The sequence below is a fragment of the Pantoea septica genome, from assembly GCF_002095575.1.
Taxonomy (GTDB): domain Bacteria; phylum Pseudomonadota; class Gammaproteobacteria; order Enterobacterales; family Enterobacteriaceae; genus Pantoea; species Pantoea septica.
In genome coordinates this window covers 1-48,408 of the sequence record NZ_MLJJ01000032.1, presented here as the reverse complement: position 1 = coordinate 48,408, position 48,408 = coordinate 1, and the positions used below count along the sequence as shown (strand labels likewise).

General features: G+C 58.4%; 47 protein-coding genes and 1 tRNA gene. 12 read left to right on the top strand and 36 right to left on the bottom strand.

Annotated features, from left to right (window positions below; genetic code table 11):
- Positions 1-161: 161 nt before the first annotated feature.
- From cpoB to sdhC, 19 genes are all read right to left on the bottom strand, one after another.
- Entirely contained in the window at positions 162-965 is an 804-nt protein-coding gene (gene cpoB / locus HA46_RS16090) for a cell division protein CpoB (RefSeq protein ID WP_033789032.1), read from the bottom strand.
- A gap of 9 nt (positions 966-974) precedes the next feature.
- The gene (gene pal / locus HA46_RS16085) at positions 975-1,505 is read right to left on the bottom strand and encodes a peptidoglycan-associated lipoprotein Pal (protein ID WP_033751676.1); all 531 of its coding nucleotides are present in this window, start codon (positions 1,503-1,505) and stop codon (positions 975-977) included.
- Between the two features lie 63 nt (positions 1,506-1,568).
- Positions 1,569-2,864, bottom strand: a complete 1,296-nt coding sequence (gene tolB / locus HA46_RS16080; protein WP_033751678.1) for a Tol-Pal system beta propeller repeat protein TolB — start codon at positions 2,862-2,864, stop codon at positions 1,569-1,571.
- Between the two features lie 115 nt (positions 2,865-2,979).
- The gene (tolA, locus tag HA46_RS16075; RefSeq protein ID WP_084885368.1) at positions 2,980-4,335 is read right to left on the bottom strand and encodes a cell envelope integrity protein TolA; all 1,356 of its coding nucleotides are present in this window, start codon (positions 4,333-4,335) and stop codon (positions 2,980-2,982) included.
- A gap of 27 nt (positions 4,336-4,362) precedes the next feature.
- On the bottom strand, positions 4,363-4,791 hold the full coding sequence (gene tolR / locus HA46_RS16070; protein ID WP_033751683.1) for a colicin uptake protein TolR: 429 nt from the start codon (positions 4,789-4,791) through the stop codon (positions 4,363-4,365).
- Between the two features lie 13 nt (positions 4,792-4,804).
- Positions 4,805-5,491, bottom strand: coding sequence for a Tol-Pal system protein TolQ (tolQ, locus tag HA46_RS16065; RefSeq protein WP_033751685.1), 687 nt, complete (start codon positions 5,489-5,491; stop codon positions 4,805-4,807).
- Positions 5,488-5,892 carry a tol-pal system-associated acyl-CoA thioesterase gene (gene ybgC, locus HA46_RS16060; RefSeq protein WP_033751687.1) on the bottom strand — a complete coding sequence of 135 codons (405 nt, stop codon included), beginning with the start codon at positions 5,890-5,892 and terminating at the stop codon, positions 5,488-5,490. The genes tolQ and ybgC overlap by 4 nt, the downstream gene beginning before the upstream one ends.
- A gap of 177 nt (positions 5,893-6,069) precedes the next feature.
- Complete coding sequence (ybgE, locus tag HA46_RS16055) at positions 6,070-6,363, bottom strand: cyd operon protein YbgE (protein WP_084885366.1); 294 nt, start codon at positions 6,361-6,363, stop codon at positions 6,070-6,072.
- Complete coding sequence (gene cydX / locus HA46_RS16050) at positions 6,363-6,476, bottom strand: cytochrome bd-I oxidase subunit CydX (protein WP_084885364.1); 114 nt, start codon at positions 6,474-6,476, stop codon at positions 6,363-6,365. Before cydX ends, ybgE begins: the two co-directional genes overlap by 1 nt.
- A gap of 15 nt (positions 6,477-6,491) precedes the next feature.
- Positions 6,492-7,631: a cytochrome d ubiquinol oxidase subunit II gene (gene cydB, locus HA46_RS16045; protein WP_084885362.1), complete on the bottom strand. Its 1,140-nt coding sequence runs from the start codon at positions 7,629-7,631 to the stop codon at positions 6,492-6,494.
- An 11-nt stretch (positions 7,632-7,642) separates the two neighbouring features.
- Positions 7,643-9,214, bottom strand: coding sequence for a cytochrome ubiquinol oxidase subunit I (gene cydA / locus HA46_RS16040; protein WP_084885360.1), 1,572 nt, complete (start codon positions 9,212-9,214; stop codon positions 7,643-7,645).
- Positions 9,215-9,811: 597 nt separating this feature from the next.
- Positions 9,812-10,687 (bottom strand): succinate--CoA ligase subunit alpha, encoded by an 876-nt coding sequence (gene sucD, locus HA46_RS16035; RefSeq protein ID WP_033751698.1) that lies wholly within the window; start codon positions 10,685-10,687, stop codon positions 9,812-9,814.
- A complete protein-coding gene (gene sucC / locus HA46_RS16030) occupies positions 10,687-11,853 on the bottom strand; it encodes an ADP-forming succinate--CoA ligase subunit beta (RefSeq protein WP_033788974.1) in 1,167 nt (388 codons plus the stop codon). Before sucC ends, sucD begins: the two co-directional genes overlap by 1 nt.
- A 73-nt stretch (positions 11,854-11,926) precedes the next feature.
- The gene (gene odhB / locus HA46_RS16025) at positions 11,927-13,147 is read right to left on the bottom strand and encodes a 2-oxoglutarate dehydrogenase complex dihydrolipoyllysine-residue succinyltransferase (RefSeq protein ID WP_033788973.1); all 1,221 of its coding nucleotides are present in this window, start codon (positions 13,145-13,147) and stop codon (positions 11,927-11,929) included.
- 16 nt (positions 13,148-13,163) lie between these two features.
- Positions 13,164-15,971: a 2-oxoglutarate dehydrogenase E1 component gene (sucA, locus tag HA46_RS16020; protein WP_033788971.1), complete on the bottom strand. Its 2,808-nt coding sequence runs from the start codon at positions 15,969-15,971 to the stop codon at positions 13,164-13,166.
- A 203-nt stretch (positions 15,972-16,174) separates the two neighbouring features.
- Entirely contained in the window at positions 16,175-16,891 is a 717-nt protein-coding gene (locus tag HA46_RS16015) for a succinate dehydrogenase iron-sulfur subunit (protein WP_084885358.1), read from the bottom strand.
- A 14-nt stretch (positions 16,892-16,905) separates the two neighbouring features.
- Complete coding sequence (gene sdhA, locus HA46_RS16010; RefSeq protein ID WP_084885356.1) at positions 16,906-18,672, bottom strand: succinate dehydrogenase flavoprotein subunit; 1,767 nt, start codon at positions 18,670-18,672, stop codon at positions 16,906-16,908.
- Complete coding sequence (sdhD, locus tag HA46_RS16005) at positions 18,673-19,020, bottom strand: succinate dehydrogenase membrane anchor subunit (protein WP_033788967.1); 348 nt, start codon at positions 19,018-19,020, stop codon at positions 18,673-18,675.
- Positions 19,014-19,403 carry a succinate dehydrogenase cytochrome b556 subunit gene (gene sdhC, locus HA46_RS16000; protein WP_033751718.1) on the bottom strand — a complete coding sequence of 130 codons (390 nt, stop codon included), beginning with the start codon at positions 19,401-19,403 and terminating at the stop codon, positions 19,014-19,016. The genes sdhD and sdhC overlap by 7 nt, the downstream gene beginning before the upstream one ends.
- A 633-nt stretch (positions 19,404-20,036) precedes the next feature.
- Between sdhC and HA46_RS15995 the strand changes: the two genes are divergently transcribed.
- Positions 20,037-21,320, top strand: coding sequence for a citrate synthase (locus HA46_RS15995; protein WP_033788966.1), 1,284 nt, complete (start codon positions 20,037-20,039; stop codon positions 21,318-21,320).
- Positions 21,321-21,793: 473 nt separating this feature from the next.
- Here the strand turns inward: HA46_RS15995 and nei are convergent, their stop codons facing one another.
- The 11 genes from nei to HA46_RS15935 all read right to left on the bottom strand — a co-directional run bounded on the left by nei (position 21,794) and on the right by HA46_RS15935 (position 31,002).
- On the bottom strand, positions 21,794-22,582 hold the full coding sequence (gene nei / locus HA46_RS15985; protein ID WP_033788965.1) for an endonuclease VIII: 789 nt from the start codon (positions 22,580-22,582) through the stop codon (positions 21,794-21,796).
- A gap of 10 nt (positions 22,583-22,592) precedes the next feature.
- Complete coding sequence (pcp, locus tag HA46_RS15980) at positions 22,593-23,240, bottom strand: pyroglutamyl-peptidase I (protein WP_084885351.1); 648 nt, start codon at positions 23,238-23,240, stop codon at positions 22,593-22,595.
- Between the two features lie 7 nt (positions 23,241-23,247).
- Positions 23,248-24,264 (bottom strand): DUF979 domain-containing protein, encoded by a 1,017-nt coding sequence (locus HA46_RS15975; RefSeq protein WP_033788963.1) that lies wholly within the window; start codon positions 24,262-24,264, stop codon positions 23,248-23,250.
- Entirely contained in the window at positions 24,264-24,992 is a 729-nt protein-coding gene (locus HA46_RS15970) for a DUF969 domain-containing protein (RefSeq protein WP_033788961.1), read from the bottom strand. The genes HA46_RS15975 and HA46_RS15970 overlap by 1 nt, the downstream gene beginning before the upstream one ends.
- A 55-nt stretch (positions 24,993-25,047) precedes the next feature.
- Entirely contained in the window at positions 25,048-25,785 is a 738-nt protein-coding gene (pxpA, locus tag HA46_RS15965) for a 5-oxoprolinase subunit PxpA (RefSeq protein WP_084885348.1), read from the bottom strand.
- Positions 25,775-26,707, bottom strand: a complete 933-nt coding sequence (pxpC, locus tag HA46_RS15960) for a 5-oxoprolinase subunit PxpC (protein ID WP_084885346.1) — start codon at positions 26,705-26,707, stop codon at positions 25,775-25,777. Before pxpC ends, pxpA begins: the two co-directional genes overlap by 11 nt.
- On the bottom strand, positions 26,701-27,357 hold the full coding sequence (pxpB, locus tag HA46_RS15955; protein WP_033788956.1) for a 5-oxoprolinase subunit PxpB: 657 nt from the start codon (positions 27,355-27,357) through the stop codon (positions 26,701-26,703). Before pxpB ends, pxpC begins: the two co-directional genes overlap by 7 nt.
- Positions 27,358-27,493: 136 nt before the next feature.
- On the bottom strand, positions 27,494-28,237 hold the full coding sequence (locus HA46_RS15950) for a type 2 GTP cyclohydrolase I (protein ID WP_084885343.1): 744 nt from the start codon (positions 28,235-28,237) through the stop codon (positions 27,494-27,496).
- A 17-nt stretch (positions 28,238-28,254) separates the two neighbouring features.
- The gene (gene phrB / locus HA46_RS15945; protein WP_084885341.1) at positions 28,255-29,682 is read right to left on the bottom strand and encodes a deoxyribodipyrimidine photo-lyase; all 1,428 of its coding nucleotides are present in this window, start codon (positions 29,680-29,682) and stop codon (positions 28,255-28,257) included.
- A gap of 1 nt (position 29,683) precedes the next feature.
- A complete protein-coding gene (locus tag HA46_RS15940) occupies positions 29,684-30,640 on the bottom strand; it encodes a YbgA family protein (RefSeq protein WP_084885338.1) in 957 nt (318 codons plus the stop codon).
- Positions 30,641-30,801: 161 nt separating this feature from the next.
- The gene (locus HA46_RS15935; protein WP_033788952.1) at positions 30,802-31,002 is read right to left on the bottom strand and encodes a YbfA family protein; all 201 of its coding nucleotides are present in this window, start codon (positions 31,000-31,002) and stop codon (positions 30,802-30,804) included.
- 233 nt (positions 31,003-31,235) lie between these two features.
- On the opposite strand from HA46_RS15935, the gene kdpE reads away from it, so the two are divergent.
- A complete protein-coding gene (kdpE, locus tag HA46_RS15930) occupies positions 31,236-31,910 on the top strand; it encodes a two-component system response regulator KdpE (RefSeq protein WP_033789014.1) in 675 nt (224 codons plus the stop codon).
- 225 nt (positions 31,911-32,135) lie between these two features.
- Here the strand turns inward: kdpE and pgm are convergent, their stop codons facing one another.
- Both pgm and seqA read right to left on the bottom strand, forming a co-directional pair.
- Complete coding sequence (pgm, locus tag HA46_RS15925) at positions 32,136-33,776, bottom strand: phosphoglucomutase (alpha-D-glucose-1,6-bisphosphate-dependent) (protein WP_084885336.1); 1,641 nt, start codon at positions 33,774-33,776, stop codon at positions 32,136-32,138.
- A gap of 25 nt (positions 33,777-33,801) precedes the next feature.
- Positions 33,802-34,353, bottom strand: a complete 552-nt coding sequence (seqA, locus tag HA46_RS15920; RefSeq protein ID WP_033751754.1) for a replication initiation negative regulator SeqA — start codon at positions 34,351-34,353, stop codon at positions 33,802-33,804.
- Between the two features lie 250 nt (positions 34,354-34,603).
- On the opposite strand from seqA, the gene ybfF reads away from it, so the two are divergent.
- The 4 genes from ybfF (at position 34,604) to fur (ending at position 37,262) form a co-directional block, all read left to right on the top strand.
- Positions 34,604-35,368: an esterase gene (gene ybfF / locus HA46_RS15915; protein WP_084885334.1), complete on the top strand. Its 765-nt coding sequence runs from the start codon at positions 34,604-34,606 to the stop codon at positions 35,366-35,368.
- A 155-nt stretch (positions 35,369-35,523) separates the two neighbouring features.
- Positions 35,524-35,799 (top strand): LexA regulated protein, encoded by a 276-nt coding sequence (ybfE, locus tag HA46_RS15910; protein WP_033751760.1) that lies wholly within the window; start codon positions 35,524-35,526, stop codon positions 35,797-35,799.
- 134 nt (positions 35,800-35,933) lie between these two features.
- The gene (gene fldA / locus HA46_RS15905; RefSeq protein WP_033751762.1) at positions 35,934-36,464 is read left to right on the top strand and encodes a flavodoxin FldA; all 531 of its coding nucleotides are present in this window, start codon (positions 35,934-35,936) and stop codon (positions 36,462-36,464) included.
- A gap of 354 nt (positions 36,465-36,818) precedes the next feature.
- A complete protein-coding gene (gene fur, locus HA46_RS15900; protein ID WP_033751764.1) occupies positions 36,819-37,262 on the top strand; it encodes a ferric iron uptake transcriptional regulator in 444 nt (147 codons plus the stop codon).
- Positions 37,263-37,321: 59 nt separating this feature from the next.
- Here fur and HA46_RS15895 read toward each other — a convergent pair whose 3' ends face one another.
- From HA46_RS15895 to nagE, 3 genes are all read right to left on the bottom strand, one after another.
- Complete coding sequence (locus HA46_RS15895; protein WP_048786930.1) at positions 37,322-37,717, bottom strand: hypothetical protein; 396 nt, start codon at positions 37,715-37,717, stop codon at positions 37,322-37,324.
- 236 nt (positions 37,718-37,953) lie between these two features.
- Positions 37,954-39,621, bottom strand: coding sequence for a glutamine--tRNA ligase (gene glnS / locus HA46_RS15890; protein ID WP_084885332.1), 1,668 nt, complete (start codon positions 39,619-39,621; stop codon positions 37,954-37,956).
- Positions 39,622-39,783: 162 nt separating this feature from the next.
- A complete protein-coding gene (gene nagE / locus HA46_RS15885) occupies positions 39,784-41,814 on the bottom strand; it encodes an N-acetylglucosamine-specific PTS transporter subunit IIBC (protein ID WP_084885330.1) in 2,031 nt (676 codons plus the stop codon).
- Positions 41,815-42,146: 332 nt separating this feature from the next.
- Here nagE and nagB point away from each other — a divergent pair, with 332 nt between their 5' ends.
- The 4 genes from nagB to HA46_RS15865 are packed head-to-tail and all read left to right on the top strand — an operon-like array spanning position 42,147 to position 46,154.
- Positions 42,147-42,947 carry a glucosamine-6-phosphate deaminase gene (nagB, locus tag HA46_RS15880; protein ID WP_033751778.1) on the top strand — a complete coding sequence of 267 codons (801 nt, stop codon included), beginning with the start codon at positions 42,147-42,149 and terminating at the stop codon, positions 42,945-42,947.
- A 57-nt stretch (positions 42,948-43,004) separates the two neighbouring features.
- A complete protein-coding gene (nagA, locus tag HA46_RS15875; protein ID WP_033788941.1) occupies positions 43,005-44,153 on the top strand; it encodes an N-acetylglucosamine-6-phosphate deacetylase in 1,149 nt (382 codons plus the stop codon).
- A gap of 7 nt (positions 44,154-44,160) precedes the next feature.
- The gene (gene nagC / locus HA46_RS15870; protein WP_033788939.1) at positions 44,161-45,381 is read left to right on the top strand and encodes a DNA-binding transcriptional regulator NagC; all 1,221 of its coding nucleotides are present in this window, start codon (positions 44,161-44,163) and stop codon (positions 45,379-45,381) included.
- Between the two features lie 20 nt (positions 45,382-45,401).
- Positions 45,402-46,154, top strand: a complete 753-nt coding sequence (locus tag HA46_RS15865; RefSeq protein WP_033788937.1) for an HAD-IIA family hydrolase — start codon at positions 45,402-45,404, stop codon at positions 46,152-46,154.
- Here the strand turns inward: HA46_RS15865 and HA46_RS15860 are convergent, their stop codons facing one another.
- Entirely contained in the window at positions 46,155-46,379 is a 225-nt protein-coding gene (locus tag HA46_RS15860; protein ID WP_084885328.1) for a hypothetical protein, read from the bottom strand.
- A 68-nt stretch (positions 46,380-46,447) separates the two neighbouring features.
- Here HA46_RS15860 and asnB point away from each other — a divergent pair, with 68 nt between their 5' ends.
- Both asnB and HA46_RS15850 read left to right on the top strand, forming a co-directional pair.
- A complete protein-coding gene (asnB, locus tag HA46_RS15855; RefSeq protein WP_084885326.1) occupies positions 46,448-48,115 on the top strand; it encodes an asparagine synthase B in 1,668 nt (555 codons plus the stop codon).
- 216 nt (positions 48,116-48,331) lie between these two features.
- Positions 48,332-48,408, top strand: a tRNA-Met gene (locus tag HA46_RS15850).

The window sequence follows — 48,408 nt, the reverse complement described above, 5'->3', positions numbered from 1 at the left end:
CAGGCTTGCCAGACACATTTGCAATCTGTCCCGGCAACGGCGGCATATATTACTGATTTACCGAGGTAGCGCAACCCTTATTTTCCACCCGCGACGTCAACTGCTTACCTTTCATGCTGCCAGACCAGAAATCAGGCAAAATCCGGTGCTGGCTGCACAAATTACAGCCCGTCGAGACGTTTTTGCGCCTGCTTCGCCGAATCGGTATTGGGGTAAAGTTTTATCACCTGCTGGAAAACGGCTTTGGCTTTCGCCGTATCCTTTTTCTCCTGCATGATAACGCCAACCTTTAGCAACGCTTCAGAAGCCTTCGGCGACTTCGGATAATTTTTGACCACGGTGGCGTAATAGTACGCCGCGTCGTCTTTTTTACCCTTGTTGTAATTCAACTGCCCAAGCCAGTAATTGGCGTTCGGCTGGTAGGTTGAATCAGGATAGCGCTTGACCCACGCCTGCAGCGCGGCGATCGCCTGATCGTACTGTTTTTTTTCCAGAATCAGCGCCACCGCGGCGTTATAGTCGCTGTTGGCATCGCCGCTCTGCACCGGCGCGCCAGATGAGGCTGCCGCCGCGCCGCCTGCGCTTGCCGCTGCGCCCGTGTCGGCGCTCGCCGCCGGCGCATCAGCGCCGCTTTGCGCCGCGCCGTTCGCGCCGCTGCTGCTCAGGCTGTCGATCTGCTGATAGAGCTGCTTCTGCCGCTCGATGACCTGATTAAGCTGGTAGCTGTTTTGCTGGATTTGCCCGCGCAGCGAATCGATATCGCTTTGGTTGTCGCTCATCTGCTGCTGCAGTTGCTGCAGAAGCTGAGCCTGGGCGTTAGAAATGCGTTCAAGAGTGGTGACGCGGTCTTCGACCGAGCCAGAGCCGACGTTACTGATTGATGCCTGGGCATTAGCGGCCCAGGGGGCCGCTACGCCAACCAGTAACGACAGACCCAACAGGTGAAGTCTGAAGTTACTAATCATGTGATTCTCTTAGTAGACCAGAACGGCACGACGGTTTTTAGAGTAAGCCGCTTCGTCATGACCCAGAACAGCCGGTTTCTCTTTACCGTAAGAGACGATAGACATCTGGTCAGCCGACACGCCTTTGCCCTGCAGGTACATCTTCACGGCGTTAGCACGACGCTCGCCCAGTGCGATGTTGTATTCCGGCGTGCCGCGCTCATCCGCGTGACCTTCGATGGTCACTTTGTATGACGGGTTGCTGCGCAGGAAGGCTGCGTGCTGGTCCAGCATCTGAGCGTAGTCAGACTGCACGTCATATTTGTCCAGACCGAAGTAGACGATGTTGTTCTGCTGCAGCTGCTGCATCTGCAGACGCGCCTGCTCGTCAGAAGACATGTTGCCGTTGCCGCTGCCGTTCATGCCAGCACCGTTGCCGTAAGCGCCGTCAGCGCCCATGCCAGTCTGGTCATTGTTGTTGTTTTTGTGTGAGCTACAAGCGGCTACAGCCAGAACCGGCAGAGCCAGCATCAACCCTTTCAGCACTTTGTTCAGTTGCATTTTGTTATCCTGTTATATTGTTTATCATACATTTAACCCCCTGCTGCGCAGGGGACCTATGCATTACAGATACGGCGACCAGGCAGGCGATTTTACCTGTCCATCAGTTGCCGGAAGACGCGCTTTGAAACGCCCATCTGTTGATACCAACTGCAACACGGAACCCATCCCCTGAGTAGAGCTATAGATTACCATCGTGCCGTTTGGAGCCAGACTTGGCGATTCATCCAGGAACGTGCTCGTTAACGTTTGAACGGCTCCCGTTACCAGATCCTGTTTGGCGACATGCTGAGCGCCACCGGCGCTGCTGATCATCACCATCGTTTTACCATCGGCAGAGACGTCCGCATCCTGGTTTTGCGAGCCTTCCCAGGTAATACGTTGTGGCGCACCGCCGTTGATACCGATTTTATAAATTTGCGGCGCTCCAGCCTGATCCGAAGTGTAAGCCAGGGTCTGGCTATCCGGGAACCAGCTCGGCTCAGTGCTGTTGTAGCGACCGTCGGTGATTTGACGCGTCTGGCCGGAAGCCAGATCCATCACATAGAGATTCAGGCTGCCCGTTTTCGACAGCGCGAAAGCCAGTTTCGTCCCGTCCGGCGAGAAGGCCGGCGCGCCGTTGTGACGCGGGAAGGAGGCAACCTGGCGAATCGCGCCGTTTGACAGCGTCTGCACCACCAGCGCCGATTTACCGCTTTCAAAGGTCACATAGGCCACTTTGCTGCCGTCTGGCGACCAGGCCGGAGACATCAACGGCTGCGGCGAGCGATGCACCACAAACTGGTTGAAGCCGTCGTAGTCTGATACGCGCAGTTCGTACGGGAACTGGCCGCCGTTGGTCTGCACCACGTAGGCGATACGGGTACGGAACGCGCCCTTGACGCCCGTCAGCTTCTCGAACACTTCATCACTGGCGGTGTGCGCAGCATAGCGCAGCCACTGCTTAGTGACTTTATAGGAGTTCTGCGCCAGAACGGTGCCCGGCGCGCCGCCGGTGTCCACCAGCTGATACGCAACCTGATAGCTGCCATCTGGATTAGAGGTGACCTGACCGACCACCACCGCATCGATACCCAGCGCGCTCCAGGCGGCAGGCTGTACTTCCTGCGCGCTGGTCGGCTGCTGCGGCAGACGTGAACGGTCGATGGGATTGAATTTACCGCTGTTGCGTAAGTCAGCGGAGACGATGCCGCCAACATCTTCTGGCGCAGCGCCTGAGCCAGCCCATTTAAACGGCACCACGCCGATTGGGCGCGCGGTGTTTACGCCCTGCGTAATTTCAATGCGTACTTCTGCGTGGAGCATTGCAGCCCACAGCAGAACAAAAAAACCTAAGGTTACACGAAGTGCCTGCTTCATCTTTTCTCCCTTACCTGAACCTGAGTTCATGATAATTCGCACAGTTCCTGAAAAACACGAGTATTCATCTAATACGGCAAGCTAACCTTAGTCCAACCTGCCGCGGGTTACTGCATTATTCCGGTTTGAAACGCATTGGCGCGTTTTTAAACACTTCATACACTGCTTGCGATGGCGGCTTAGGAATATGAGCCTGCTTCGCGGCAGCGATCGCCGCCTGGCATAACGCCGGGTCGCCGCCTTCAGATTTGACGTCAATCAGCAAACCATCCGGCGCCAGCTTGATACGCAGGTTACACTCTTTCCCCTTATAAGTATCAGCATCGTAGAAGCGGCTCTGAATCGCGCCCACAACCTGTCCCAGATAAGAGTTAATCTCTGCGCCCGATGCGCCGGCTTTTTTCTGGTTGCCCTGCCCTGCCGCGCCGCCGCCGCCGGCCGCGCCACTTTTCGGTGCATTCTTACCAGACGCCAGGCCGCCGAGCAGATCGTCGACATCACTGCTGTTTTTCGCTGCTTCCGCCGCCGCTTTTTTCTTCGCGTCGGCGGCGGCCTTGGCTTTCGCCGCGGCGTCAGCTTTGGCTTTGGCGGCCGCATCGGCTTTCGCTTTCGCCTCGGCCGCTGCTTTTTCTTTCGCTTCCTGAGCCGCCTTTTCTTTAGCTGCTTCGGCTTTCTCTTTCGCTTCCTGAGCCGCCTTCTCTTTGGCCGCTTCGGCTTTCTCTTTCGCTTCCTGAGCCGCCTTCTCTTTGGCCGCTTCGGCTTTCTCTTTCGCTTCTTCGGCCGCTTTGGCTTTCGCCTCCTGCGCCGCTTTGGCTTTCGCCTCCGCTGCCGCTTTTGCCTTCGCATCGGCTGCCGCTTTCGCGTCGGCCACCGCTTTCTCTTTGGCGGCGGACGCGGCGGCGGCTTTCGCCTGCTCTTCCGCTTTTTTCTTCGCGTCGGCGGCGGCCTGTTTCGCCTGTTCTTCCGCCTTCTGCGCCGCCTCGGCCGCCGCTTTGGCCTGCGCCTGCGCTTCCGCTTTCGCATCGGCTTTCGCCTTCGCCGCGGCCGCCTCGGCCGCTTTCTGCTGCTCCTGCGCCGCTTTAGCCGCCGCTTCCGCCTGTTTCTGCTGTTCAGCCTGCGCTTTTGCCGCTTCCTGCGCCTGCAGACGCTCTTTTTCCAGCGCCTTCAGACGCTGCTGTTCCGCGGCCTGCTTCTGCTGCAGCTCTTCAGCCTGCTGCTGCGCCTGCTTCTCACGCTGCTGCTCGGCGCGCTGGCTGTCGCTTTTCTGGTTCTGCTGACGGTTGTACTGTTCTACCACGGCGCCGGGATCGACCATCACCGCGTCGATATCGCTGCCGCCGCCTCCGCCGCTCGCCTCAATATTCTCGTTGAAGGAGCTCCAGATCAGCAGGGCGATCAGTACCACGTGCAGAGCCACCGATATAATTATCGCGCGCTTTAACTTCTCGTTTTGCTCGGTTGCCTTCGACACACTCGGTTCCCAAAAAACGGTTCGACTTTAAATCGGCTGCGTCATCAAACCGACAGATTTAACGCCTGCCTGATGCAGCAGGTTGAGCGCTTTAATAATTTCGTCATAGGGCACATCCTTTGCGCCGCCGATTAAAAAGACGGTTTTCGGATTCGCCTCGATGCGACGCTGCGCCTCGCTCACCACCTGTTCCGGCGGCAACTGCTCCATACGATCGTGATCCACCACCAGGCTGTACTGACCAACGCCTGAGACCTCAACGATCACCGGCGGATTATCGTCGCTGGAGACCGTTTTCGAATCGGTGGCGTCCGGCAGGTCCACTTCTACGCTCTGGGTAATAATCGGCGCTGTCGCCATAAAGATCAGCAGCAGCACCAGCAGGACGTCGAGCAGCGGAACGATATTAATTTCCGATTTCAGGTCGCGGCGGCCGCGACCACGTACTCTGGCCATGAGTTACCTCCGCTTACTTCGCGCTGTCGCTGGAGAAGGCCTGACGGTGCAGGATGGCCGTGAACTCTTCCATAAAGTTGTCGTAGCCCTGCTCCAGCTTATTGACGCGCTGGTTCAGTCGGTTGTAGGCCATAACCGCAGGAATCGCGGCGAACAGGCCGATCGCGGTGGCGATCAGCGCTTCGGCAATGCCCGGCGCAACCATCTGCAGCGTCGCCTGCTTGACCGCGCCCAGCGCGATAAAGGCGTGCATGATGCCCCATACGGTGCCGAACAGGCCGATGTAGGGACTGATAGAGCCGACGGTGCCAAGGAAAGGAATGTGGTTTTCCAGCGTTTCCAGCTCGCGGTTCATCGAGATGCGCATCGCGCGGCTGGCGCCTTCCACCACCGCTTCTGGCGCATGGCTGTTGGCGCGGTGCAGACGGGCGAACTCTTTAAAGCCGGCGTAGAAGATCTGCTCTGAGCCGCTCAGCTCTTCGCGGCGTCCCTGGCTCTCCTGATAGAGACGCGACAGCTCGATGCCGGACCAGAACTTATCTTCAAAGGCTTCCGCCTCGCGTCCCGCCGCGTTCAAAATTCGGGTGCGCTGAATAATGATGGCCCATGAGGCAATGGAAAAGCCGATCAAAATCAACATGATAAGTTTGACCAGAAGGCTCGCCTTCAGGAACAAATCAAGAACGTTCATGTCAGTCACTGCTTGAACTCCGCGACAATAGACTTGGGAAGCGCAATCGGCTTCATAAGATGTGGGTTAATGCAGGCAATCAGGACTTCTGCTTCATTCAGGACTCTGCCTTCTGCATTCACGATACGCTGGGAAAATGTCATGGTTGCGCGCGTCATGGCGGTGACTTCGCTCTGGATCTCCAGAAGGTCGTCAAGACGCGCCGCCGCAACATAGTCCACCGTCATGCGCCGCACCACAAAAGAAACCTGCTGTTCCAGCAGCGTTTGCTGATTGAAATGGCGCTGACGCAGCATTTCGGTACGTGCTCGTTCATAAAAAGCGATATAGCTGGCATGGTAAACCACGCCACCAGCATCGGTGTCTTCGTAATAGACCCGAACCGGCCAGCGAAACAGCGTTGTACTCACTCTACATCCCGGTCTCGTTTTTAAACGTTGCTACTATACGCAAGAGATTTCGGGTTGGGAATGGGATGCCAGAGCCAGGAGAAAATAATTATCGGAAGGTAACAATCAGAAGGATTTTCAGTAGATTTCTTGACCTGCCGCTGACAATACCCCACGACCAACGGCGGATATTTCGCATCAGCGCCAGAACCAGTAAAGCGCGAACAGCAGTACGATCAGGGCCACCAGCGGCGAGAAGAGCGCCTGCCAGCGCGTCCTGCGCGGATGAAAGCCTACGCCATGGATAACGCCGGCGCATACCGCCCAGATAACCAGGATGCCCTGCCAGACCGAGAGTGTGCTGGTGTGCGCGGCGTAGCGCGAGGGATCCCAGAACAGGCAGCCCGCGATAATCAGCGCCAGGATGAGCGAAAGGGCCCGCAAAGGCCCTTTGTTCATCAGACGGTATGACGTCCGAATCAGTTTGCGCATCAGGCGCGCTTGTCCTGCGCAGCGCTGTCTTCAACGTGTTCAAGCGCCAGCGCGGTGATGATGCCGAAAGCGCAGGCCAGCAGGGTGCCGAGAATCCAGGCAAAATACCACATGCGTCGTCTCCTTAATCAGTAGAGAGAGTGCGTATTGCGCTCAATATGTTCTTTAGTGATCCGCCCGAACATCTTGTAGTAGCACCAGCTGGTGTAGGCCAGGATAATCGGGACGAAGATAATGGCGGCGAAGGTCATCACCGTCAGCGTGCGCTGGCTCGAGGTGGCATCCCACATCGTCAGGCTCATGCCGGGTTCGATGCTCGACGGCATAATAAAAGGAAACAGCGCGATGCCGGCGGTCATAATAACGCACGCCAGCGTCAGCGATGAGCTGACGAACGCCCAGCCGCCCTTCTCGCAGCGCGAGAAAATGACCGTCAGCAGCGGCAGCACCACGCCGAGCAGCGGAAAGAGCCACAGCGCCGGCATATGGTTAAAGTTCGCCAGCCAGGCGCCCGCCTCGCGCACCACGGTTTTGCCCAGCGGGTTCGACGCGGCGTGGTGATCGATGGCGCTGGTAATAACGTAGCCGTCGATGCCATATTTCACCCAGACGCCCGCCAGCGCGAAGCAGACCATCATCACCAGCGCCGCCACCTGCGCCACCGCCCGCGAACGCAGATGCAGCTCGCCTGCGGTGCGCATTTGCAGATAAGTCGCGCCCTGCGTCAGGATCATCGCGACGCTGATCGCGCCCGCCAGCAGCCCGAACGGATTGAGCAGCTGGAAGAAGTTGCCGGTGTAGTCGAGGCGCAAAAATTCATCCGCGCGGAACGGCACGCCCTGCAGCAGATTGCCGAACGCGACGCCAATCACCAGCGGCGGCACGAAGCTGCCGATAAAGACGCCCCAGTCCCACATGCCTCGCCAGCGCATATCTTCAATTTTAGAACGATAATCGAATCCTACCGGACGAAAAAAGAGCGACGCCAGCACCAGAATCATCGCCACATAGAAGCCGGAGAAGGCGGCGGCATAAACCATCGGCCAGGCGGCGAACAGCGCCCCGCCTGCGGTGATCAGCCAGACCTGGTTGCCGTCCCAGTGCGGCGCGATGCTGTTGATCATAATGCGGCGTTCGGTGTCGTTGCGCCCCATCAGTCGCGTCAGCATGCCGACGCCCATATCAAAGCCGTCCGCTACGGCGAAGCCCACCAGCAGAATGCCGATCAGCAGCCACCAGACAAAGCGCAGAACTTCATAATCAAACATGGTTGCTCTCCTTAACCGCGAACCGGCTCAGCCGCCGCCGCGACCTGCTCATGGTGATAGCGTCCGGTTTTCAGGCTACTCGGCCCGAGGCGCGCGAATTTAAACATCAGATACATCTCCGCCACGAGGAACAGCGTATAGAGACCGCAGATCAGCAGCATGGAGAAGAGCAGATCGCCCACGGTGAGCGACGAGTTGGCCACCGAGGTCGGCAGCACTTCGCCGATCGCCCACGGCTGGCGTCCATATTCGGCGACGAACCAGCCCGCCTCGACTGCGATCCACGGCAGCGGTATGCCGTAGAGCGCCGCCTTAAGCAGCCAGCGATGCTTGCCGACGCGATTGCGGATCACGCTCCAGAACGAGAAGGTGATAATGACCAGCAGCAGCACGCCCGCCAGCACCATAATGCGGAAGGCGAAATAGAGCGGCGCCACGCGCGGAATAGAGTCTTTCACCGCCTGCCTGATTTGCGCCTCGGTGGCATCCGCCACGTTCGGGGTATAGCGTTTCAGCAGCAGGCCGTAGCCCAGATCCTGTTTGCTCCGGTCGAAGGCCTCGCGCACCGCCGGATCTGCGCTGCCGCTGCGCAACTGATTCAGCAGCGCGTAGGCTTTCATGCCGTTGCGGATGCGCACCTCATGCTGCGCCATCAGATCTTTCAGGCCGGTGACCGGCGTATCGACAGAGCGCGTGGCGATCAGGCCAAGCAGGCCGGGGATCTGCACCGCCGCGGCGTTTTCCTGCTTACCCTGATCCGGCAGGCCGAACAGCGTAAAGGCCGCCGGCGCGGGCTGGGTATCCCATTCAGCTTCGATAGCGGCCAGCTTGGTTTTCTGCACGTCGCCCATTTCGTAACCCGATTCGTCGCCCAGTACGATAACCGACAGCACCGCCGCCATGCCGAAGCTGGCGGCGATGGCGAACGAGCGTTTCGCAAAGGCGACGTCGCGTCCCTTAAGCAGATACCAGGCGCTGATGCCGAGAATAAACATGGCGCCGGTGGTATAACCCGCTGCCACGGTATGCACGAACTTCACCTGCGCCACCGGATTGAGCACCAGTTCAGAGAAGCTCAGCATCTCCATTCGCATGGTTTCGTAGTTGAACGCGGAGGCGATGGGATTCTGCATCCAGCCGTTCGCCACCAGGATCCAGAGCGCCGACAGGTTAGAACCCAGCGCCACCAGCCAGGTAACCGCCAGATGCTGCTTTTTGCTCAGGCGATCCCAGCCGAAGAAAAAGAGACCGACGAAGGTGGATTCCAGGAAGAACGCCATCAGCCCTTCGATGGCGAGCGGCGCACCGAAGATGTCGCCGACGTAGTGAGAGTAATAAGACCAGTTGGTTCCGAACTGAAACTCCATGGTCAGACCGGTGGCCACGCCCAGCGCAAAGTTAATCCCGAATAACTTGCCCCAGAATTTGGTCATATCTTTATAGATTTGTTTGCCGCTCAGGACGTAAACCGTTTCCATGATCGCCAGCAAAAACGCCATACCGAGCGTAAGCGGGACAAACAGGAAATGGTACATCGCCGTTAAGGCAAACTGTAAACGCGACAGCTCGACGATATCTAGCATAATGACTCCTTGCTCCTCGCATGACCTTACTCTGCGAATAACAACGGCGAATAACTGGCATTGACGCAGAGAATAAGATTCAGGAACGACTGTTATTAATTCCAGCTTTTTGTTACCGACGGATCAGACGCATCCGCGGCCCGACGTGAGCGAGTAACAGTGGTGAAATTTCCCCGAAAAGCACCATTCAGTTGATTTCAGGCAGGCGAGAGAGAAAAGCCGGCAGCATTGATTTGGCGCGGCCTGGCGCAATCTCCTGGATGTTATTGGAAACGACTGAATTGATGCAGCGCAATTAAAACCGGTTGGCTTACGCTTTGCCAGCAGTAAAATTTGTTAAATATCGCGAACTATTGATCTGGATTAACGCTTTTATTTTCCAGATATGTAGCCTTAAGAATATTGTTAATTAGTTGTCACTGAGAAATGGCGTAATTAAGAAAAGCATTACCTTTAACTTTACTTTTTAACTTCCCGCCTGAAAAAGAACCCACCGCTTACTCCCCGCGCCCGGATAAGAATTTTCAGCGCCCTGCTCTTTCTACAGGCAAAAAAAAGCCACCCCGAAGGGTGGCCTGATAGCGAATGCGTGCGCGCTTATTTAGCCGGCAGCACCGCTTTCACCGCGTCGCCGATATCCGCGAGGCTGCGCACGGTTTTCACGCCTGCCGCTTCCAGCGCGGCAAACTTTTCGTCCGCCGTGCCTTTGCCGCCTGCGATGATGGCGCCCGCATGGCCCATACGCTTGCCTTTCGGCGCGGTAACGCCCGCGATATAGCCGACAACCGGTTTGGTGACGTGCTCTTTAATGAACGCCGCCGCCTCTTCTTCCGCGCTGCCGCCGATTTCGCCGATCATGACGATCGCTTCGGTCTGCGGGTCATCCTGGAACATTTTCAGGATGTCGATGAAGTTGGAGCCCGGGATCGGGTCGCCGCCGATGCCGACGCAGGTCGACTGGCCGTAGCCGATGTCCGTGGTCTGTTTCACCGCTTCATAGGTCAGGGTGCCGGAGCGCGACACGATGCCGACGCGGCCCGGCTGATGGATGTGGCCCGGCATGATGCCGATTTTGCATTCGCCTGGGGTGATCACGCCCGGACAGTTCGGGCCGATCATGCGCACGCCCGCTTCGTCCAGCTTCACTTTAATCGTCAGCATATCCAGCGTCGGGATGCCTTCGGTGATGGTGATGATCAGCTTGATGCCCGCATCGATCGCTTCCAAAATGCCGTCTTTGCAGAACGGCGCCGGAACGTAGATCACGGTCGCCGTCGCGCCGGTGGCTTCTACCGCTTCGCGCACGGTGTTGAACACCGGCAGGCCGAGATGGGTGGTGCCGCCTTTGCCCGGCGTCACGCCGCCAACCAGCTGCGTGCCGTAAGCCAGCGCCTGCTCAGAGTGGAACGTACCCTGACCGCCAGTAAAACCCTGGCAAATCACTTTAGTGTTTTTGTCGATCAGAATAGACATTATTTCCCCTCCGCAGCCGCAACGACGCGCTGTGCCGCGTCTGTCAGGCTGGTTGCTGCAATGATGTTCAGTCCGCTGTCCGCCAGTTTCTGTGCGCCCAGCTCAGCGTTGTTTCCTTCCAGACGCACCACGACCGGCACGTTGACGCCGACTTCCGCCACCGCGCCGATGATGCCGTCGGCGATCAGGTCGCAGCGCACGATGCCGCCGAAGATGTTAACGAATACCGCTTTTACCGCGTCGTCAGAAAGGATGATTTTAAAGGCTTCGGTAACGCGCTCTTTGGTCGCGCCGCCGCCCACGTCGAGGAAGTTAGCCGGCTGGCCGCCGTGGTGCTTAACGATGTCCATGGTGCCCATCGCCAGACCTGCGCCGTTGACCATACAGCCGATGTTGCCTTCCAGCGCAACGTAGTTCAGCTCCCACTGCGTGGCGTGCGCTTCGCGCGGGTCTTCCTGGCTCGGATCGCGCATTTCGCGCAGCTCCGGCTGACGGAACAGCGCGTTGCCGTCCACGCCCAGCTTGCCGTCGAGGCAGACCAGATCGCCCTGTTTGGTGATGACCAGCGGGTTGATCTCAACCAGCGCCAGGTCGCGCTCCAGAAACAGCGTCGCCAGGCCCATAAAGATTTTCGTGAACTGGCTGACCTGTTTGCCGGTCAGGCCAAGTTTGAACGCCAGCTCGCGGCCCTGATAAGGCTGCGGGCCGGTCAGCGGATCGAGCGCCATTTTGTGGATCAGGTGCGGGGTCTCTTCCGCCACTTTCTCAATCTCGACGCCGCCTTCGGTCGAGGCCATAAAGACCACGCGACGGGTCGCACGGTCAACCACCGCGCCCAGATAGAGTTCCTGATCGATGTCGGTCGCCGCTTCAACCAGAATCTGGTTTACCGGCTGGCCGTCGGCGTCAGTTTGATAGGTCACCAGGCGTTTGCCCAGCCAGTGCTCAGCGAAAGCGCGAATCTCTTCTTTGCTGTTAACCACTTTCACGCCGCCCGCTTTACCGCGTCCGCCGGCATGAACCTGACATTTCACTACCCACGGGCCAGAACCAATTTTAGAGGCCGCTTCTTCCGCTTCGCGTGGCGTAGTGCAGGCGTAGCCGGTGGGTGCCGGCATACCATACCGTGCAAACAGCTGTTTCGCCTGGTATTCGTGTAAGTTCATGATGTTCTATCCATTCAGGTCTGAAAAGAGTAATAAGGTTGGGCGCGCGTTTGGTCGGCGCGCCCGGCAAAAATCAGACGTCCAGCAGCAGACGCGCCGGATCTTCCAGCAGCTCTTTTATCGCCACCAGATAGCTGACCGATTCACGGCCATCGATCAAGCGGTGATCGTAGGAGAGCGCCAGATACATCATCGGCAGCACCACGACCTGACCATTGACCGCCATCGGACGATCTTTGATGGCGTGCATGCCCAGGATGGCGCTCTGCGGCGGGTTGATGATCGGCGTCGACATCAGCGAGCCGAAAACGCCGCCGTTGGTGATGGTGAAGTTGCCGCCGGTCAGCTCGTCGACCGTCAGCTTGCCGTCACGGCCTTTCACCGCCAGCTCTTTGATTTTCTTCTCGATGTCCGCCATGCTCAGCGCGTCGACATCTTTCAGCACCGGCGTCACCAGGCCGCGCGGCGTGGAGACAGCGATGCTGACGTCGAAGTAGTTGTGATACACCACATCTTCGCCGTCGATTGAGGCGTTTACCTCCGGGAAACGCTTCAGCGCTTCCACAACGGCCTTGAGGTAGAAGGACATAAAGCCCAGACGCACGCCGTGACGCTTCTCGAAGGAATCGCCGTACTGCTTGCGCAGATCCATGATCGGCTTCATGTTCACTTCGTTGAAGGTGGTCAGCATGGCGGTGCTGTTCTTCGCTTCCAGCAGACGCTCGGCCACGCGCTTGCGCAGACGGGTCATCGGCACGCGTTTTTCGCTGCGGTTGGCGACGGCTGGCTGCGGTGCAGCTTCAGCGGCGGCCGGCGCGGCTTTGGCCGCGGCAGGTTTGTTCGCCAGATGCTTTTCCACATCTTCGCGCGTAATACGACCGCCGACGCCGCTGCCTTTAATCTGCGTCGCGTCGAGATCGTGTTCGGCGATCAGGCGACGAATGGCCGGGCTCAGCGCATCGTTGCTCTCTTCTTCCAGCGACGCGGTCTGGCGCTGCGCCGGCGTGGATTCGTTGGCCTCGGCTTTGGCGCTGGTCTCTTTGCCGGCGCTGTTGCCCTCTTTCAGGCGACCCAGAATCTGACGCGACGTGACGGTCGCGCCTTCATCTTCCAGCACGGCTTCAAGCACGCCGTCAGCCTGGGCCGGCACTTCCAGTACCACTTTGTCTGTTTCGATCTCTACCAGCACTTCGTCGCGGCTTACCGCATCGCCTGGTTTTTTGTGCCAGGTTGCCACGGTGGCATCGGCAACGGATTCAGGCAGGTCGGGAACGAGAATATCTACGCTACTCATTATCTTTCCTTTTAAATTAACCAAGGTTCAGCGCGTCATTAACCAGGTCTTGCTGCTGTTGTTGATGTACGGACATATAGCCCACGGCCGGCGAAGCAGAGGCCGGACGGCCCGCATAGCGCAGCGAAGCGCCAAACGGAACCACTTCGCGGAAGTGATGCTGGCTACAATACCATGCGCCCTGATTCAGCGGCTCTTCCTGACACCAGACGAAATCCTGCACATGGGCATAATCTTTTAACGCTTCCTGCACCGCTTTATGCGGGAACGGATAGAGCTGCTCAATGCGTACGATGGCGACATCGGTCTGCTCGTTTTTGCGGCGCTGCTCAAGCAGATCGTAGTAGACCTTGCCGGAGCAGAGCACCACGCGTTTCACCTGCTGCGGATCGAGCGCGTCGATTTCGCCGATGGCGGGCTGGAAGCTGCCGTTAGCCAGCTCGTCCAGCGACGAGATTGCCAGCGGATGACGCAGCAGCGATTTCGGCGACATGACGATCAGCGGACGGCGCATACCGCGCAGCGCCTGACGACGCAGCATGTGGTAAACCTGCGCCGGCGTGGAGGGCACGCACACCTGCATGTTCTGCTCGGCGCAGAGTTGCAGGTAACGCTCCAGACGCGCGGAAGAGTGTTCCGGGCCCTGGCCTTCGTAGCCGTGCGGCAGCAGCATCACCAGGCCGCACATGCGTCCCCACTTCTGCTCGCCGGAGCTGATGAACTGGTCGATCACCACCTGCGCGCCGTTGGCGAAGTCGCCGAACTGCGCTTCCCAGATGGTCAGGGTGCGCGGCTCTGCGGTGGCGTAGCCATATTCGAACGCCAGCACCGCCTCTTCCGACAGCACGGAATCCCATACCTTGAACTGACCCTGTCCATTATGGATATGGTGCAGCGGCGTGTAGGTCGAGCCGTTCGCCTGGTTATGGATCACCGCATGACGGTGGAAGAAGGTGCCGCGGCCGGAGTCTTCGCCGGAAAGGCGCACCGGAATGCCCTCATCCACCAGCGTGGCGTAGGCCAGATTCTCGGCGCCGCCCCAGTCGAAGGGCTTGTTGCCTTCGGCCATCTCTTTACGGTCGTTGTAGATTTTCGCCACGCGCGCCTGCACTTCGACCGCGTCAGGGATTTGGCTGATGCGGCGCGCCAGCTCCTGCAGACGTTTCGGTTCGACGGTGGCCGGGTAGCTCTCGTCCCACTCATGGTTGAGGTAAGGCGACCAGGTAAAGGAGTGCAGGCTCATGGGGCGCCATTCGGCTACCACGCATTCGCCCGCGTCCAGCGCGTCGCGATAGAGATTGACCATCTCGGTCGCATCTTCCGCGCTGGCGGAGCCTTCCTCCGCCAGGCGATCGGCATAAAGCTTACGCGGCGTCGGATGCTTTTTAATCTTCTGATACATCAGCGGCTGGGTCGCGCTCGGCTCGTCAGCTTCGTTATGGCCGTGACGACGGTAGCAAACCAGATCGATAAAGACGTCGCGCTTGAAGGTATTGCGATAGTCGAGCGCCAGACGCGTGACAAACGCCACCGCTTCCGGATCGTCCGCGTTGACGTGGAAGATCGGCGCCAGCACCATTTTACCGATATCGGTACAGTACGGCGTCGAACGGGCGTCGCGCGGGTTGGAGGTGGTAAAGCCCACCTGGTTGTTGATGACGATGCGCACCGTGCCGCCGACTTCGTAGCCGCGCGCCTGCGACATGTTCAGGGTTTCCTGCACCACGCCCTGCCCGATAACCGCGGCGTCGCCGTGGATGGTGATCGGCAGAACCTGATTGCTGCCCGGCGAATCGAGGCGATCGAGACGCGCGCGCACCGAGCCCATGACGACCGGGCTGACGATCTCCAGATGCGACGGGTTGAACGCCAGCGCCAGATGCACCAGGCCGCCTTCGGTTTCGACGTCGGACGAGAAGCCCATGTGGTACTTCACGTCGCCGGTGCCGAGGTGATCTTTATGCTTGCCGGCGAACTCGTCGAAGAGATCCTGCGGCTTTTTGCCCAGCACGTTGATCAGCACGTTCAGGCGACCGCGGTGCGCCATACCCAGCACCACTTCGCGCGTGCCGCTCTTGCCGGCGTGACGGATCATTTCGCGCAGCATCGGGATCAGCGCGTCGCCGCCCTCAAGCGAGAAGCGTTTCGCGCCCGGGAATTTCGCGCCGAGGTATTTTTCCAGCCCCTCTGCCGCGGTCAGCTCTTTCAGAAAACCTTTTTTCTCTTCGCTGCTAAAAGCGGCGCGGCCCGCCACCGACTCCAGACGCTGCTGGATCCAGCGCTTCTCTTCGGTGTTGTTGATGTGCATGTACTCTGCACCGATTGAGCCGCAATAGGTCTGCTGCAGCGCGTCGAAGAGGTCAGCCAGCTTCATGGTCTCTTTGCCGATGGCGAAAGAGCCTACGTTAAAGCTTTCCTGAAAATCGGCGTCGGTCAGATCGTGAAAAGCGGGATCGAGGTCAGCGACGCGATCCTGCTTCCACAGGCCAAGCGGGTCGAGGTTCGCATGCTGATGGCCGCGAAAACGGAAGGCGTTAATCAGCTGCAGGACTTTAACCTGCTTTGAATTGGCGGCCGGATCGGAGACGGTAGAGGTGTAACGAGATGCATCTTTCGCCAGGCGACGAAAGTATTCGCGCGTGGTGGAGTGAAACTGTTCAGGTTTCACGCCGGTGCCCGGCAGCTGTTGGAACATCGTGCGCCACACTGCATCGACAGAGTCCGGATCGGTCAGGAAATCCTCATAGAGTTGCTCTATGTAAGACTGGTTCGCGCCGGCCAGCCAGGAGGAGTCCAGCCAGGGCTTCATCGCGCTGTTCTGCATTGTGATCCCTTAAGCATTACTATGCTTTTTTGAGGTTTCATTTGTTGCCGCTTTCGCGGTTTGCCGTAGTGAGTTCAGCGATACGAGCCTGTGCGCTCACACGCGCCCTGCCCGTAAGGGAACCTTGCTAAGCGTAGCGTCGCCGCGCTTAGCAAGGCTTCCGTAAAACGCCGGGAACCTGAGGTTCCCGGACGGATACTGTTTTACGCGCCCCGCTGCAGCAGCATCGACTTGATATGGCCGATGGCGCGCGTCGGGTTCAGCCCTTTCGGACACACGCTCACACAGTTCATAATGCTGTGACAGCGGAAAACGCTGAAAGCGTCGTTCAGATTGTCCAGACGCGCTTCAGTTTCGGTGTCGCGGCTGTCGATCAGGAAGCGATACGCGGCCAGCAGGCCAGCAGGCCCGACGAACTTGTCCGGATTCCACCAGAACGACGGACAGGAAGTTGAGCAGCAGGCGCAGAGAATACACTCATACAAACCATCCAGATGCTCGCGCTCGGCAGGCGACTGCAGGTGTTCGCGCGCCGGCGGATTCTCCCCGTTATTCAACAGGTAAGGCTTAATCTTCTCATACTGCGCGTAGAATTGCCCCATATCCACGACCAGGTCGCGAACCACCGGCAGGCCCGGCAGCGGACGAATGACGATCTTCTTCGTGCCGTTGCCCAGCGCCGATACCGGCGTGATGCACGCCAGGCCGTTTTTGCCGTTCATATTGAGGCCGTCGGAGCCGCACACGCCTTCGCGGCAGGAGCGACGAAACGCCAGCGTCTGATCTTTCTCTTTCAGCCGGATGAGCGCGTCCAGCAGCATCATGTCGCGGCCGTCTTCCGATTCCAGCGTGTAATCCTGCATGCGCGGCGCGGCGTCGACTTCAGGATTGTAGCGATAAATTGAAAACTCGAGTTTCATGATCGTCTCCGCTATTAATAGGTACGCACTTTCGGCGGGAAGGCCGCGCGCAGTTTCGGCTGCATGTTCACCTCGCGGCGCGTCATGCTCTCGGTTTCGGGGACGTAGAGACTGTGGCACAACCAGTTTTCATCATCGCGATCCGGGAAGTCGAATCGACTGTGCGCGCCGCGGCTTTCGGTGCGGAAGTTCGCCGCAACCGCCGTGGCGTAAGCCGTTTCCATCAGGTTATCCAGCTCCAGGCACTCAATACGCTGGGTATTGAAGTCCGGTGAACGGTCATCCAGACGGGCTGATTTCAGACGCTCGCGAATCTGTTTCAGCTCTTCCAGACCCTGCTTCATCGCGTCGCCTTCGCGGAATACTGAGAAGTTGTTCTGCATGCAGCGCTGCAGCGCTTTGCGGATTTCCACCGGGTCTTCGCCGGTCGTGTTGTTTTCCCAGCGGTTGAAGCGCGCCATGGCGGCATCAATCTCCTCCTGCGTGGCGTCGCGCAGCGGGCCCTGCTGTTCGATGCACTCCATCAGATGCACGCCGGCCGCGCGGCCGAACACCACCAGGTCCAGCAGCGAGTTGCCGCCGAGACGGTTGGCGCCGTGCACTGAGACGCAGGCGATTTCGCCGACGGCGAACAGGCCGGGAATCACTTCATCTTCGCCCTGCGCGTTGACGCGCAGCGCCTGGCCGGTCACTTTGGTCGGAATGCCGCCCATCATATAGTGACAGGTCGGGATCACCGGAATCGGCTCTTTGATCGGATCGGCGTGCGCAAAGGTGCGCGACAGCTCGAGGATGCCCGGCAGTCGCGACTCCAGCACTTCGGCGCCCAGGTGATCGAGCTTCAGCTTGATGTGCGGGCCCCACGGGCCGTCGCAGCCGCGGCCTTCGCGGATTTCGATCATCATGGAGCGCGCAACCACGTCGCGGCCCGCCAGATCTTTGGCGTTCGGCGCGTAACGCTCCATAAAGCGCTCGCCGTGTTTGTTAAGCAGGTAGCCGCCTTCGCCGCGGCACCCTTCGGTCACCAGCACGCCTGCGCCGGCGATGCCGGTCGGGTGGAACTGCCACATTTCCATATCCTGCACCGGCACGCCTGCGCGCAGCGCCATGCCGACGCCGTCGCCGGTATTGATATGGGCATTGGTGGTCGACTGATAGATACGGCCGGCGCCGCCGGTCGCCAGAATGGTCGCTTTGGCTTTGAAGTAGACGGTTTCGCCGGTTTCAATGCAGATCGCCGTACAGCCGACGATGGCGCCGTCCTGATTTTTTACCAGATCGAGCGCATACCATTCGGAGAAGATGGTGGTTTTGTTTTTCAGGTTCTGCTGATAAAGCGTATGCAGCAGCGCGTGACCGGTACGGTCCGCCGCCGCCGCGGTGCGTGCCGCCTGCTCGCCGCCGAAGTTTTTCGACTGGCCGCCGAACGGACGCTGATAAACGCGGCCATCTTCCAGACGGGAGAACGGCAGGCCCATATGTTCCAGTTCCAGAATCGCTTCCGGGCCGGTTTTACACATATATTCGATCGCGTCCTGGTCGCCGATATAGTCGGACCCTTTGACGGTGTCGTACATATGCCATTCCCAGTTGTCTTCATGGGTGTTGCCGAGCGCGACGGTGATGCCGCCCTGCGCAGACACGGTGTGGGAACGGGTCGGGAAAACTTTCGACAGCAGGGCGCAGCTCTGGCCCGACTGGGAGATTTGCAGTGCGGCGCGCATTCCCGCGCCGCCTGCGCCGATCACCACGGCATCAAATTCTCTGACTGGCAAATTCATTTACACACCCCACACCACAACAGTTCCATAAATTGCATACGACAACAGCGCGATCACAATCGCAAACTGCAGAATCAGACGCACAGCCAGACCTTTTACGTAGTCGGTCAGCACTTGCCACATGCCGATCCAGCCGTGGATCAGAATCGAGAACAGCGTCAGCAGAGTGAACACCTTGGTGAATGACGAGGCGAAGAAGCCGCGCCAGACATCATAGGTCAGCGTGTCGGTCAGGGCGATAAAGCCCACAATGTAGAGAATGTAGAGCGTAATGAGGATTGCCGAAGCGCGCAGCAGCAGCCAGTCCTGAATGCCGCTGCGGCCTAACGCGGATGCATTGCTTACCATACGAGAACTCCTGCCAGGATTGAAAGCACGACAGTAATGCCAAAGGTGACCCAGGCGGATTGGCGGCCGATAGCCAGCGTCTCAGCGAGGTAACCAAAGTCCATCAACATATGACGAATCCCGCCCACCGTGTGGAATGCCAGCGCGGTAAGGATGCCCCACAGAATAAACTTCACGAAGAAGCTATCCATAATGGCGGCAGCGTGCTGGAAACCTTCCGGGGAAGAGAGAGAAGTGCCCAGCAACCAGAGCAGGATACCGAGAGCCACAAAGGTTATGACGCCGGAAACGCGGTGGAGAATGGACGATATTGCAGTAACGGGAAACCGGATCGTCGAGAGATCCAAGTTGACAGGTCTTTGTTTTTTCACGGTTTTGCCCACACAGCTCTTTTTTATTTTGCTTCCTCCGGTCCCTGAGGCGGAGTCGAATCACAGGTGTGTTCAGACTTTAACCGTCACCAAATCAGCAACATCCAGTGTTAATTGACGCGGTAGAAACGCTGGGTGGCTCCTGGTGTCAGGGGGTTTCCGGAGACCTGGCGGCAGTATAGGACGATCACATTCTTATTACAATTACCCTACAATCTCTTTGGGTACATTTGCGTGAAACAGTGATCAGACTCACGAATTTCACATTTAATACAAATTTAATTATCTGATTTGACAAAAGTTCAACAATTCAGTTACAAACTAGGGCATCAAACCCCAGTGATGCACAAAAGTTATGGGGATACACTTTCCCCTAAGCACAAGTTATGTAACATTCTGGTCATGAGCACCCTAAAACAACAGGTTGTTGATTACCAGAAAGTTATGTCCAGACCGGATCTTTAACAACCGCGATATGCAGAATTTCATGACTGCCACGTTCCCTGCCGGAACACGCCTCTCACTCTGTACCCTGCACCCGCGTTGTTACCGCAGAGTGTTATTGTGAAGTTAATGGCGACCGCAACATGACCGCTTTTCAGGTGTCTAAGATCCATACTTACATAAGGCGCTATGGAGACGAAAATGACAGATAAAAAAGTGACGCTAACCCTACAAGATGACACGGCTCTTGAGCTGGACGTGCTGCAAGGCACACTTGGGCAGGATGTGGTTGATGTCCGCGCCCTGGGCTCCAGCGGCCTTTTCACCTTTGACCCGGGTTTCACCTCTACAGCGTCCTGCGAATCCAAAATCACCTTTATCGACGGCGATGAAGGCATTCTGCTGCATCGCGGCTTCCCTATCGATCAGTTGGCGACCCACTCTAACTATCTGGAAGTGTGCTATATCCTGCTGAACGGCGAAGCGCCTACGCAGAAGCAGTTTGAAGAGTTCCGCGAGACCGTAACCCGTCATACCATGATCCACGAGCAGATTACCCGTCTGTTCCACGGCTTCCGTCGCGACTCCCACCCAATGGCGGTGATGTGCGGCGTGACCGGCGCGCTGGCTGCCTTCTATCACGATTCGCTGGATGTGAACAACGAGCGTCACCGTGAAATCGCCGCGTTCCGTCTGCTGTCGAAGATGCCGACCATGGCGGCGATGTGTTACAAATATTCTATCGGTCAGCCTTTCGTTTATCCGCGCAACGATCTCTCCTACGCCGGCAACTTCCTGCATATGATGTTCGCCACCCCTTGCGAAGAGTACAAGGTAAACCCGGTGCTGGAGCGCGCGATGGACCGTATTCTGATCCTGCACGCCGACCATGAGCAGAACGCCTCTACTTCTACCGTGCGCACCGCAGGCTCGTCCGGCGCCAACCCGTTCGCCTGTATCGCCGCGGGCATCGCCTCGCTGTGGGGACCGGCGCACGGCGGCGCAAACGAAGCCACCCTGCGTATGCTGGAAGAGATCAGCACCGTTGAGCATATTCCGGAGTTTGTGCGCCGCGCGAAAGACAAAAACGACTCTTTCCGCCTGATGGGCTTCGGTCACCGCGTTTACAAAAACTACGACCCGCGCGCCACCGTGATGCGCGAGACCTGTCACGAAGTGTTGAACGAGCTGGGCATGAAGGATGACCTGCTGGAAGTAGCGATGGAGCTAGAGCATATCGCGCTGAACGATCCCTACTTTATCGAGCGTAAGCTCTATCCGAACGTCGATTTCTACTCCGGCATTATTCTGAAAGCGATGGGTATTCCGTCTTCGATGTTTACCGTGATCTTCGCCATGGCGCGTACCGTCGGCTGGATCGCCCACTGGAAAGAGATGCATGACGAAGGCATGAAAATTGCGCGTCCGCGTCAGCTCTATACCGGCTATACCGAGCGTGAGTTTAACTCTGCGCTGAAGAAATAACCGCAGCGGTCTCTGCTTCAGGCCGCACAGAAGCCTGCAGAGCGGGTAACATAGACCGAGGAGCAGAGCGTCCCACGCCAGGGATGGCGTGGGACGAGCGCGCAGGGATGCGTAAAGCGACGTTGCGATCGGGCTAGGTTACCCGTGTCGGCTCGATATATCAGACTGTGAGCGGAGAGAAATCTCCGCTTTTTTTATAGATGCTGAAACACATCGTCTGAAGGACAGGTGCCGGTCGCGGGTAACCGGACCCGATCGCAAAGACGCAACAAACGGCATCCATGCCAGCTCGGCGCGCACGATAACGCACCTCATCCCTGAGGTGCGCCCGTAAACGGGCCAACGCGTTGCGTTGTTCAAAAACGCTCCCGGCGTTTTTGTCCCTGGTGCGCGACGCTTTGCTCCTCGGGTCCGGTTACCCACTCCTTAAGCTTTTAATCCGCCTGTAAGGATAAATTGCGCGCACTTTTATCTTAGTGCTGGCAGCCCGGACACCAGTAAAACGGCCGCGACGACAGCGTTCCCTTCTGAATAACCTCGCCGCAGCGACGGCACTTCTTGCCCTGCCGATGAAATACCTCAAAGCGAAACGCCGCGCCGTGGTGGTACTTCTTCATGGTGCCGCGCATGCGATAAGAGTGACGCGGGATCGCCAGCAGCGCCTCGCTGAGCACGTCAAGCTGCTCATCGGTCAAATCCTGCGCGCGATGCTGCGCCAGCAGACCCGCCTGCCAGAGGATTTCGACGCGCAGATAGTTGCCTAATCCAGCCAGAAACGCCTGATCGAGCAGCAGCCCGCTGAACTGACGGCGGCGAAAGCGCGGCGACAGCAGCCGCTCGCGCACCGTCGCCACGTCAAGCTGCGCATCGAGCACGTCGGGACCCACGCGATTTAAAAACGGATGCGCGGCCAGCGACTCGGCGTTCAACAGTTCGATATCGGAGGCGCTGTAGAGCAAAATGGCGCGATCGGCGACCGCCAGCCGCACGCGCAGCTGACGTTTGGTTTCCGGCACCGTACCGCTCTCCACTACGCGCCAGACGCCGTACAGCTGATTATGGCTGTAGAGCGTCAGGCCGTTGGAAAAGTGCGTCAGCAGCGCTTTGCCGCGCGTCTCGATGGCGTTGACCTGCTCGCCCAGCAGCGCGGGCTCGTAGGTTTTGAGTTCAGGAAAGGCAAACCAGACTTCCGTCAACGGCTTGCCGACAATGGCTTCTTCAAGCTGATCCGCCGCGCGGCGGATCTCCGGTCCTTCTGGCATATTCGTCCTCTTAGTGCGTGGCGCCGCCGCCGACTTTCAGGTCCGTTTCCGTCTCCAGCGAGACGCGGATCGCAATCTCCAGCGCCTGCATCACGTGATCGCGCGCCATGCTCGGCGCGCCGGGGTGCTGCGCCGCCTGCTCCGGCAGATAGGGAATATGCACGAAGCCGCCGCGCACGCGGTTGCCCTGCGTGTGCAGCCGGTGCAGCAGACCGTACATCACGCGATTGCAGGTAAAAGTGCCGGCGGTTTGCGACACCGACGCAGGGATCCCGGCCGCGCGCACCGCGGCGACAATCGCCTTAATCGGCAGCGTGGAGAAATAGCCCGCCGGGCCGTCCGTCACGATCGGCTCATCCACCGGCTGCTGCCCCGCGTTATCGGCGATGCGCGCGTCGTCAACGTTAATGCCGATGCGCTCGACGGTGATATCGCTGCGCCCGCCCGCCTGGCCGACCGAGAGAATCAAATCGGGCTCGACTTCATCCATGGCGGCATAGAGCACGCCAAGCACGTCGCTAAAGACCACCGGCAGCTGACGCGCCACAATGCGCGCGCCGCCGATCGCTTTGCCTTCCAGCGCGCGCACCGCTTCCCAGGAGGGATTGATCGTTTCGCCGCCGAAGGGCTCGAACGCCGTCACTAATACCGTCTTCATACTGACCTCACCGGAACATCAGGAAATAGAGCAGAAACACGTTAACGATTAACAGTAGCACACCGGTCGGCACCTGAGCCTTGATCACCGCGTTGCGATCCGGCAGTTCCAGCAGCGCGGCGGGCACAATATTGAAGTTGGCCGCCATGGGCGTCATCAGCGTGCCGCAGTAGCCCGAGAACATGCCGATCGCCGCCATCACGGCGGGATCGCCATGATGCTGCAGCACCAGAATCGGAATGCCGACGCCGGCGGTAATAATCGGGAACGCGGCGAAGGCGTTGCCCATCACCATGGTCAGCAGCGCCATGCCGACGGCGTAGACCGTGACGGCGACAAAGCGGTTATCGACCGCCAGATAATTCTCCGTGAGATGGGAAATGGCGCTGCCGACGCCGGCGCTGGTGAACAGCAGGCCAAGCGTGGCGAGAATTTGCGGCAGGATAAAGGCCCAGCCGATGGCATCCAGCAGGCGACGCGTCTCCTGCATCGACTGCACCGGCTTCTCGTGCGTCATCTTCAGCGCAATCAGCCAGCCAAGCAGACAGCCGATCATCATGGAGAAGAGGGTCACCAGCGTCGCATGATTGCCAGCCCCGAATACCGCTTCCTGCAGGCCGGGAATATGGTTAAAGGCGAGCACGCCGATGACCGTCACCACCGGAATCGCCAGCGCGGGCAGGAAAAGCCGGTTGCCGAGGCGGCGGGCGCTGACCTGTTTCTCCTCGTCGCTGCGCTGATGGTAGCGTCCGAGGCGCACGCCGCCGCAGCCGGCGATCAGCGCCATCGCCACCACCAGCACGCCGACGCCGATATGCAGATAGCGCGTGCCCAACTCCGCGGTGCCGAAGAGCGTGCTCATCAGCTGCGTGGTCCAGTCGCCGACCAGAAAAATCAGGCCGTAGAGCGCCCAGAACAGACCGGTGGTGAAGCGGCGCGGATTATGCGCATCGCGCCAGGAAAGAACGGCGACCACCAGCAGAATCAGGCCGGCCAGCCACATCAGATACTGTTGTTGAAACATTAGCGACCTCCTTTCGCTTTCAGCGCTTCGCCGTTGAGCGCCTGCAGTTCGCGCGCCAGCCGACGATCGAGCCGCACCAGGCGCGCCGAGTGGATAAGAAAGGCTGCGACGGCGGTAGGGATGCCCCAGACGGCGATATGCAGCGGCTCGGTCTGAATATTGGCCGACTCCAGCATAAAGTTGTGCATAAAGATGATCGCGCCGAAGGCGACAAAAATATCTTCGCCGAAGAAAAGCCCGACGTTATCCGTCGCCGCCGACATGGCGCGCAGACGATGCCGCACCTCCGGCGATACTTCGCCATAGCGGTTTTCGGTCGCGCCTTCCGCCATCGGGGCCAGCAGCGGACGCACCATCTGCGGATGACCGCCAAGGCTGGTCAGGCCGAGCGCCGCCGTCACCTCGCGCACGAAGAGATAGACGATCAGCAGACGCCCGGCGGTGGCGGTTTTGATCTGCGCGATCCAGGTCTGCGCGCGCTCTTTCAGGCCGTGTCGCTCCAGCAGGCCGATGACTGCCAGCGGCAGCAGCAGGATCAGCGGCAGATTGCGCGTATTGAGAAAGCCCGCGCCCAGTTTTTCCAGAATATCGCCCAGCGGCATCAGCGCGGCAAAGCCGGTGACGAAGCCGGCGACAATCACCACCAGCACCGGATTGAAGCGCAGCAAAAAGCCGACGACGATTGCCGCAATGCCCAGAAGCGGCCAGAGGTTTATCACGTTATCCATGTTTACCCTTATGTTAAAAAAGCCCGGCGGTGAGGCCGGGCAAAAAAATGAAAATTCACGTGCTGGCGACGGCAATCTGCTCGGCGGCGAAGAGGTCGCGCAGGCGCTCTGCAAACAGCAGCGCATGCGCGCCGTCGCCGTGCAGGCAAACGGTCTGCGCGTTAACGGCGACCCACTCGCCGCTGACGCTTTTTACCCTTCCCTCTTTCACCATGGTCAGCGTCTGCTGCATAGCGCGCGCCTCTTCTTCAATCATCGCGCCCGGCTGGCTGCGCGGCACCAGCGCGCCGCTGCTGAGGTAGCCGCGATCGGCGAACACCTCTTCGCGCGTGCGCAGCCCGTGGCGCGCGGCGGCGCGTATCGACTCGCTGCCCGCCAGCCCGACCAGGATCAGATCCGCGTCGATCGCCTTGACGGCGCGCGCGATGGCGTCCGCCAGCGGCGCCTCGACGGCGGCCTGGTTATAGAGCATGCCGTGCGGCTTAACGTGCGCCAGCCGCTCGCCTTCGCTCTCCGCCAGGCTTTTCAGCGCGCCGATCTGATAGATCATCTGCGCGTAGACCGTTTCCGGCGGCAGCTGCATGGCGGTGCGGCCGAAGTTCTCGCGATCCGGGAAGCTGGGATGCGCGCCGATCGCTACGCCGAATTCTTTCGCCCAGCGCACCGACTGCAGCATGGTCTGCGCGTCGCCGGCGTGAAAGCCGCAGGCGATATTGGCCGAGCTGACCAGCTGCAGCAGCGCGCGATCGCTGTCGCCGCCTTCGCCGAGATCGGTGTTCAAATCAATTTTCATTAGCAAGTCCCCATGCCATATGCTCCAGCGCGCGCCGCTGATGCATACGGGCCTGCATCGCGACCGGCAGCGAACACTGTATAAAGTGAATCGGCTCGCCCAGACGGATCTGCGCCAGCTGATAGAGATCGGCGTCGATTACGCAGGCGATTCGCGGATAGCCGCCGGTGGTCTGCGCGTCGGCCATCAGCACGATCGGCTGACCGTTCGGCGGCACCTGCACTACGCCGGGCACCAGACCGTGCGACAGCAGCTCGCGCGCGGATTCGCGCTTTAGCTCCGGTCCCTGCAAACGGTAGCCCATGCGGTTGCTCTGCGGACTAAGCATCCAGGGAGTGCGCCAGAAGGCCTGCTGCGCCTCGCGACTGAACTCATGATATTCCGGCCCCGGCAGCGCGCGGATGCGGTTGCCCCACAGCAGCTGGCGGACGCCCGCTTTGCGCGTAAAGTGCTGCGTCGGGTTGCCGAGCGGCAAACGGTCACCGTCTTCCAGCTTGCGCCCTTCCCAGCCCCCGAAGCCCGCTTTCAGATCGGTGCTGACAGAGCCGAGCATCGGCGCGACGTCGAAGCCGCCGTGGATCGCCAGATAGCTGCGCATGCCGTGCAGCGGCATGGAGAGCGTCAGCACCTGCCCTTTTTTCACCGGCAGCCGCCAGCCGGTCCAGACCGGTTTATCGTCCAGCTCGGCATTGCAGGCGGCGCCGGTCAGGGCGAACCAGCCGTCGCGCATAAATTCGGCCTTGAACTGGCCCAGTACGATTTCCAGCACCGCGCTGTCTGGCGCGTTGCCGACCAGCAGGTTGGCGGTGCGCATCGCAGTCAGATCGAGCACTCCGCCGACGCTGATGCCGGATTGCCGCCAGCCGATACGGCCGCTGTCCTGAAGCGTGGTCGCCAGCCCTGCGCGCAGGATCCTCAACATATGCCCTCCTTTTGCGGCACAAAGCGCACGCTGTCGCCGGGACGCAGCAGCGTCGGCGGCTGCTGACGCGGATTAAACAGCGCGACGGGCGTCTGGCCGAGCAGCTGCCAGCCGCCGGGGCTGGCAAGCGGATAGACGCCGGTCTGGCTGCCGCCGATGCCGACGGAACCGGCAGGCACGCTGACGCGCGGCTCCGCGCGGCGCGGCGTATGCAGGCGGCTGTCGAGCCCGCCAAGGTAGGGGAATCCCGGCTGGAAACCGATAAAATAGACCACGTAGTCAGTGCTGCTGTGCAGTTCTACCACCTGTTTCGGCGTCATAGCCGCGTGATCGGCCACCACCTGCAGATCCGGACCGGCAGCCTTGCCGTAAATAACCGGGATTTCGACCAGACGCGACGCGATCTCCAGCTCCTCGCTCTCTTCCCACCAGCGCTGCAGGCGCTCAATAGCATCCAGCGGGCTCTGCTGCGGGTCGCGCAGCAGCAAGGTGATATTGTTCATGCCTGGAATCACTTCCGCCACCTGCTCATACTGTTGCAGGCGCTGCGTTAATCCCCAAATGCGCTGCTGGCTTTGCAGCGATACCGGCGGTTCAAGCTCCAGCACCACCGCCTGTTCGCCAAGCAGATAACATCGTGCTCGTTGCAAATCCCACCTCCACTTTTCCGCTGCGCGACGCGCGCGGCGGCTGACGATTATCAGAAGAAAGCGAATAGTTATGCGAAAGTGTCAGAACGGTGTCAACAGATTTGCGCCCGAAAGCGGGCGCACCGGAGGAGAATAATCAGGCGGGGTTGGGAATATCGATAAAGGTCACGTCCAGACCATGCTCGCTGGCCAGCCACTCGCCCAGCGCTTTGATGCCGCCGCGTTCGGTGGCGTGATGGCCGGCGGCGAAGAAGTGAAGTCCCTGCTCGCGAGCGCTGTGAATCGTCTGCTCGGAGACTTCGCCAGTGATATAGGCATCAACGCCGAACGCGGCGGCGCTATCGATAAACCCCTGGCCGCCGCCGCTGCACCAGGCGACGCGCCGGATCTGCGCTGGAGCGTTGTCGCCGCAGTGCAGCGGCGTGCGGCCCAGTTTTTCTTCGATGCGCTGCGCCAGCGCCTCGCCGCTCAGCGGCGTAGAGAGCTCGCCCCAGAAGACCAGCGGCTGCACCTCGCCTTTCACCTCGATATCCAGCAGCTTTGCCAGCTGGGCGTTATTACCCAGCGTCGGATGGGCGTCGAGCGGCAGATGCCAGCCGTAGAGATTGATATCGTTCGCCAGCAGCGCGCGCAGGCGATTGCGCTTCATGCCTTTGATGACCGCCGGCTCGCTTTTCCAGAAATAACCGTGATGCACCAGAATCGCATCGGCGTTGCGCGCTACGGCTTCATCCACCAGCGCCTGGCTGGCGGTCACGCCGGTGATCAGGGTTTTAACCTCGGTTCGTCCCTCAACCTGCAGGCCGTTCGGCGCGTAGTCGCTGAAGGCGCCGCTGTTGAGCTGCTGGTTGACGATGTTTTCCAGTTCGTAGTGATTCATATCGGCTCCATGCCGCCTCAGGCTGCGTTTTTCGCGCGCACAAAGGCGTCTAATGTCTTTTTACGGGCCTGCTTATGTTCCACGATTGGCGACGGATAATCGAGTCTCTTGTGGTTTTTCTCCGCCCAGCGCTGCGGCTGGTGGATATCGCTGTCCGGCACCTCTTTTAGCTCCGGCAGCCACTGGCGGATAAACGCCCCCTGAGGGTCGAAGCGCTCGCCCTGCGTCGTCGGGTTAAAGATGCGGAAGTATGGCACCGGATCGGTTCCGGTCGACGCCGCCCACTGCCAGCCGCCGTTGTTGGCCGCCAGATCGCCGTCGATCAGGTTTTGCATGAAGTAACGCTCCCCTTCGCGCCAGTCGATCAGCAGGTCCTTCACCAGAAAGCTGGCGGTGATCATGCGCAGCCGGTTATGCATCCAGCCCAGCGCTTTCATCTGCCGCATCGCCGCATCCACGATGGGATAGCCGGTTTTGCCCGCCTGCCACGCGGCGAAGTGCGCGTCGTTGCGCTGCCAGTCGACGTGGCGCGTCCATTCGACAAAAGGCTGATGCCTGCAAAGCGCCGGAAACGCTACCATGAGATGACGATAAAACTCGCGCCAGATTAGCTCGTTGAGCCAGGTGAAGAGGTTGTTCTCCTCCAGCGCGCGCGGGTGCTCTTTCAGCACGCGATGCAGACACTGACGCGGCGACAGCACGCCGGTGGCAAGATAGACCGAGAGTCGGCTGGTGCCGTTTACCGCAGGCGTATCGCGCGCCGTGCTGTAGTCGGCGATCGGCTGGCGGGCGAAATGGCGCAGCCGCTCCAGCGCCGCACGCTCGCCCGGCGGGAAGCATTCGCGGTCATACTCTTCCATGGGATAGTCGAAGCGCGCGGGTGCGGCCTCCGGCTTAATAGCTCCGTCGCCGCGCGGTTTCGGCGCGGCAACGCACTCCGGCAGCGCCTGCTGCAGCCGCCGCACAAAGGCCTTGCTGAACGGGGTATAGACTTTGTACATCTTGCCGTCGCCAGTCTGTACGCTGCCCGGCGGCAGCAGCAGGCTGTCGTCGAAGCCCTGGCAGACCACGCCCGCCTTATCGAGGCGCTTTTCCGCCTCGGCATCGCGCTTCCGCTCGTTCAGCTCATACTGGTAGTTGTAAAAAAGCGCATCGACGCGATGCTTTTTGCAGAAAGCGCTCAGCAGATCGATCGACGCGGCGAAGTCGTCGCACGCCTGCGTAAACAGCGCAATACCGCGCTCGGCCAGCGCCTGCTGCAGTTCGAGCAGGCTGTCGTAGATGAAAGCCGCCTGTTTCGGTGCCATATCGTGCTGACGCCACTGCTGCGGCGTGGCGATAAACAGCGCGATCACCTTTGCGTCGGGATCGCGGCAGGCGGCGCTCAGCGCCAGATTATCGTTCACGCGTAAGTCGTTGCGCAGCCAGACTAAATGGGTGCGCATCTTACTGGCCGTAGCGCAGTCGCAGCGCCTCCGGGTAAGGGTCGAAGTAGCGCTGCTGCGTCAGCCAGGGATGCGGATACTGCGACATATAGTGCTTAAGCATGGTGATCGGCGCCAGCAGCGGCTGCACGCCGCAGCGATAGCGATCGATGAGTTCCGCCAGCTCCTGACGCTGCGGAGAGCTGAGCTGACGGCGGAAATAGCCCTGCGCATGCATCAGCACGTTGGTATGGTTGCGACGCGACGCGGGCTGCGACAGCAGTTCCATCATGCGGTTACGGTATTCGAAGGCGAAGGCTTCCAGCGAATCCCACTGGCTCATTGAGGCGACGAACGGGCCGAGCTCGCGATACTTCTCCTGCGAATGCGCCAGCATCAGCAGCTTGTAGCGGCTGTGGAAGGCGATAAGCTGCGCGCGCGTAAGCCCGCGCTGCCACATCTGATTAAATTCGTGCAGCGCGCAGATGCGTCCAACGAAGTTTTCGCGCAGTGCCGGATCGTGCAGCCGACCATCCTCTTCGACCGGAAGCCAGGGCAGCTCCGCTTTAAGCTTTTCGGCGAACAGCCCCATACCCGCTTTACGGTTGTTATTGGTGTCGGGTTCATAGACGCGCACGCGCTCCATACCGCAGCTGGGCGATTTGGCGCACAGGATGTAGCCGCACAGGTGATGCAGCGATTTAACCCGTTCCGCAGACCAGTCATTCATCTGCTGGGTCAGCTCTTCGCCGCCCTCTTTGCTAAAGCAGAGATGGAGCTCTTCATCGTCCTTCTTTACCAGCCGCAGCGCCGGACGCGGCGTCGGCAGGCCTATCGCCATTTCGGGGCAGATCGGTTCAAAGCGTACAAAGGGCGCAAGCTCGTTGACGGCAAACGCCAGACGTTTATGACCTCCGTCGAAACGGACTTGCTCTCCCAGCAGGCAGGCACTGATACCCAGCGGAATTTTTACGCTCATACTTGTACAACCTCCGGAATCTTGTAGAGGTTTAAGTGTAGCTGAAAATTGAATGATTAACAGCCTCAAGTCAGGGCTGGAGGGGCTTTTCTCTGTGACGAGGCTTCAGAAACAACAAAGCCCGACGGGGGAATCGGGCTCTGTTTTGCGATGCGGACGGATTACCAGAAGATGCCGCCTGCGGCTTCGCTCTGCGCCAGCCAGACCGGCTTGGCGCTGGTTTTGCACCACATGCGATGGAGATAGCTGTAGAAACGCGCCCGATCCTGGCGAAACAGCATTACCGGTAGCGCAACGACGCCCAGCAGGATAACCAGCGCGCGACGCAACAGGACTTTATAAACAGGATAATTTTGATACATCGTTGGCCTCCTTGAAAGCTGTGACTGAAATGTGATCTTGTTCAGATATTACGCTCCCCTGTGTAATTTTACTACTCATCCGACCACTATTTTTCGCTTTTAAGCCTCATCTTCGGATAATAATGAAAGTAAGTTACAGAATGGTTAAAGGCTTGATCGGCTTATGATCAATTCGCAGCCGGATATTTTGCTGCTACAGTAGCGCCAGGTTTTCAGGCATGGAGCACCGCTGCGTGGCCACCGTATTAATCGTTGAAGATGAAAAAGAGATCCGGCGCTTTGTGCGCCTTGCGCTGGAAGGCGAAGCGCTGAAGGTTTTTGATGCCGACACGCTGCAGCGTGGGCTGATCGAGGCGGCAACGCGCAAGCCTGATCTGGTGATCCTCGATTTGGGCCTGCCGGACGGCGACGGGCGCGACTTTATCCGCGAGCTGCGCCAGTGGAGCGCCGTGCCGGTGATTGTGCTGTCGGCGCGCGTGGAGGAGCAGGATAAGATCGACGCGCTCGACGTCGGCGCAGACGACTATCTGACCAAGCCCTTCGGTATTGGCGAGCTGCTGGCGCGCGTGCGCGTGGCGCTGCGTCGTCATCCCGGCCAGCAGCCTGAGCCGGTAATACGTTTCGCCGACGTTAGCGTCGATCTCGCCGCGCGCCGCGTCGTGCGCGCCGATCGCGAGGTGCATCTGACGCCGATTGAGTTCCGTCTGCTGGCCGTTCTGCTAAGCAATATCGGGAAAGTGCTGACGCAGCGCCAGCTGCTGAGCCAGGTCTGGGGACCAAATGCGGTGGAGCACAGCCACTATCTGCGCATTTATATGGCGCATCTGCGGCAGAAGCTGGAGGCGGATCCGGCGCAGCCGAAGCATCTGCTGACCGAAACCGGCATCGGCTACCGCTTTATGCCATAAAAAAAGCGCCCGATGGACGCTTGATGCAGGGTGACGCGGTGCGGACGCGAATGGCATGAAAACCGATCGCAAAGCCCATGGCATCCATGCTCGCTCGGCCCGCGCGATTACGCGCGGCGTTTTTGCCCCTGTCGCGGGACGCTTTGCTCTCTGGCCCATGCCAACCGCGTTTTGATTATTGAGCCGCCTGAAAAACCCTGTGGTTTACCGGCCAGCTCAATATCATCAGGCGTTTTTCAGCACTTCGCTGACGATCTCTACCGCTTCTTTCTCGATCTGGGCGCGATGCTCCGCGCCCAGGAAGCTTTCGCAGTAGATCTTATAGGCGTCTTCGGTGCCTGACGGACGCGCGGCGAACCAGCCGTTTTCCGTCATCACTTTCAGGCCGCCGATAGAGGCGCCGTTGCCCGGCGCCGCCGTCAGGCGTGCGGTGATCGGATCGCCCGCCAGGGTGTCGGCGCTGACCATCTCTGGCGACAGCTTCGACAGCGCCGCTTTCTGCGCAGAGGTCGCAGGCGCCTGCAGACGGTTGTAGCTCGGCGCGCCGAAGCGCGCAGCCAGCTCGTCATAGTGCTGCTGCGGGTTTTTACCGGTAACCGCGGTGATTTCCGCCGCCAGCAGGCAAAGAATGATGCCGTCTTTATCGGTCGACCAGGCGGAGCCGTCGAAACGCAGGAAAGAGGCGCCCGCGCTCTCTTCGCCGCCGAAGCCGAAGCTGCCGTCGAACAGGCCGTCAACGAACCACTTAAAGCCTACCGGCACTTCCACCAGCTTACGGCCGATGTCGTTGACCACGCGGTCGATCATCGCGCTGGAGACCAGCGTTTTGCCGACGGCGACCTCTTTGCCCCACTGCGGACGATGCTGGAACAGGTAGTTGATCGCTACGGCCAGATAGTGGTTCGGGTTCATCAGGCCCGCCGGCGTAACGATGCCGTGACGGTCATAGTCCGGGTCGTTGCCGAACGCCAGATCGAACTTGTCTTTATAGGCCAGCAGACCCGCCATGGCGCATTCGGAAGAGCAGTCCATGCGCACCACGCCATCTTTATCCAGATGCATAAAGCGGAAGGTCTGGTCGATGGCGTCGTTCACGATGGTCAGATCGAGCTGATAGTGCCCGGCAATGCGCTTCCAGTACTCCATACCGGAGCCGCCCAGCGGATCGACGCCCAGCTTCAGGCCCGCTTTCTGGATAGCCGCGAAGTCGATCACCTGGGCCAGCCCTTCTACGTAAGGCTGGATCAGATCTTTTTCGACGATGCGGCCGCTTGCCCATGCCTGATCTAACGGCAGACGTTTGACCTCTTGCAGACCCGCTTTGATCAGCTGGTTGGCGCGATCCTCGACCACTTTGGTGACGTTGGTGTCGGCCGGGCCGCCGTTCGGCGGGTTGTACTTGATGCCGCCATCTTCCGGCGGGTTGTGCGACGGCGTAATCACGATGCCGTCCGCCTGCGCGCCGCCCTGCTTGTTATGTTCAAGGATAGCGTTGGAGATAGCCGGCGTCGGCGTGTAGCCGTTGTCCTGCTGCACGATGACGTCTACGCCGTTGGCGGCCAGCACTTCCAGCACGGAAAGCATCGCCGGCTCAGAGAGCGCGTGCGTATCTTTACCGACATAGCAGGGCCCGGTAATGCCGTTTTTCTTGCGCTCTTCCGCGATGGCCTGCGCGATCGCCAGAATGTGATGCTCGTTAAAGCTCTGGCGTCCTGCGCTGCCGCGATGCCCGGAGGTGCCGAATTTCACCGCATGGTCCGGATTCGCCACGTCGGGCTGCAGGACATAATACTGTGATGTTAACTGTGCAACGTTAATCAAATCGCTCTGCTGGGCGGGTTGCCCGGCACGGGGGTGACTGGCCATTGGCGCTTCTCCCTGACGCTTCAGTTTAAATGGTGCCGCAAACTTTCTCTGCCAGCTCCTGCGGGAACTGCATTGAGACCATGATGTGTTCCACCATGCTGCATTTACGGCCGGTATTGGTATTGGTGATCACCCAGTACGGTGTGCCGGGGACATGCTTCGGCTTAGTATGGGTGCCATTTTGCAACAGCGTTTGCTCGTCGCCCGCAAAATAGACGCGAGTACGGCCCTGCAGCGACGCAGTGGCTTCAGCGAACGCCGAAGGATCAAGACGATAGAGCGTTGAGAGAACCATCATAAAGCGATTGACCGCTTTTTTCTGTTCGGCATATTCGTCAGACAGCAGCAGCTCACGCACGGCGCGCACGCGATCCTGCGGGCGGTTTTCCGCGCGCACGGGCTGGATCGTTTTTTGCGCCGCGTCGCCAGCGGCTAACGGCGCCGCTGCCGCAGGCGCGCTTTGACCGGCATTAAATTTTAGCATCCGCCGTAAAATGTCAGAGGCGCTCTCGCCGATATGTTGCGTGTGGCTGGCGATATAGCGGTAGAGGTCTTCGTCAACTTCGATCGTTTTCATCTTTTTCCGTACGGTTTCGACTCGTGACAGAACCACGCCAGCCTGAAAAACGCCGTTGCAACACTCGGTTGTTCGCAGAGCGGGCGGGTTCTAACATAAGGATTATAAAGTTAAATCCAGGCGGGCTGATAGCCTTCGCACGCTCATACGGCAAAAGTCGGAATATGCCCTAAAGCCTGCCGTGTCGGCGCGCCTGGAAAGGTGAAAGCATGATAACCTAACCCAAGGTCCCCATCTTAAGAACTTTGCCATGATTTTAAATGCTCGTCTGCAAACTGACCAATCAATCGCGGATTCCTTGCCCATCCTGCTTATTCACGGCCTGTTCGGCAGTCTGGATAACCTCGGCGTGCTGGCGCGCGGCCTTAAAGACGCGGGTCCGCTGATACAGGTGGATGTGCGCAACCACGGCCTGTCGCCGCGCGCCGACGAGATGAGCTATAGCGCTATGGCGCAGGATATGCTCGACACCCTGGATGCGCACCAGATCGATCGCGTCGCCGTTATCGGCCACTCAATGGGCGGAAAAATCGCCATGGCGATGAGCGCGCTGGCGCCGCAGCGCCTGGAAAGGCTGGTGATGATCGACATCGCGCCGGTGGATTATCAGACCCGACGCCACGATGAGATTTTCGCCGCTATCCGAGCCGTTAGCGACGCGGGCGTGCGCCAGCGCAGCGAGGCTGCGCAGGTGATGCGCGCCCATATTAAAGAAGAAGGCGTCATCCAGTTTATTCTCAAATCGTTTCAGGATGGCGAATGGCGCTTCAACGTTCCGGCGCTGTGGGAAAATTACGCTACAATATCTGGCTGGGAAGCGGTGCCGCCCTGGCCGCATCCCGCGCTCTTTATACGCGGCGGCGACTCGCCCTATCTCGACAACCAGCATCGCGACGCGCTGCTGCGTCAGTTTCCCGCCGCGCATGCGCACGTCATCAGCGGCGCCGGACACTGGGTGCACGCCGAGAAACCTGATGCCGTATTGCGCAGCGTCCGCCGCTTTTTTGCACTTTAAAAGCAAAAGCTTGCCGTTCGCGGTTTAGCATTGGCGTCATCACTTCGGCTGGAGTATGATGGCGCGCTAAATTTTGCCGCTGCCTATTTTTTTGCCGCGGCAATGGCCCATTTCGTTATAAACGCGCCTGCTCGCGCCGCTAGTTTTACTAACCCATGGCAAAAGAACACACTGACCGCACTACGCTGGATCTGTTTGCAAACGAGCGTCGGCCCGGTCGACCGAAAACCAGTCCGCTCTCGCGTGATGAACAGCTGCGCATCAATAAGCGCAATCAACTGAAACGTGACAAAGTGCGCGGGCTGCGTCGTGTCGAACTCAAAATGACCAGCGAAGCCGTGGATGCATTAAACACCCTGGCTGAGCAGCGCAACATCAGCCGCAGCGAACTGATTGAACAAATGCTGCTGGCGCAACTCAAACTGGGCTGAATAGCGCAAAGCGCACGCAGAAGCAAATGGAGCGGCTTTTCGAGTTCCGCCCTTTTGCCCGCTCTGCTATCATTCGCTTAATTGTGCGCTCAGCGCATGCACTCATTATCAGGATTTAAGAGGTTATTTACCCCATGGCAATCGTAGGCATCTTCTTTGGCAGCGATACCGGCAACACCGAAAACATTGCAAAAATGATCCAGAAACAACTGGGCAAAGAGGTTGCGGAAGTGCATGACATTGCCAAGAGCACGAAAGAAGATCTCGAGGCGTTCGATATCCTGCTGCTGGGCATTCCGACCTGGTACTACGGCGAAGCGCAGTGCGACTGGGACGACTTCTTCCCGACGCTGGAAGAGATCGACTTTAACGGCAAGCTGGTTGCGCTGTTCGGCTGCGGCGATCAGGAAGATTATGCGGAATATTTCTGCGACGCGATGGGCACCATTCGCGACATTATCGAGCCGAACGGTGCGGTGATCGTCGGCCACTGGCCGACCGAAGGCTATCATTTCGAAGCCTCTAAAGGCCTGGCGGACGACAAACACTTCCTCGGCCTGGCTATCGACGAAGATCGTCAGCCGGAACTGACCAACCAGCGCGTCGAGGCCTGGGTTAAGCAGATTTCCGATGAACTGCAGCTTCAGGCGATCATCGAAGCCTGATTATCCACATACTCAATGTGGGCGCTGGCTCACATTGGGTTAATGGTTTTTCCTATAGAAATAATAGCTACAGATTTTTAACTTTTATCTCTGATTCTGTACAATACCCACATCGGTTATCTGCTTATTTCTTCCGCGAGGTCAGGAAGTTAGCGAGATGATAACGAACCTCCTGCATTTCTCCGTCCGGCGCCGTTACGCATCTTCTTACAGCCCGTGTTGATTTCAGGCGTTTCCCTCGGTTTTCATTTCAAAACTTCACCTCTATAATGAGACGCAAATGAGAATAGACACCGAACGACATTCAAGGCAAGGCGCCTCAAGTAACCAGCAAAGTAACAGGACAATATCCGCATGACTGACAACAATACCGCATTAAAGAAGGCTGGCCTGAAAGTCACGCTGCCCAGACTTAAAATTCTGGAAGTGCTTCAGGAACCTCAGTGCCATCACGTCAGCGCGGAAGATCTGTATAAACGCCTGATTGATATGGGCGAAGAGATTGGTCTGGCTACCGTTTATCGCGTACTGAACCAGTTTGACGATGCGGGCATCGTTACGCGTCATAATTTCGAAGGCGGAAAATCGGTTTTCGAACTGACCCAGCAGCATCATCACGATCACCTGATCTGCCTCGACTGCGGTAAGGTCATTGAATTCAGCGACGAATCAATCGAATCACGCCAGCGAGATATTGCTACCCGCCACGGCATTAAGCTGACGAACCATAGCCTCTACCTCTATGGTCACTGCTCGCTGGGCGATTGCCGCGAAGACGAAACGCTCCACGATCAGTAAAGATGTGTGCTATGCAGTAATTCTATAAGCCGGTCTGCGTACCGGCTTTTTTATGGCCGTCAGGCGACCAGCGTTTCGTGCAGATAGCGCCAGCGGGGAATTGACGTGGTGCAGTCGAGAATCGCCAGCGAGATGCGCGCCTGATCGCTACCGTTCATCATCTGCAGCTCGCGATACTGAATAGTGACCTCATCTTTGCCCTGAGAAATCACCGCGTGCTCGCTGGTGGCGATGCGCATGCCTTCGCGGCGCCCTTGCAGCTGGCGAAACAACTCTTCGGTTTGGTTCAGATCGAGCAGCCGCCCCTGCGGCGTGACCATGCGGAAATCGGGATGGAAGTGCGAAAGCAGCAGATCAAAAGTATCGTCTTCGCCTGAAGGCTGATTAAATATACGTTCGATTAACTGATGTAAAACTACCACGCTGTGTTTTGCTTCCTGACCAAGAGCCGTCATCATTTTTCCTTTTTATGCCCGCATAGCCTCTTCAAAGAGCGAATAGCCTACCTGAAAAAATGAAATTCACATCTGGAAATTGATTAATTTTCGTTAACTCAGACAAAGCCCAAACTGGTCCGACAAGAGGCAATTATTTGTTACAGAACAAAAAATTATCTTGACGCTGATTACGAGTATAAAAAAGGGCGATTGCTCGCCCTTTAGTGATTTTATCATGCCGTTAATGCGAAAATTTAATCGCCGATTTTCGCCCAGGTGTCGCGCAGGCCGACTGTGCGGTTAAACACCAGCTGGTTCGGACGCGAATAGCGGCTGTCGGCACAGAAATAGCCTTCACGCTCAAACTGATAAGGCGCTTCCGGGCTGGCGTTCTGCAAACCCGGCTCGACGAAGCCCTGGCGAATTTCCAGCGAGTTCGGATTGATGGTGGTCAAAAAATCCTCTTCCGCGCCAGGATTCGGCACGCTGAACAGGCGATCGTAAAGACGGAATTCCGCCGGCAGCGCGTGGTCGGCGGAGACCCAATGGATCACGCCCTTCACTTTACGGCCGTCAGCCGGATCTTTGCTCAGGGTATCGACATCGCAGGTGCAGTAGATGCAGGTGATATTCCCCTCTTCATCTTTTGCTACGCGTTCGGCGCGGATCACGTAAGCGTTGCGCAGACGCACCTCTTTACCCAGCACCAGACGTTTGTACTGCTTATTGGCTTCTTCACGGAAGTCAGCGCGATCGATCCAGACCTCACGGCCAAACGGCACGTCGCGGGTGCCCATCTCCGGCTTGTTCGGATGATTCAGCATGGTGATGATTTCGTTATGGCCGGCCGGCAGGTTTTCAATCACCACTTTCAGCGGATCGAGCACCGCCATGGCGCGCGGCGCGTTTTCGTTCAAATCGTCGCGGATGCAGGATTCCAGCGACGCCATCTCGACCACGTTGTCCTGTTTTGTCACGCCGATACGGCGGCAGAACTCGCGGATCGAGGCGGCGGTGTAACCGCGACGGCGCAGACCCGATACGGTCAGCATGCGCGGATCGTCCCAGCCTTCCACCACGTTTTCGTTGACCAGCTGCGTCAGCTTGCGCTTCGACATCACCGCATATTCGAGGTTAAGACGCGAAAACTCATACTGGCGCGGATGCACCGGTATAGAGATGTTATCCAGCACCCAGTCATAGAGGCGACGGTTATCCTGGAACTCCAGCGTACAGAGTGAATGGGTGATATTTTCCAGCGCATCGGAGATGCAGTGGGTAAAGTCGTACATCGGATAGATGCACCACTTTTTGCCCGTCTGGTGATGCTCGGCGAACTTAATGCGGTAGAGCACCGGATCGCGCATCACGATAAAGCTAGACGCCATATCGATTTTGGCGCGCAGGCAGGCTTTACCCTCGGCGAATTCGCCGTTGCGCATTTTTTCAAACAGCGCCAGGTTCTCTTCGACGCTGCGATCGCGCCAGGGGCTGTTTTTGCCCGGCGCGGTCAGGGTGCCGCGGTACTCGCGGATCTCTTCCGGCGTCAGCTCGTCGACATAGGCCAGACCTTTATTGATCAGTTCCACCGCGTAGTGATAAAGCTGATCGAAATAATCTGAGGAATAACGAACGTCCCCACTCCACTCAAAGCCCAGCCATTGCACGTCGCGCTTGATGGACTCGACAAACTCCATATCCTCTTTAACCGGGTTGGTATCGTCGAAACGCAGGTTGCACTGCCCCTGATAGTCCTGAGCGATGCCGAAGTTCAGGCAGATCGATTTAGCATGGCCGATATGCAGGTAGCCATTGGGCTCAGGCGGAAAACGGGTATGCACGCTATTGTGCTTGCCGCTCGCCAAATCTTCGTCGATGATCTGACGAATAAAGTTAGTTGGGCGGGCTTCAGCCTCACTCATCTCTCAATCCTCAATACGTATAGCGGATGGTTTGTACCACGAAGTAACGGAGTATGATCCACAAAGCGCCGAAGGGAAACAACCGGTTTATTAAGGCGGTAAAACGAAAAAAGGCAGGAATTGCTTCCTGCCTGCTTTTTTTACGGCGATGCGGTTACGGGCTTAGCCTTTTACCTCGTAAAGCGGGGTTTCGCCAGCCACCACCGTGCCGGTCGCCAGCAGCGTCAGCCCGGCGAAATCTTCGCTGTTGCTGACCACAACCGGACTGATCATCGAACGCGCGTTGGCGTTGAGGAAGCCGAGATCCATCTCCAGCACCGGCTGACCCGCAGCGACTGTCGCGCCCTCTTCCACCAGCCGGGTAAAACCTTTGCCGCCCAGCGCCACGGTGTCGAGGCCCATATGCACCACAATTTCGACGCCGCTGCTGGTTTCCAGGCAGAAGGCATGGTTGGTGTCGAAGATTTTCACCATGGTGCCGGCAACCGGTGCCACCACGGTTTTACCGCTCGGCTTGATCGCCAGCCCTTCGCCTACCGCCTTGCTGGCGAAAGCTTCGTCAGGCACTGCGTCCAGCGCGACCACTTCGCCGCTCACCGGCGCCATCAGCGTCACGATGGTTTTGGTCTCGCGATTCAACGCCGCCTGCGGTTTTGCGGCTGGCGCGGCAGGCGTCGCTGACGCACCGCCCGCCGAGGCGACCGGCCCTTTCGTCAACACTTTTTTCATTGCTGTGGCGATGCTTTCCGCCTGGGTGCCGACAATCACCTGCACGCTCTGTTTGTTCAGGCGGATAACGCCGGATGCGCCCAGATGTTTGGCGACGGACTCATTGACCTGCGCCGAGTCTTTTACGTTGAGGCGCAGACGGGTGATACAGGCATCAATGCCGGTCAGGTTATCGGAGCCGCCGACGGCGCCGATATAGCGACGCGCCAGCGATTCGGTCGCGCTCTCGCCGTTGTCGGTTGTATCGACGTTAACGTCGTAGCCGTCCGTTTCGTCGCCCGCGACCGCCAGCTCGCGGCCTGGCGTCATCAGGTTGAACTTCTTAATCGTGAAGCGGAATACCACATAGTAGAGCGCAAAGAAAACGATGCCCTGCGGGATCAGCATCCACCAGTGGGTCGCCAGCGGGTTGCGGCTCGACAGCACCATATCCACCAGACCGGCGCTAAAGCCGAAGCCAGCGATCCAGTGCATGCTGGCGGCGATAAATACCGAGATGCCGGTCAGCACCGCGTGGATGACGTAAAGCACCGGCGCGACGAACATAAAGGAGAACTCCAGCGGCTCGGTAATGCCGGTGAAGAAGGCTGCAAAGGCCGCGGCCAGCATAATACTGCCGACTTTAACGCGGTTTTCCGGACGCGCGCAGTGGTAGATCGCCAGCGCCGCGCCGGGCAGGCCGAACATCATGATCGGGAAGAAGCCCGCCTGATAGCGCCCCGTGATGCCGACAATGCCGGTGCCGTTAGCGATAGACTGCGCGCCGCCGAGGAATTTAGGAATATCGTTGATGCCCGCGACGTCGAACCAGAATACCGAGTTAAGCGCATGATGCAGGCCGACCGGGATCAGCAGACGGTTAAAGAAGGCGTAGACGCCCGCACCGACCGAGCCCAGCTTCTGGATATGTTCGCCAAAGCTCACCAGCCCGTTAAAGATCAGCGGCCAGATGTACATCAGAATGAACGCCACCGCGATCATCAGGAATGAGACGAGGATAGGAACCAGGCGCCGTCCGCTAAAGAAAGAGAGCGCCTTCGGCAGTTCGACATGGCTAAAGCGGTTGTAAACCTCCGCGGAGATAATGCCCACCATAATGCCGACAAACTGGTTTTCGATTTTGCCGAAGGCGGCAGGCACCTGATCAAGCGGAATTTTTTGGATCATTGATACGGCAGCTGGCGAGCAGAGCGTCGTCACCACCAGGAAACCGACGAAGCCGGTCAGCGCCGCTGCGCCATCTTTATCTTTTGACAGCCCATAAGCCACGCCGATAGCAAAGAGTACGGACATATGCTCAATAATGGCCGCGCCTGATTTTATCAGCAGCGCGGCGAGCGCGTTGCTTGCGCCCCAGGCGTCCGGATCGAGCCAGTAGCCGACCCCCATTAATATCGCCGCTGCCGGCAGGGTCGCTACCGGCACCATCAGCGCGCGGCCAACCTTTTGTAAGTAACCTAACATTTGTCCTTTCCCCCTATGAGACTGGCTTTTCGCCCTGCGCCGCTTGCTTTTTATTGTCAGCTGCAGGGGTTGATTGACACTACACTTCACGTTGCGCAGTGTAATGACAAATTAATTCGCCTCGCAAATTATACGCGTCTCTTCTGTGATAATTATCACCAAAAAGCACCATTAACTGCCGAGACGTCTGGCGAACAACCCTAACTTATTTTATGATGAAAAATATCAAGACGCAGCGAACGCGTGCTGAAATCGTTTCACGGGTTTGATGTGATGACGACCGCCGCGATGAGCGCGTTGCCCCCTTTTCCTTTCTCAGAATGAGGTGAAACATGCGACTTATTCCTTTGGCTACCCCTACGCAGGTCGGTAAATGGGCGGCCCGTCATATCGTCAACCGCATCAATGCTTTTAACCCTACCGCGGACCGTCCCTTCGTGCTGGGCCTGCCGACAGGCGGCACGCCGCTGGAGGCTTACAAGCATCTTATTGAGATGCACAAAGCGGGCCAGGTCAGCTTTAAGCATGTGGTAACGTTCAATATGGACGAATATGTCGGCCTGCCGAAAGAGCACCCGGAAAGCTATCACAGCTTCATGTACCGTAACTTTTTCGATCACGTTGATATTCAACCAGAAAATATCAACCTTCTGAATGGCAATGCGCCAGATATTGACGCAGAATGTCGCCAGTATGAAGAGAAGATTCGCGCGCTGGGTAAAATTCACCTGTTTATGGGCGGCGTCGGCAACGACGGCCATATCGCTTTTAACGAACCGGCTTCCTCTCTCGCCTCGCGTACCCGTATCAAAACGCTCACGCACGACACCCGCGTGGCGAACTCGCGCTTCTTCAATGGCGATGTGGATCAGGTGCCGAAATATGCGCTGACCGTCGGCGTCGGCACGCTGCTGGATGCGGAAGAGGTAATGATTCTGGTGACCGGCCATGTCAAAGCGCAGGCTCTGCAGGCCGCCGTAGAAGGCAACGTCAACCATATGTGGACCATCAGCTGCCTGCAGCTGCATGCGAAATCGGTGGTGGTATGCGACGAACCCGCCACCATGGAACTGAAAGTGAAAACCGTTAAATATTTCCGCGAAATGGAAGCGGAAAATATGAAAGGCGTGTAAGACGATGTTGTAAATGCCCGCCGCGAGGCTCTGGCGGGCTCAGCCGGGAGAACCACGATGTACGCATTAGTTAACGGCCGAATTTATACCGGTCATGAAATTCTGGATAACCACGCGGTGGTTATCGCCGATGGGCTGATCGAACGTGTCTGTCCGCGCGACGCGCTACCAGCCGATATCGCGCTGCGCGACGTTTCAGGCGCGCTGATCGCTCCCGGCTTTATCGATTTACAGCTGAACGGCTGCGGCGGCGTGCAGTTCAACGACGACATCGACGCCCTGAGCGTCGAGACGCTGGAAATTATGCAGCGCGCCAATGAAAAGTCAGGCTGCACCAGCTTTCTGCCCACGCTCATCACCAGCAGCGACGAGCTGATGAAGCGCGCCATCGACACCATGCGCGCCTATAAACGCAAGCATCAGCATCAGGCGCTCGGCCTGCATCTGGAAGGCCCCTGGCTGAATAAAGCCAAAAAAGGCACCCATAATCCCGATCTCATCCGCCTGCCCGATGCGGCGCTGGTGCGCTATCTGTGCGATAACGCCGACGTCATTACCAAGGTGACGCTGGCGCCGGAAAACGCCGGCGACGCAGTGATCCGTCAGCTGACGCAGGCGGGCATCATCGTCTCCGCCGGCCACTCCAACGCCACCTATGACGAAGCCAAAGCGGGCTTCCGCGCGGGCGTAACCTTCGCTACCCATCTCTATAACGCCATGCCCGCTTTCGCCGGACGCGAGCCGGGCCTGATCGGTGCGCTGTTCGATGCCCCGGATGTTTATTGCGGCATTATTGCAGACGGGTTGCACGTCCATTACGCTAACGTACGCAACGCGAAACGTATCAAAGGCAATAAGCTGGTGCTGGTCACCGACGCCACCGCGCCCGCAGGCGCCGAAATTGATAAATTCATTTTCGCTGGCAAAACAATATACTATCGCAATGGCCTGTGCGTGGACGAGAACGGCACGCTGAGCGGCTCTGCGATTACTATGATTGAATCGGTTCGCAACGCCGTCGAACATGTCGGTATCGCGTTGGATGAAGCGCTGCGCATGGCGACGCTTTACCCGGCGCAGGCAATGGGCGTGGAAAAACAGCTGGGCACGGTCGAAGCGGGAAAAGTCGCCAACCTTACTGTTTTTACGCGTGATTTCAATATCACTAAGACGTTTGTCAACGGAGACGACGTCCTGAGCGAGTAAGCACTGAATGACCACTGGCGGCCAGACACAAATAGGAAATGTCGATCTTGTCAAGCAACTCAACAGCGCGGCCGTTTACCGGCTGATTGACCAGCAAGGCCCTATTTCGCGCATTCAGATTGCCGAACTCAGTCAACTTGCGCCCGCCAGCGTCACCAAAATTACTCGTCAGCTAATTGAGCGCGGGCTGATCAAAGAGGTGGATCAACAGGCATCCACCGGCGGTCGCCGCGCTATCTCCATCGTAACCGAAACGCGCCACTTCCACGCCATCGGCGTGCGGCTCGGCCGCCATGACGCCACGCTGACGCTGTTCGATCTTAGCGGCAAATCGCTGGCGCAGGAGGATTATGCCCTGCCGGAGCGCACGCAGGAGACGCTGGAGCATGCGCTGTTCGCCGCTATTGACAGCTTTATCGATACCCACCAGCGTAAAATTCGCGAGCTAATCGCCATCTCGGTGATACTGCCCGGTCTGGTCGATCCGATAAACGGCGTGATCCGTTATATGCCCCATATCGCCGTCAGCCACTGGCCGCTAGTGGCCGGACTGCAGCATCGCTTTAAGGTCACCAGCTTCGTCGGTCACGATATCCGCAGCCTGGCGCTGGCAGAGCACTACTTTGGTGCAAGCCGCGACTGCGCCGACTCGATTCTGGTGCGGCTCCATCGCGGCACCGGCGCCGGCATTATCGCCAACGGCCATATTTTTCTCGGCAGCAACGGCAACGTAGGCGAAATCGGCCATATTCAGGTCGATCCGCTCGGCGAACGCTGCCACTGCGGCAATTTCGGCTGCCTGGAAACCATTGCCGCTAACGGCGCAATCGAAAACCGCGTGCGCCATCTGCTCAGCCAGGGTTACCCCAGCGTGCTGACCCAGGACGCTTGCCAGATGGCGCAGATTTGCAAAGCCGCCAACCAGGGCGACGCGCTGGCCTGTGAAGTGATTGAATATGTCGGACGCTATCTGGGCAAAGCGATCGCCATTGCAATCAACCTGTTCAACCCGCAGAAAGTGGTGCTGGCGGGCGAAATCACCGATGCCGAGAAAGTGCTGTTCCCGGCCATTGAAGGCTGTATCAACACGCAAGCGCTCAACGCCTTCCGCAAAAATCTGCCGGTGGTGCGTTCCGAACTCGATCATCGTTCGGCGATAGGTGCCTTTGCGCTGGCAAAACGCGCTATGCTCAACGGCATTCTGCTGCAACATTTACTGGAAGAGTAAACGCGACCCGGACTGAACCTATGACGATAAAAAGCGTAATTTGCGATATTGATGGCGTGTTAATGCATGACAACACCGCCGTGCCCGGCGCGCAGGAGTTTCTGCAGCGCATCCTGCAAAAAGAGATGCCGCTGGTGGTGCTGACCAACTATCCTTCGCAGACCGCGCAGGATCTGGCGAACCGCTTCGCCAACGCCGGCGTCGAGGTGCCCGACTCGGTGTTTTATACCTCCGCGATGGCGACCGCCGATTTCCTGCGTCGTCAGGAAGGTAAAAAAGCCTACGTGGTTGGCGAAGGCGCGCTGATCCATGAACTCTATAAAGCGGGCTTTACGATTACCGACGTCAATCCCGATTTCGTCATCGTCGGCGAGACGCGCTCTTTTAACTGGGAGATGATGCATAAGGCCGCCTTTTTCGTCGCCAGCGGCGCGCGTTTTATCGCCACCAACCCCGATACCCACGCGCGCGGCTTTGTGCCCGCCTGCGGCGCGCTCTGCGCCGGCATTGAAAAAATCTCCGGCCGTCGCCCGTTTTACGTCGGCAAGCCCAGCCCCTACATCATGCGCGCCGCGCTGAATAAAATGCAGGCTCACTCCGAGGAGACGGTGATCGTCGGTGACAACCTGCGCACCGACATTCTGGCCGGCTTTCAGGCGGGACTGGAAACCATTCTGGTGCTCTCTGGCGTTTCGACGCTGAGCGATATCGACGCCATGCCTTTCCGCCCCGACTGGATCTACCCTTCTGTCGCGGATATCGATCTCTTTTAATCATTCTCTTCGCGCCGCCTGACGCCAGGCGGCCGCTTTTCTCTTGAAACCCTCTCTGGCCTGTCCATTTTTTAGCCACTTCCGGCTATCTATTGCCGATCCGTTAATAAAATGCGCTTTAAATTGAATAATATTTAAATTAAAAGCCTCGCAAGCAATCTTTTTATCAGTAAAAGGCGAATATGCTTGCATTGACTGCATAAAATAGCGCATTTTCTTATACATCACGCAGCCGCTGGCTGCCGGACAAGGCAACGATAACATCGCCGACAGGCGAGCTCAGGAGTCAGAATATGTGTTCTATTTTTGGTGTGTTGGATCTGAAAAGCGATCCGATTGATCTGCGTAAAAAAGCGCTGGAGAGTTCTCGCCTGATGCGTCACCGCGGACCGGACTGGTCCGGCGTGTATGCCGACGATAAAGCGATTCTCGCGCATGAACGTCTGTCTATCGTCGACGTCAACAACGGCGCCCAGCCGCTGTACAACGCCGATCACACCCATGTTCTGGCGGTTAACGGCGAGATTTACAACCATCAGGCGCTGCGCGCTGAGCTGAGCGATCGCTACCAGTTCCAGACCGGCTCCGACTGCGAAGTCATTCTGGCGCTCTATCAGGAAAAAGGCGTCGACTTCCTCGACGATCTCGAAGGCATGTTCGCTTTTATCCTGTGGGACAGCGCGAAGCAGCAATACCTGATCGGCCGCGACCATATCGGCATCATCCCGCTCTATATGGGCAACGACGAACACGGCAACCTGTTTGTCGCGTCGGAAATGAAAGCGCTGGTGCCGGTGTGCCGCTCAATTAAAGAGTTCCCGCCGGGAAGCTATCTCTCCAGCACCGACGGCGAAATTCGTCGCTACTGGCAGCGCGACTGGATGGAGTACGCCGCGGTAGAACATAACGTCACCGATGCGGCGGGCCTGAAGCAGGCGCTGGAGGAGTCGGTGAAAAGCCACCTGATGTCGGACGTGCCGTATGGCGTGCTGCTCTCCGGCGGTCTGGACTCCTCTATCATCTCGGCGGTAACCAAACGCTTCGCCGCGAAACGCGTCGAAGATCAGGACAAGAGCGACGCCTGGTGGCCGCAGCTGCACTCTTTCGCGGTTGGCCTGGAAGGTTCGCCGGATCTGAAAGCGGCGAAAGCGGTGGCTGAACATCTGGGCACGGTGCACCACGAAATTCACTTTACCGTGCAGGAAGGGCTGGATGCGATTCGCGATGTGATTTATCACATTGAAACCTACGACGTCACCACCATTCGCGCCTCGACGCCGATGTACCTGATGTCGCGTAAAATTAAGGCGATGGGCATTAAGATGGTGCTCTCCGGCGAGGGCGCGGACGAAGTATTCGGCGGCTACCTCTACTTCCATAAGGCGCCGAACGCTAAAGAGTTTCATGAAGAGAACGTGCGCAAGCTGATGGCGCTGCATATGTACGACTGCGCCCGCGCCAACAAAGCGATGTCCGCCTGGGGCGTGGAAGCGCGCGTGCCTTTCCTCGACAAGAAATTCCTCGACGTGGCGATGCGCATTAACCCGCAGGACAAGATGTGCGGCAGCAACGGCAAGATGGAAAAACATATCCTGCGCGAATGTTTCTCCTCTTATCTGCCGGAAAGCGTCGCCTGGCGCCAGAAAGAGCAGTTCTCTGACGGCGTCGGCTACAGCTGGATCGATACGCTGAAAGAGGTCGCGGCGAAGCAGGTCAGCGATCAGCAGCTGGCGACCGCGCACTTCCGCTTCCCGTACAACACGCCGGCGTCGAAAGAGGGCTACCTCTATCGCGAAATTTTTGAAGAGCTGTTCCCGCTGCCGAGCGCGGCGGAGTGCGTGCCGGGCGGTCCGTCGGTCGCCTGCTCCTCCGCCAAAGCGATTGAATGGGACGAAGCGTTCAAGTCGATGGACGATCCTTCAGGTCGTGCGGTGGGCGTGCATCAGTCCGCTTATAAATAAGCAAAATAAGCCATAATAAAAAGGGCCTTGCGGGGCCCTTTTTTTTTCGCTTTGATGCGGTTACGATCAAAACCTGGCGAATAATCCACCACCCTGGTTACAAGCCAGACAAACAGGCGCGCGAAGGCCAAAATCGGCAAAAAATGTGTTGACGCTCCAGAGCTCAATACGCATAATGCGCCCCGCAACGCCGATGAAGGTAACGCGAAAAAAGATGGCTACGTAGCTCAGCTGGTTAGAGCACATCACTCATAATGATGGGGTCACAGGTTCAAATCCCGTCGTAGCCACCA

Coding starts and splice junctions, on each gene's coding strand:
- sucC (WP_033788974.1), bottom strand. CDS start 11,853: ATGAACTTACACGAATACCAGGCGAAACAGCTGTTTGCACGGTATGGT.
- sucD (WP_033751698.1), bottom strand. CDS start 10,687: ATGTCTATTCTGATCGACAAAAACACTAAAGTGATTTGCCAGGGTTTT.
- tolB (WP_033751678.1), bottom strand. CDS start 2,864: ATGAAGCAGGCACTTCGTGTAACCTTAGGTTTTTTTGTTCTGCTGTGG.
- nagE (WP_084885330.1), bottom strand. CDS start 41,814: ATGTTAGGTTACTTACAAAAGGTTGGCCGCGCGCTGATGGTGCCGGTA.
- sucA (WP_033788971.1), bottom strand. CDS start 15,971: ATGCAGAACAGCGCGATGAAGCCCTGGCTGGACTCCTCCTGGCTGGCC.
- HA46_RS15950 (WP_084885343.1), bottom strand. CDS start 28,237: ATGAATCACTACGAACTGGAAAACATCGTCAACCAGCAGCTCAACAGC.
- sdhD (WP_033788967.1), bottom strand. CDS start 19,020: ATGGTAAGCAATGCATCCGCGTTAGGCCGCAGCGGCATTCAGGACTGG.
- HA46_RS15935 (WP_033788952.1), bottom strand. CDS start 31,002: ATGTATCAAAATTATCCTGTTTATAAAGTCCTGTTGCGTCGCGCGCTG.
- HA46_RS15995 (WP_033788966.1), top strand. CDS start 20,037: ATGACAGATAAAAAAGTGACGCTAACCCTACAAGATGACACGGCTCTT.
- pxpA (WP_084885348.1), bottom strand. CDS start 25,785: ATGAAAATTGATTTGAACACCGATCTCGGCGAAGGCGGCGACAGCGAT.
- nagB (WP_033751778.1), top strand. CDS start 42,147: ATGCGACTTATTCCTTTGGCTACCCCTACGCAGGTCGGTAAATGGGCG.
- HA46_RS16015 (WP_084885358.1), bottom strand. CDS start 16,891: ATGAAACTCGAGTTTTCAATTTATCGCTACAATCCTGAAGTCGACGCC.
- HA46_RS15865 (WP_033788937.1), top strand. CDS start 45,402: ATGACGATAAAAAGCGTAATTTGCGATATTGATGGCGTGTTAATGCAT.
- sdhA (WP_084885356.1), bottom strand. CDS start 18,672: ATGAATTTGCCAGTCAGAGAATTTGATGCCGTGGTGATCGGCGCAGGC.
- pxpC (WP_084885346.1), bottom strand. CDS start 26,707: ATGTTGAGGATCCTGCGCGCAGGGCTGGCGACCACGCTTCAGGACAGC.
- nagC (WP_033788939.1), top strand. CDS start 44,161: ATGACCACTGGCGGCCAGACACAAATAGGAAATGTCGATCTTGTCAAG.
- phrB (WP_084885341.1), bottom strand. CDS start 29,682: ATGCGCACCCATTTAGTCTGGCTGCGCAACGACTTACGCGTGAACGAT.
- cydB (WP_084885362.1), bottom strand. CDS start 7,631: ATGTTTGATTATGAAGTTCTGCGCTTTGTCTGGTGGCTGCTGATCGGC.
- HA46_RS15940 (WP_084885338.1), bottom strand. CDS start 30,640: ATGAGCGTAAAAATTCCGCTGGGTATCAGTGCCTGCCTGCTGGGAGAG.
- asnB (WP_084885326.1), top strand. CDS start 46,448: ATGTGTTCTATTTTTGGTGTGTTGGATCTGAAAAGCGATCCGATTGAT.
- fur (WP_033751764.1), top strand. CDS start 36,819: ATGACTGACAACAATACCGCATTAAAGAAGGCTGGCCTGAAAGTCACG.
- cydX (WP_084885364.1), bottom strand. CDS start 6,476: ATGTGGTATTTTGCCTGGATTCTCGGCACCCTGCTGGCCTGCGCTTTC.
- ybfE (WP_033751760.1), top strand. CDS start 35,524: ATGGCAAAAGAACACACTGACCGCACTACGCTGGATCTGTTTGCAAAC.
- ybfF (WP_084885334.1), top strand. CDS start 34,604: ATGATTTTAAATGCTCGTCTGCAAACTGACCAATCAATCGCGGATTCC.
- nagA (WP_033788941.1), top strand. CDS start 43,005: ATGTACGCATTAGTTAACGGCCGAATTTATACCGGTCATGAAATTCTG.
- pcp (WP_084885351.1), bottom strand. CDS start 23,240: ATGAAGACGGTATTAGTGACGGCGTTCGAGCCCTTCGGCGGCGAAACG.
- tolR (WP_033751683.1), bottom strand. CDS start 4,791: ATGGCCAGAGTACGTGGTCGCGGCCGCCGCGACCTGAAATCGGAAATT.
- HA46_RS15975 (WP_033788963.1), bottom strand. CDS start 24,264: ATGTTTCAACAACAGTATCTGATGTGGCTGGCCGGCCTGATTCTGCTG.
- pal (WP_033751676.1), bottom strand. CDS start 1,505: ATGCAACTGAACAAAGTGCTGAAAGGGTTGATGCTGGCTCTGCCGGTT.
- nei (WP_033788965.1), bottom strand. CDS start 22,582: ATGCCAGAAGGACCGGAGATCCGCCGCGCGGCGGATCAGCTTGAAGAA.
- seqA (WP_033751754.1), bottom strand. CDS start 34,353: ATGAAAACGATCGAAGTTGACGAAGACCTCTACCGCTATATCGCCAGC.
- cydA (WP_084885360.1), bottom strand. CDS start 9,214: ATGCTAGATATCGTCGAGCTGTCGCGTTTACAGTTTGCCTTAACGGCG.
- fldA (WP_033751762.1), top strand. CDS start 35,934: ATGGCAATCGTAGGCATCTTCTTTGGCAGCGATACCGGCAACACCGAA.
- cpoB (WP_033789032.1), bottom strand. CDS start 965: ATGATTAGTAACTTCAGACTTCACCTGTTGGGTCTGTCGTTACTGGTT.
- ybgE (WP_084885366.1), bottom strand. CDS start 6,363: ATGCGCAAACTGATTCGGACGTCATACCGTCTGATGAACAAAGGGCCT.
- HA46_RS15860 (WP_084885328.1), bottom strand. CDS start 46,379: ATGTATAAGAAAATGCGCTATTTTATGCAGTCAATGCAAGCATATTCG.
- pgm (WP_084885336.1), bottom strand. CDS start 33,776: ATGGCCAGTCACCCCCGTGCCGGGCAACCCGCCCAGCAGAGCGATTTG.
- odhB (WP_033788973.1), bottom strand. CDS start 13,147: ATGAGTAGCGTAGATATTCTCGTTCCCGACCTGCCTGAATCCGTTGCC.
- glnS (WP_084885332.1), bottom strand. CDS start 39,621: ATGAGTGAGGCTGAAGCCCGCCCAACTAACTTTATTCGTCAGATCATC.
- HA46_RS15895 (WP_048786930.1), bottom strand. CDS start 37,717: ATGACGGCTCTTGGTCAGGAAGCAAAACACAGCGTGGTAGTTTTACAT.
- HA46_RS15970 (WP_033788961.1), bottom strand. CDS start 24,992: ATGGATAACGTGATAAACCTCTGGCCGCTTCTGGGCATTGCGGCAATC.